Below are 57,671 nucleotides of genomic sequence, written 5' to 3'. Positions count from 1 at the left end.
AGTGGCCCGCCGGAGTATCGGCATCGCGGCCGGAATCTTGAGCAGGGGCGCTCGGCGTCTCGGTTGCTGCGACGCGGCTCGGCTATCCTGCCCCATCGATTCTGAAGCGGAAGTGGACATGGCCAAGCGACTCACCGCTTACGTCTGCAGTGAATGCGGCGCCGAATACAGCAAGTGGCAGGGCCAGTGCACCGAGTGCGGGGTCTGGAACACGCTCAGCGAAATCACACTGGAAAGCGCGACGCCCACCAAGTCCTCGCCGGCGTCGCGCCGTTCCGGCTGGGCCGGCAAGGTCGATGCGCCCAAGATCATGGCGCTCAAGGACGTGCAGCAGACCGAGCACCTGCGGGTGAGCACGGGCATCGGCGAGTTCGACCGCGTGCTCGGCGGTGGCCTGGTCGAAGGTGCGGTGGTGCTGGTCGGTGGCGATCCGGGTATCGGCAAATCCACCCTGCTGCTGCAGGCGGTGGCGAAGATGGCGGCCAGCTTGCCGGTGCTGTACATCACCGGTGAGGAATCGCTCTCGCAGGTCGCTGGCCGCGCGGTGCGGCTGGATCTGCCGCTGGACAACGTCAACGCGCTGGCCGAAACCCAGGTCGAGGCGATCCTGCAGCATGCCAGCGTGGCCAAGCCGCGGCTGATCGTGGCCGATTCGGTGCAGACCCTGTGGACCGAATCGCTGACCGCCGCGCCCGGCTCGGTCAGCCAGGTGCGTGAGAGCGCCGCGCGGCTGGTGCGCTTTGCCAAGGAAACCGGCACCGCGGTGTTCCTGGTCGGCCACGTCACCAAGGAGGGCGGCATTGCTGGCCCGCGCGTGCTCGAGCACATGGTCGACGCGGTGCTGTACTTCGAAGGTGAGAGCGGCAGCCGATTCCGCCTGCTGCGGGCGTTCAAGAACCGCTTCGGCGCGGTCAACGAGCTGGGCGTGTTCGCCATGGGCGAGAAGGGCCTGAAAGAGGTCTCCAATCCCTCGGCGATCTTCCTCTCCGGCGGCAGCACCCAGCAGCCGGGCAGCTGCGTGATGGTCACCCGCGAAGGCACGCGCCCGTTGCTGGTGGAAGTGCAGGCACTGGTGGATGCCTCACCGCTGTCCAACCCGCGCCGGGTGGCGGTGGGGCTGGAGCAGAACCGCCTGGCGATGCTGCTGGCGGTGCTGCACCGCCATGGCGGCGTGCTGGTGGGTGACCAGGACGTGTTCGTCAACGTGGTGGGCGGCATCCGCGTGCAGGAGACCGCCGCCGATCTGCCGGTGCTGCTGGCGGTGCTGTCCTCGCTGCAGGACCGGCCGCTGGCCGAGAAGACGATCGCCTTCGGCGAAGTGGGCCTCTCCGGCGAGATCCGCCCCGTGCCCAACGGTGAGGACCGCCTGCGCGAGGCGGCTACGCATGGCTTCAAGCGCGCGATCGTGCCCAAGGCGAACGCGCCGAAGACCGGCAGCGTGAAGGGCATGGAGGTGATCGCGGTGGAGCGGTTGTCGGAGGCGATCGACGCGCTGTGACCGGGGCCGGGCCGAGGCTCGGTTGTCGCGCCCCTGTGAGCTGAGCCCATGCTCGGCTCACCCATGACGAATGGGTCTGCGGTCAGCCAGCCTGTGCTAGTTTTCCGGGCTCGACGAAGGCGCCCTCCGGCGCTTTTCCGTGGCAAGGAGTAATCGATTACATGCAGGACCCGATGTTCAGCACCCCCGCTGCCGAAATCCGCCGCGCCGGGGTCGATCTCAATGGACTGATGACGGTGCTGGGCAAGCACCTGTATTCCACCCCGATGGTGGCGCTGCGCGAACTGGTGCAGAACGCGCACGATTCGATCATCCGTCGCCGTATCGAGCAGCCGGGCATCCCGTGTGTGTCGCGCATCGACGTGCAGGTCGATGCCGCCGCCGGCGTGCTGCGCATCACCGACACCGGTGCCGGCCTGACCCGGCAGGAAATCCACGATTACCTGGCCACGGTCGGCGTGGGTTACACCCGGGGCCTGCGCCAGGAGGGCGAGGACAATGACGGCTTGATCGGCATGTTCGGCCTGGGGTTCCTGTCGGCCTTCGTGCTGGCGCGCCGTGTCAGCGTGCGCACCACCTCCTACCAGGCGCCGGAGCTGGGCCACCTGTACGTGTCCAGCAACGCCGAGCAGTACACCGTCAGCGACGTGCCGGCACGGGTGATCGGCACCGAGGTCGAGCTGGAGCTGCATCCGGACTTCCTGCCGCTGGCCAACGAAGCGCGCCTGCACGAGGTGCTTGGCCGCTACTGCGCGCTGCTGTCCGAACCGATTTTCATCGGCGCTGCCGCCGAGGCCATCAACCCTGAACCGCCGCCGTGGCGCGGGCAGGGTGATGTCGCGCTGCATCCCGTGCAGGCGCGTCGCCAGGCGCTGCAGTTCGCTGCCCGTTTCGAACACGATTTCGAGCCCATCGTGACGATGCCGCTGCAGTCCGATGGCAGCAGCGATGCCATCGGCATGCTCTGGGTGCAGGATGGTGCCACCTACGGCACCAGCGACAACCGCAACCTGTCGGTGTTCGTGCGCGGCATGCTGCTGGACGACGATGCACGCGACCTTTTGCCGCCGTGGGCCGGTTTCATCGGCGGGGTGATCGAGTCGTCGAAGCTGACCCCGACGGCCAGCCGCGAGGATCTGCAGCGCGATGATCACTATCGCGCCGTGCAGCACGCCCTGCTGGAAGCGCTGATCGATGGCCTGGCCGACGTCGCACGCCAGCAGCCCGAGGCCTGGCGGCGTGTGCTCAGCCGGCACAATGAAGCCCTGCTGGGCGCAGCCCTGTGCGATGAGCGCCTGTTCGACCTGCTGCTGGAACACGTGCGCGTGCCGACCTCGCAGGGTGACCTGCCGGCCAGCGCGTTGCCGGCGCGTGGCGCGGTGCATGTGATCCTCGACAACGGTGGCGGCTTCGAGGAAATGCTGTTCCGTGCGATGGGCGTGCCGGTCGCGCATGGCCATCGCTATGCAGTGGTGCCCTTCCTGCGCCGCTGGGCCCAGGCCAAGGGCCTGCGCCTGGTTGAGCTCGGTACCGAGCAGGGCAATCGCGCACTGTTCCGCACTGACCACAGCCTTGACGATGCGCAACTGGCCTGGCTGCGTGAACACCTGGGCGATGGCGAACAGCTGCTGCCGGCGCGCTTCAGCCCCGAGGCGCTGCCGGTGGTGGTGGTGCCCGACCGCGAAGCCGAGCTGAAGCAGCGCCTGGAAGACGACGAGAACGACAAGCGCGTCTCGATGGCCGCCTTGCGCCTGGCGCGCCAGTTCACCGCGCGAATCGAGGCGCGTGCGCCGTCACGGCTCTACCTCAACCTGGACAATCCAGCGGTGCAGGCATTGCTGCAGGCCCAGCGCGATGGCCACCCGCAGGCCGCCTCGGCCGCACGCCTGCTGCGCTCGCTGAAGATCATCGTGTCCGCACAGGGCCGGCCGTTGCAGCGGGCTGCGGCAACGCCGGGCCCCGATCTCAATGGTGCATTTACCGATATTGCCGGTGCCCTGCAGCAGATGCTGCGCTGAGCACCGCCCCCTCTCATCCAGCCTTCGCTAGACAGGAGCATTCCCCCCATGGATATCTGGAACTGGGTTGAAAAACTGCAGGAAGACCTGCGTCAGGCCGGGCAGGCACAGAACGCCCACCTGCTGACCCGCCTTGCCGATGACGTCAGTGAACTGCAGGTCGACCGCGTCGATGCACTGCTGCCCGAAGCGCGCGCGCTGGGCAAGGCACTCGACAATCCCTGGGTCGACGTCTATGTCGGCCATTGGGCGCTGCGCAACCGCGTCGGCAACCGCATGGAAGGTGAAAGCGCACTGGGCGAGTCGGTGGCGCTGTTCGAGCGCGCACACCGTGCCGATACCCTGGACTGCCCACAGTCGATCTGCGTCACCCAGGATCTTGCCGCCTGTTACGGCAACATCGATGGTCCGGGCTGGGTGCCCGAGCGCATCGAGGTCTGCGACGAGACGCTGGGCCGCATCGACCCAAGCTGGGCCTGCTTCCAGTGCCTGAGCTGCGAGAAGGCGGACGCGCTGCTGGACGACGGCCGCGGCCAGGACGCGCTGGAGTACCTGCAGGTGCAGGCGGCGGCGATCCAGGCGCGTGGCAAGGAGGTGTTCGACAGCTTCCCGGAAATGCAGATCAAGATCCTGCTGGCCAGCGGCCGTGCGGAGGAGGCGCTGGCACTGATCGAGCAGCGCGAGGCCGAAGTGGCTGCTGCAGGCGACTACGAGCCGGCCAACTGCACAGTGCCGCGCCGTCTGTCCAAGGCCTGGGCGCTGGCGCAGCTGGGACGTGATGAAGACGCACTGCAGCAGCTGGTGGCATGGAACGAGCTGACGCCGAACCACTGGCGGTTGTGGGCCAATACCGCCTCGACACTGTGCAGCCGGGATGGTGCACGCAATACCTGGGATCTGGGGACGCGGTTCAACACGATCATCGAGCACTTCGCCGCGGTCGGCGCGCATCGCTTGGTGATCGAGATCGCTGCATTGAGCCTGGAACTGGCCCTGCAGCGTGGTGCGCGCTGGGTGGCGCAGCGCCAGCTCGGTCTGGCCCGGACCCATCTGGCGCAGCTGCGGCAGGATCGTGGCGCTGCCGCGCTGGTGGCCGGCTTGGCCGCACGGATCGAGGCACTGCCGGAGATGGCACCGCTGCCGGTGCCCGCCGATGAACTGCTGGCATGGCTGCAAGCGCAGGGCGAACAGCACCAGTCGCGCGATCCCGAGCGTGAAGCGCAGTGGCTGCTGCAGGCGCACGCCGAGCAGCCCGACGACGACGCACTGGCCGAGGTCGCAGCCTCGGCGCTGCACGCCTGCGGCGCTACCACCGAAGCCATGGCGCTGCTGTGGGACTTCGTGCGCGGCCACGCGCAGGAAGATGGCGCGGCGGCCTACACCCTGATGCGTTGGCTGGCCGAGCAGGGCGATGATGATGGCCTGCGCCGGCTGGCCGCGACCTATCGCGACAGCGTGCCGGTGTTCGCGCACTGGTGCGAAGTACAGCGTGCACGGCGCGCGTCCGACTGGCCGGCGATGGAACAGGCCGCGCAGGCGTTGTTGGCGTTGTCGCCGGGCTCGAACGGCGCACGCCGGACGCTTGCCAGCATGTACATGGAGACCGGCCGTTTCAGCGATGCGCAGGCCTGCTACGCGCAGTTGGTGGAGACGCTGGAGGAGCCGAATGCCGCGCACTGGGACCACATGAGTGCCGCCAGCGCGGCGCGCGACTGGGATGCAGTGCGCCGCTCGGCGGCCGCGATCGGCATGGAATTGTCCAGCCAGCAGGGCGTGGTCGAAGAGCCCTGGGGCTGGGTGATCATCCGCAGCGAAGACGGCGGCGAGCCGGTGGAGTACTACGCCCGCCGCAGCGGGCCGGTGACCGCGCGCATCGTCGAGAACGCACCGGCCAACCGCGCGCAGCAGGTGGGTGACTGGGTGGTGTTCGACGCCGGCCTGGTGCACCCCGCACCAGAAGATGAAGCCGAGCGCGAGCACTTCATTCCGACCTATGCGCAGGTGCACGTGCTGGAGCGGGGTGGATTCGCCCGCAGCTGGCTGGTCGACGGCGCGCATCCGGGCGAGGCGGCATGGAACGCGCTGGTGGAAGCGGCCGAGGCGCAGGGCTGGAAGGTGTGGTCGCACAGCCGTGCGGACTACACCGTGACCGATCCGGATGCCGAAGACGGGGCGCTGCCGGGGCTGCTGTTCACGGTCGCCCAGCCGCAGGATCACGCGCCGCTGGCACTGCATCGCTTCCTGCAGCAGGCGACGGCGGAGTGGGCGCACCCACACTGCTGGCTGCGCCTGGCCGAGGCCTGCGACCAGGACCGGCAGCCGCATCTGGATGCGATCGAACGGTACGGGTTGTAGTCAGAGGATAGCGGGTGGGTGCCGACCGTTGGTCGGCACGCCGCTATCGCGTGCGTCCGAACACCAGTTCGATCACGAACTGGCTGCCGAAGAAGGCCAGCAGCAGCAGCGCCATCGCGGTGAGGGTCCAATGCACCGCCTTCGCACCGCGCCAGCCATAGCGGCGGCGGCCGATCAGCAGCGTGCCGAACACGATCCAGGACAGGATGCTGAGCACGGTCTTGTGCACCAGCTTCTGGGCCAGCAGGTCATCGACGAACAGCACGCCGGTGACCAGGGTCAGCGTAAGCAGCGCAAAGCCGACCGCGATCACCCGGAACAGCAGCGCTTCCAGGTCCGCCAGCGGGGGCAGGGCGCGCAGCCACGGGCGGAAATCACGGCGGCGCAGGGCGCGTTCCTGCAGCCACAACATGATCGCCAGCAACGCGGCGACGCTCAGGGTGGCGTAGGCGAGCAGCGCCATCCACGCGTGCGTGGCCAATTGCCAGCCCAGCGGCTTGCTCGGCTCGTGGCCGTAGGCGTGATAGATCCACAGCACCACGGCGGCCATCGGGAACACCAGCACGCCAAGCGCCGCCATGCGCCCGCGCGCGGCGACCAGCGAGGTCAGCCACGCCATGCCCAGCCCGACCAGCGACAGGGCGGCGAAGAAGTGCATGTCCGGGCCGCCGCTGGTACGCATCGCCACCAGCACGTGATAGCCGCCGTGCAGCAGCATCGCCGGCAGCGCCGGCCACAGCCAGGCCGGGGAGGTCACCGCATCATCGCGGACGACCGCGCGCACCAGCAGGCCGGTGGCGGTCAGGTACAGCAGGGTCGCGATGAGAACGATTGTCATCGTGTCAGTTTCGCATACCCCCGGGGTGCTGGCGATGCCCGCAGCGCCGCCGCCGGGGCCGGTCCGGGAGCCGGGGCGGAACCGTTATACTGGCGGTCTCATTGTCTTTTGTTCTGAACAGGTCGCTTCCATGTTCGAGTCCCTGACCCAGCGCCTCTCCGGCACCATCGAGCGGCTGCGTGGCCGCGGTCGCCTGACCGAGGAAAACATCCGCGAGGCCACCCGCGAAGTCCGCATCGCGCTGCTTGAAGCCGACGTGGCGCTGCCGGTGGTGCAGGCGCTGGTCGAACGCATCAAGGTGCGTGCGGTGGGCCAGGAAGTGCTCAAGTCGCTGACGCCCGGCCAGGCGCTGATCAAGGTCGTGCGCGACGAGCTGACCGCGGTCATGGGCTCGGCCGCCTCGGACCTGAACCTCAACGTGCCGGCGCCGGCGATCATCCTGATGGCCGGCCTGCAGGGTGCGGGCAAGACCACCACGGTGGGCAAGCTGGCCAAGCACCTCAAGGAAAAGCGCAAGAAGAAGGTGATGGTGGTCTCGGCCGACGTCTATCGTCCGGCCGCGATCGAGCAGCTCAAGACCCTGGCCGACCAGGTCGGCGTGCTGTTCTTCCCGTCCACCGCCGACCAGAAGCCGGAAGCCATCGTCCGCGCTGCAATCGATGACGCGCGCAAGTCGTTCGTGGATGTGCTGATCGTCGATACCGCCGGTCGCCTGGCCATCGACGAAGCGATGATGGCCGAGATCAAGGCGCTGCACGCCGCGGTCAACCCGGCCGAAACGCTGTTCGTGGTCGATGCCATGACCGGCCAGGATGCCGCCAATACCGCCAAGGCCTTCGGCGATGCGTTGCCGCTGACCGGCGTGGTGCTGACCAAGACCGACGGTGACGCCCGTGGCGGTGCCGCGCTGAGCGTGCGCTACATCACCGGCAAGCCGATCAAGTTCGTTGGTGTGAGCGAGAAGCCGGACGGCCTGGATGTGTTCCATCCGGACCGTATCGCCAGCCGCATCCTGGACATGGGCGACGTGCTGTCGCTGGTGGAGCAGGTCGAGCAGCAGGTCGACAAGGACAAGGCCCAGAAGCTGGCCGAGAAGGTCGCCAAGGGCAAGAAGTTCGATCTGAACGACATGCGCGACCAGCTGGAGCAGATGCAGAACATGGGCGGCATCGGCGGCCTGATGGACAAGCTGCCGGGCCTGGGCCAGATCCCGGAGCACCTCAAGCAGCAGGTCAGCCAGGGCAAGGAAGTGCCGCGCATGATCGCGATCATCAACTCGATGACCAAGAAAGAGCGCCGCAACCCGGGCCTGCTCAACGGCTCGCGCCGTGCCCGTATCGCGCGCGGTTCCGGCCTGACCCCGGCCGACGTCAACAAGCTCATGAAGCAGTTCCAGCAGATGGAAAAGATGATGAGCAAGATGGCCGGCGGCGGCATGAAGGGCATGATGCGCAGCATGAAGGGGATGATGGGCGCCATGGGCGGCCGCGGCGGCATGCCGTTCCGCTGAGTCCTGCGCACGTGCATTCCGGGCAGGGGCGGTGCGGCGTATGCTGGCACCGTCTCCTTCCACAGGTGCGCCGCGCGTGAATGGTTCCCCGCTTCTCGAACGCGCCGACAACTTCTGTCGGCGTTTTGCATTGCAGGCCCCGATCCTGCTCGCACCGATGGCTGGGGCCTGCCCCGTGCCGCTCTCGGCCGCGCTGGCCAACGCGGGCAGCATGGGCGCGATGGGCGCGGTGCTGTCCCAGCCGCAGGACATCGTGGCGTGGATGACCGATTTTCGCGCGCAGTCCGCCGGGCCGGCGCAGGTCAACGTCTGGATACCCGACCCGCTGCCGTCGCGCGATGCCGATGCTGAAGCGGCGACACGCCGCTTCCTGGCGCAGTGGGGCCCGGAAGTGCCGGCCAGCGCTGCCGATGCCGGGCCGGCCGATGTCGACGCGCAGTTCGATGCCTTGATCGAGGCGCGCCCGGCGGTGGCCTCCACCATCATGGGCGTGTTTTCTCCGGCACAGGTGCAGCGCCTCAAAGACGTGGGCATTGCCTGGATCGCCTGTGCGACCACCTTGGCCGAAGCGCGGGCCGCGCAGGCGGCCGGTGCCGATGCGGTGGTCGCGCAGGGGTTCGAGGCGGGCGGCCATCGTGGTGCGTTCGATCCGGACGCGGCCGAGCGGCAGCTGGTCGGATTGTTCGCGCTGCTGCCGCGGCTGGCCGATCATCTGGATATCCCGGTCATCGCGGCCGGTGGCATCGCCGATGGGCGCGGCATCGCAGCAGCCCTGACGCTGGGGGCGAGTGCGGTGCAGGTGGGCACCGCGTTCCTGCGCACCCCGGAGTGCCATCTGAATCCGGCATGGTCACAGGCCTTGGCCAGTGCCGAACCGGAAGACACCTGGCCGACGCGCGCCTTCAGTGGTCGCCTCGGCCGTGGCCTGGCCACCGCGTATGTGCGCGCCGCGGCGTCTGCTGATGCACCACCGCCGCGGCCGTATCCGGTGCAGCGTGGACTGACCGCGCCGATGCGCGCGCAGGCGGGCCGCGACAACGCGCTGGATGCGATGCAGGCCTGGGCGGGGCAGTCCGCGTGGATGGCCCCGGCGCGCCCGGCGGCCGAGGTGCTGCAGCAGATGTGGGCCGATGCGAAGGCGTTGCTCGGATGAGGCTGTACTGCAATGGCCGCGTTGCCAGCGCCGATGATCTGGCCGGCGCACTGACCAACTACGGTCATTTCACCTCGCTGCAGGTGCGCAATGGCGCGGTGCAGGGGCTGGATCTGCATCTGCAGCGTCTGCAGGAGGGCACGGTGGAGCTGTTCGGCACCGCACTGGATCCGCTGCAGGTGCGCGCCTGGATGCACGCCGCGCTGCAGGCCGAAGGTGGGCTCGATGCCTCGCTGCGGGTGACCGTGTTTTCACGGCAGTTCGATTTCCGGCAGCCGCTGCAGCCGGTCGCCGTCGATGTGCTGGTCGCCGCCGCGCCACCGGTCGATCTGCCGGTGATAGCGCGGCGGCTGCGGACGGTGCGCTACCAGCGTGAGCTGCCGCACGTGAAGCACGTCGGCACGTTCGCGCTGTTCCAGCAGCGCCGCGAGGCCTTGCTGGCCGGGGTGGATGACGCGCTGTTCGTCGGCGACGACGGCCTGGTCAGCGAAGGCACCACCTGGAACATCGCCTTCGCCTCGGGTGACACGTTGATCTGGCCGCACGCGCCGGCGCTGCGCGGTACCCAGGAGCGCCTGCTGCAGGCCGGGTGGGGCAGTGATCAGCAGGCGCGGCCGGTCGCGCTGGCGGACCTGGCCGGGTTCGATGCGGCCATCGCCTGCAACGCAGCCGGCATCTGGCCGATCGCGGTGATCGATGGGGGCGTACTGACCAACTCGGCGGCGTTGTGCGCCAAGGCCCGGCAGGTGCTGGCGGCCGCGCCCTGGCAGCCGTTGGTGGCCTGAACCGCCTGATCTGCAGGCCCTGTTCAGCTTTCCCGGTCTTCACAGGCTTGGAATGACCGGAGGCCGCCGCTATAATCGCCGGCTTACCGCGCCATCCTGGCGACTGGGCAATTGAGGAAACAACACCATGGTCAAGATTCGACTGACCCGCGGCGGCGCCAAGAAGCGTCCGTTCTACCACATCATCGTGACCGATTCGCGCAGCGCCCGTGATGGCCGCAACATCGAGCGCGTCGGTTACTACAACCCGGTTGCCCAGGGTGCCGAGTCCCGCATCGTGCTGGACCTGCCGCTGGTCGACAAGTGGGTCGCCAACGGCGCCCAGATGACCGACAAGGTTCGCAACCTGTACAAGGAAGCGACCAAGGCCCAGGCCTCCGCGGCCTGATCCTGAAGGGCCGCGCCTGCCGCGGCCCATCGGTCTATACAGATGAAAGATACCGAGCGCCGCATCCTGCTGGGCAGGATTGTCGGCGCTTTTGGTGTGCGAGGCGAGATCAAGCTCGAGTCCTGGACCGAGCCGCGTACCGCCATTTTCCACTATCAGCCCTGGATCCTGCGGACCCCCGCCGGCCAGGAGAGCACGCTCACCGGTGCACGCGGACGTCAGTCCGGCAAGCATCTGGTCGCCGTGTTTCCCGATATCACCGACCGCGATGTGGTCGAGGCGATGTACGGGACCGAAGTCTATGTCGCGCGCAGCGCGCTGCCGCCCCCGAAGCCCGATGAGTATTACTGGGTCGATCTGGAGGGCTTGCAGGTGCGTACCGTTGAAGGTGTCGAACTTGGGCGGGCGTCACACCTGTTCTCGACCGGCTCCAACGACGTGCTCGTGGTGCAGGGGGATCGTGAGCGGATGATTCCGTTCGTGCAGCCCGAATTCGTCGTCTCGGTGGATTTCGAGGCCAACCTGATCGTGGTCGACTGGGATCCGGAGTTCTAGGCCGGATGCGTATCGACGTCGTCACGTTGTTCCCCGAGTTCATGGCGCAGTCGGCCGCGCTGGGCGTGGTCGGCCGTGCTGCCGAGCGCGGTCTGCTGGACCTGCACGGCTGGAATCCGCGTGACTATGCCGAAGGCAATTACCGACGGGTGGACGACCGTCCATTCGGGGGTGGGCCGGGCATGGTCATGCTGATCGAGCCGCTGCGGGCCTGTCTGGCGGCCGCGAAAGCTGCCGATCCGGCGCCCGCGCCGGTGATCTACCTCAGCCCGCAGGGCAGGCCGCTGACCCAGGCCAAGGTCCGGGAGCTGGCGGCACTGCCGCGCATGATCCTGCTCTGCGGCCGCTATGAGGGCATTGACGAGCGCTTCCTCGATGCCGAGGTCACCGAGGAAATTTCCCTCGGCGATTACGTCCTGTCCGGCGGTGAGCTGGGCGCGGCGGTGATCGTCGATGCGGTGACCCGCCTGCAGGACGGGGCCCTCGGCGATGCCGAATCGGCCGCGCAGGACAGTTTCGAAGGCCCGCAGGGGCTGCTGGACTGCCCGCATTACAGCCATCCGGCCCAGCATGAATGGGGCACTGTCCCGGATGTGCTGCGCTCGGGCAACCATGCCGCCATCGCCCGCTGGCGCCGGCAGCAGTCGTTGCTGCGCACGGCGCTGCGGCGGCCGGATCTGCTCGACGAAGGCCAGTTGTCCAAGGCCGACCGCGTCCTGCTGGAGCAGGCACGGCAGGCCGTTGCCAAGGATCCAACCCCCTAGCGCGGGGGCGGGATCTTGTTTACAATTCGGGATTGCCATCGGCCTTTTGGGGCTCGTTGGCAGGAACCCCTACAAAAAACGTGCAGCACAGTCCGGTGACTGCATGAGCCCACGTTGTCGAACGACACGATCACCCGAACATTATCGGTGCACCCATGAGCAAGCTGAACAAATCCATCCTCTCGGACTTCGAATCCGCCCAGATCACCCGCGAGCTGCCGAAGTTCAGCCAGGGTGACACCGTCGTCGTCAACGTGAAGGTGAAGGAAGGCAACCGTGAGCGCGTGCAGGCTTACGAAGGCGTCGTCATCGGCACCAAGAACGCCGGCCTGAACTCCGCGTTCACCGTGCGCAAGATCTCGCACGGCTACGGCGTCGAGCGCGTCTTCCAGACCCACAGCGCCATCATCGACTCGGTCGAAGTGAAGCGTCGTGGTAAGGTCCGCGCCGGCAAGCTGTACTACCTGCGTGGCCTGGAAGGCAAGGCTGCCCGCATCAAGGAAGATCTGGCTGCTGCTGCACAGGCCAAGGCCGCGCGCCTGGCTGCCAAGGCTGCCCAGTAATTCCCGGCCGACAACGTTGGTTGTCGCCTCAAACGGCCACCTTCGGGTGGCCGTTTGCGTTTGTGGCCTGCATCGCGGGCTGACGCTGTTTTTTTTGCTGGCTTTCCCTTCCTGCTGAGGAGACCGAGATGGACCGTTATCCCGCCGATGTTCGTCACGCGTTGCAGGCCATGGCCGACGCCAACGTGCCCGCCGGCATGCGCGCACCGCCGATGCATCGGCTGTTGTGGCGCATGGGGCTGCGCGTGCCGCCACCGCTGCTCGCCAGCTTCAGTGCCAACCTGTTCGTGATGGGTGGGCTGTTTGGCGTGTTGTGGGGCGTGTTGTGGCGCGCCTTGATGTGGCTGGTTCTGGACCTTGGCTCGCTCACGCTCGGCATCACCGTTGGCAGTGCTGTCATGGCCGGGCTGTTGTTCGGCGTGATGATGGCGCTGCTGATGCGCTACCAGCGCCGGCGCTTCGGACTGCCGGCCTGGAAGACCCTGCTGCAGGGGCGCGTGGCTTAATCCGGGCGGGCAGTGCCGGGCCGGGCCGGTTGCAGCGGGGTGGTCGGGTTCGGATCCGCCACCGGGGAGGGCGGCGAGGCGGGCACCTCGGCCGGGGCGGCCAGTTCCTCGCGATGACTGGGCAACATCCGCGCCTTGCGCCAGCCGCCCCAGCGGTAATACGCCAGCGACATCAGCATCGCGCAGAACGAGCTGACCGGGAAACTCCACCACACCGCGTCGGCCCCCCAGCGGTCCTGCAGCAGCTCGGCGAACGGCACGCGGATGCCCCACAGCGAGGCCGCCAGGATCAGCAGCGGGGGAATCACCGCGCCGGTCGAGCGCACCACGCCGGAGATCACGAAGTTCACGCCGAAGAACAGGAACGACCACACCGCGATGTGGTTGAGGTGGCGCGCTACCTCCAGCGCCTGGCTGCCCTCGGGCAGGAACAGGGCGAGCGTGTAGCGGTCGAGCAGGATCAGCGGCAGGATCAGCACGCCGGTCAGCAGGAAGTTGTAGAGCACGCCGCTGCGGGCGGTGCCGCGCACGCGATCCCAGCGCTGCGCGCCGACGTTCTGCGCGGCCATGGTCGAGCACGCCGCACCGATCGCCATCGCCGGCATCTGTACGTACGTCCACAGCTGCAGCGAGGCGCCATACGCGGCGGCGGTGTCGGTACCGTAGCTGTTGACCATGGTCATCATCAGGATCATCGACAGCGAGATCAGCACCATCTGCAGACCCATCGGTACGCCCTTGACCACCAAGGCGCGCAGGATCTCGCCATCGATCTTGAACAGCGCCATGTCCTTGCGGCCCAGCCACAGCACATGGCGCTTGTTGCGCATGTACCAGAGCAGGCCGAGCAGCGAGAGGGTCTGCGCGATCAACGTGGCCCAGGCCGCGCCGGCGATGCCCAGCTGCGGGAACGGGCCGATGCCGAAGATCAGCAGCGGGTTGAAGCCGATATCCAGCACCACCGAGAGCAGCAGGAAGCGGAACGGCGTGCGTGAGTCACCGACGCCGCGCAGTGCCGAACTGAGGAACGCGAAGGCATACAGCGTGGGCATCGCCAGGAAGATGATGCGCAGGTAGGCCTCGGCCAGCGGCAGCGATTCGGCCGGTGTGCCCATCGCCGCCAGCAGCGGATGCGACAGCCACCAGCCGGCGATCGCGATCACCACCGACAGGCCGATGAAGAAGGTCGCACTGGTGCCCATCACGCGGCGGGCCTGGGGCAGGTCGCGCGCGCCCATCGACTGGCCGATCAGGATCGAGGCGGCCATGCCGATCCCGAACACCGAGCCGATCAGGAAGAACATGATGTTGTTGGCGTTCGCGGTGGCGGTCAGCGCCGCCTCGCCGAGGAAGCGGCCGACCCAGATCGCGTTCACCGAGCCGTTCATCGACTGGGCGATGTTGCCGGCCAGGATCGGCAGGGCGAACAGGAACAGATTGCGCCCGATCGGGCCCGTGGTCAGGTCAAGCGGCGCTTTGGCCATGTGCGCTGGAGATCAAGCTCAGAGAGCGGCACACTAGCACCAAGCCCATCAAGGGGATATCGCGATGCGCACTTCATCGTCTCACCGCACGTCAGCCACTCCCCCGGTAGTGCCGGCCGCTGGCCGGCTGCAGATGCTCCCGGCTGACCGGTTCATCCCCGCCGCGATGGCCCTCTTGATTGGCGCCGCGCTGACCGCATGTTCGAGTACGGACGACCGCCTGCGCGATGCGCAGGTGCGGCCGATGGACCGACCGGAATGCCAGGTCGGCAGCCAGCGCCGCGATCTGGATGCCGGGGTACCGGCACTGATCGGTGGCACCGGGTGCCGCGGTAATCCGGACGCGACGCACCCCCTGAACCGACAACCGGCCAACGCCGTGGAGCTGGGTAGAAAGCATGACTGATGCAACACCGGTGGCCGCCGTGCGGCTGGATGTGTGGCTGTGGGCCGCACGGTTCTATCGAACCCGCAGCCTGGCCAAACAGGCGGTGGAAACCGGCAAGGTGGATGTCGCCGGGCAGCGCCCGAAATCCTCGCGCGCGGTGCGCGTGGGCGAAGCGCTGCAGATCAGCCGTGGCGATGAAGTGTTCGATATCGAGGTGCGTGGCCTGAGCGAGATGCGCGGCCCGGCGCCGGTGGCGCAGCAGTTGTATGCCGAGAGCGAGGCCTCGCTTGCACGCCGGGCGGAACTGCGCCTGCAGCGTGCGGCAGCGAAGAACGGTTACCAGCCGCCGGAGCACAAGCCGGACAAGCGTGCGCGTCGGTTGATCCGCGCGCTGGGGGATCTGGACGCGCTGTGATCTGCGTGCTGCACGCATGAAAAAAAGACCGGGCCATGTGGCCCGGTCTTTGTCTGTGCCTAGGGTGTTGAATCAACGCAGGTCGTAACGGTCCAGCTCCATCACCCGCGCCCAGGCCGCGACGAAATCGCGGACGAACTTTTTCTCGCCGTCCGCGCTGGCGTAGACCTCGGCCAGGGCGCGCAGTACCGAGTTCGAGCCGAACACCAGATCCACGCGGCTGCCGCTCCAGCGCTGCGCGCCGGTACTGCGGTCGCGGCCGCTGTAGCCATCGCCGTGGGCGACCCACTGCGTGCGCATGTCGAGCAGGTTGACGAAGAAGTCATTGCTCAACGTGCCGACGCGATCGGTGAACACGCCCTCCTTGCTGCCACCGAGGTTGGTGCCGATCACCCGCAGGCCGCCGACCAGCGCGGTCATCTCCGGTGCGGTCAGTGTGAGCAGCTGCGCACGGTCGATCAGCAGCGCCTCGGTGGGCACGCTGTAGCGACCTTTGACGTAATTGCGGAAGCCATCGGCATACGGCTCCAGCACGGCGAAGGACGCCACATCGGTCTGCTCCTGGCTGGCATCGGTGCGGCCCGGGTTGAACGGCACGCTGACCTCATGGCCACCGGCCTTGGCCGCCTGCTCGACGCCGACATTGCCGGCCAGCACGATCAGATCGGCCAACGAGACCTGCCCGCCGCCATTACCCTGGAAGCCGGCCTGGATCTTTTCCAGCGCGGCAAGCACCTTGCCCAGCTGCTGCGGCTGGTTGACCGCCCAGTCCTTCTGCGGGGCCAGGCGCACACGCGCCCCGTTGGCGCCGCCACGCTTGTCCGAGCCGCGGAAGGTCGAGGCCGAGGCCCACGCGGTGGAAACCAGCTCGCCCGCGCTCAGGCCGGCCGCGCCGATCTGCTGCTTCAGCGCGGCGATGTCCTGCGCGCTGAGCGGTGTCTGCGGGGCCGCCGGCACCGGGTCCTGCCAGACGAATTCTTCGGCCGGAATTTCCGGGCCGAGGTAGCGTGCACGTGGGCCCATGTCGCGATGGGTCAGCTTGAACCACGCACGGGCAAAGGCATCGGCGAAGGCCTGCGGATCGGCCAGGAAGCGGCGCGAGATCTTTTCGTAGGCCGGGTCCACACGCAGCGACAGATCGGTGGTGAGCATGGTCGGGCGGTGCTTCTTCGAGGGATCGTGCGCGTCGGGAATGATCGCCTCGCTGTCCTTGGCCACCCACTGGTGCGCACCGGCCGGGCTCTTGGTCAGCTCCCACTCGTGGCCGAACAGGATCTCGAAGAAGTCATGGCTCCACTGCGCCGGGGTGCGCGTCCAGGTCACTTCCAGGCCACTGGTGATGGTATCGCCGCCCTTGCCGGTGCCGAATCGGTTGGCCCAGCCCAGGCCCTGGCTTTCCAGGCCCGCCGCTTCCGGTTCCACATCGACGTTGTCGGCCGGGCCGGCGCCGTGGGTCTTGCCGAAGCTGTGGCCACCGGCGATCAGCGCGACGGTTTCCTCATCGTCCATGGCCATCCGGCCGAACGTATCGCGGATGTCGAAGGCCGCCTTGAGCGGATCGGGATTGCCATCCGGGCCTTCCGGATTGACGTAGATCAGGCCCATCTGCACGGCGGCCAGCGGGTTCTCCAGATCGCGCGAGTGGATGTCGCCGTCGGCGTCATCATCGGAGACCAGCACGCCGTGGTCTTCCTGCACGCCTTCGGAGCCATGCGTATAGCGCACGTCGCCGCCGAGCCAGGTGGTCTCGCGGCCCCAGTACACATCCTGGTCGGGTTCCCAGGTATCCGGGCGGCCGCCGGCGAAGCCGAGTGTCTTGAAGCCCATCGATTCGAGCGCGACGTTGCCGGTGAGCACCAGCAGGTCAGCCCAGGAGATCGCCTGGCCGTACTTCTGCTTGATCGGCCACAGCAGGCGGCGTGCCTTGTCCAGGCTGACGTTGTCCGGCCAGCTGTTGAGCGGGGCGAAGCGCTGCTGGCCGCGGCCGGCGCCACCACGGCCATCGCCGATACGGTAGGTGCCGGCGCTGTGCCAAGCCATGCGCACGAACAGTCCGCCGTAGTGCCCGAAGTCGGCCGGCCACCAGTCCTGGGAATCGGTCATCAAGGCCTTCAGGTCGGCCTTGAGTGCGGCGTAATCCAGGCCGTTGAAAGCCTCGGCGTAATCGAATGCCTCATCCAGCGGATGCGAGCGGGTCGAGTGCTGGTTGAGCAGGTCCACCCGAAGCTGCTTGGGCCACCAGTCGCGATTGGTGGTGGCATCGCCGACGAGGGCGTGGTTGAACGGGCACTTGGCTTCGCTTTTCATGGGTATCTACCTGTGTACTGGCGAACGTGGCCGCCATCGGCGTGGGGGAGGCGATGGCGACGTCGGGAAGGTTGCCTGCACATCGGGCCGTGAGGCACCGGGATGAAGGCGTGCCCACACGTTAATCACTGCTGTTCATTCGGTACATTCGAATGAATCAACCAATGCGATAGGCGCAGGCTATTTCGAGCAATGGCCTTCAGCGCTTGCCGAACAGCCCGCCACCGAGCTTGAGCAGGTCGCCGACGCCCAGCTGCCCATCCCCGTCCTGGTCCAGCACGGAGGTCAGCAGGCCACCGCTGTTGGCGCTCTGCGCTTCCTGGCCGAGGGCCTGGCTGAGCTGGTTGGGATTGGCGTTGCCGCCGCTGGCGAAGCGCTGGGCGAGATAGGACATGACAATCGGGGCGAGGATGGCCAGCAGCTGGCTGGTCTTGCTACTGTCCAGCCCGGTGGCTTGGCTCAGCCCCTGGGTGGCGCGGTCGGTGTTGCCGCCGAAGACATGGCCGAGGATGCCGGCGCCATTGCTCGCATTGCCGCCCCCGCCGCTTAGCACGCTGCCCAGCAGCCCGCCCAGATCGAAGCCGCCCCCGGCACTGGCCGGTGCATGGTCACGCTGCAAGGCGCCCAGCAGTGCCTGTGCGCCTTGAGGTTCCTGCGCATTGCGGCCCATCGCGCCGAGCAGCAGCGGCAGGGCAGCGCCCACTGCGGTGCTGGCCTGGTTGGGGTCGATGCCCAGCTGCTGGGACACCTGCTGCAGGCCTTGGCCCTGCTGCAGTTGCTGGAAGAGGGACGCGGCAAGTGATTCGGTATTCACGGCGGACTCCAGGGCAGGGATGGGAACCGCCCGAGCATAGCGCCGTGTTCACTATGGGAATGCGAAGAATTCACGCGGGTCCGCGCGGACACCCGACCGACGGTCGGGTGCTACCGGCTCCGTGGGGAGCCGGCCAGCGGCCGGCACGACCGGCATGGTTAGAGCAGCGTCTTCAACCGGTACAGCGCTTCCAGTGCCTGCTTCGGGGTGAGCTCGTCCGGATCGATCGCGGCCAGCGCATCCTGCGCGGCGGTATTGGGCGCGTTGAACAGGCCGAACTGCTGCGGTGCATCCAGCGCCTGCGCGGCCACCACGGCGGATTGTGTCTCGTGGCTGCGCTGCTCCAGCTCGGCCAGGCGACGCCGCGCCTGGGCGACGGTCGACTTCGGCAGGCCGGCCAATGCGGCCACCTGCAGGCCGAAGCTGCGGTTGGCCGGGCCATCCTTCACGGCGTGCATGAACACCAGCGCGTCGCCGTGTTCCACCGCATCCAGGTGCACGTTGGCGATGCCGCTGGCGCCGCCTTCGTGCTGTTCGTCGGCCAGCGCGGTCAGTTCGAAGTAATGCGTGGCGAACAGCGTGTAGCAGCGATTCTGGTAGGCGAGATGCCGTGCGACCGCATCGGCAAGTGCCAAGCCGTCATAGGTGGACGTACCGCGGCCGATCTCGTCCATCAGCACCAGCGACTGTGCGCTGGCGTGATGCAGGATGTAGCTGGTCTCGGCCATTTCAACCATGAAGGTCGACTGCCCACGGGCCAGATCGTCGCCGGCGCCGATGCGGGTCAGGATGCGGTCGATCGGGCCGATCACCGCGCGGGTGGCGGGCACGAAGCTGCCGATGTGGGCCAGCAGCACGATCAGTGCGTTCTGGCGCATGTAGGTGGATTTACCGCCCATGTTCGGGCCGGTGATGACCAGCATGCGGCGGTCCGGATGCAGGTCCAGATCGTTCGGCTCGAACGGCTGCTCGCGTACCGCTTCCACCACCGGATGACGCCCGCGCTCGATCTTCAGGCACGGCCCGGTTTCCAGTTTCGGGCGCGCCCAGTCCAGCGCCTGCGCGCGTTCGGCGAAACCGGCCAGCACGTCCAGTTCGCTCAGCGCGGCGGCGCACTGCTTGAGCGGCTCCAGCCCGCTGGCGAGGATGTCCAGCAGTTGTTCGTACAGGAACTTCTCGCGGGTCAGCGAGCGTTCCCGCGCGGACAGCACCTTGTCTTCGAACGACTTCAGTTCTTCGGTGATGTAGCGCTCGGCATTGGTCAGCGTCTGGCGGCGCGTGTAATGCACCGGCGCCTTCTCGGACTGGCCCTTGCTGATCTCGATGTAGTAGCCGTGCACACGGTTGTAACCGACCTTCAGCGTGGCGATGCCGCTGGTGATGCGCTCGCGCTGTTCCAGATCGATCAGGAACTGGTCCGCATGCGTGGAGAGGCGACGCAGCTCGTCGAGCTCGGCGTCGTAGCCTTCGGCGATCACACCGCCATCGCTGAGTTTCAGCGGCGGGGTCGGGGCGATCGCGCTGGCCAGCAGATGCGCGCATTCGTCATGCGAGCCCAGTGCATCGTGCAGCGCGATCAGCCGTGGCGAATCCAGCGGTGCGAGCACCGCGCGCACCTCGGGCAGCAGGCCCAGGCCATCGCGCAGCGTGGAGAAATCGCGCGGGCGCGCCGAACGCAGCGCCACGCGGGTGAGGATGCGTTCCAGATCACCCAGTGCACGGAAGGCATCGCGTACGTCGCCCTCGGCGCCGCGATCGATCAGCGTGGCGACCGCATCGTGGCGGTGCACCAGCACCTCGCGCAGGCGCAGCGGGCGGTGCAGCCAGCGCCGCAACAGGCGACCGCCCATCGGCGTCACCGTGGTATCGAGCACGCCGAGCAGGGTATTGCGGGTATCGCCATCGACGCGCGTATCCAACTCCAGATGGCGGCGCGTGGCCGCGTTCATGGCGATGGCCTCGCTCGCGGTTTCGGTGGAGATCGCGGTGAGGTGCGGCAGGCGTTGCTTCTGGGTTTCTTCGACATAGCCGAGCAGGGCGCCGGCCGCCGCGGTGGCGCGCGGCTTGTCGTCGATGCCGAAGCCGGTCAGGTCATGCAGCTTGAAGAAATTCAGCAGCTGGCGGCGGCCGCTGTCGGCATCGAACAGCCAGGGCGCGCGACGGCGGATGCCATTGCGGTACTGCAGGAAGGCCGGCCAGTTTTCTTCATCAGGCACCAGCAGTTCGGCCGGCTCCAGGCGGGCCAGCTCGGCTTCCAGCGCATCGTCCGAATCGACCTCGTTGACCAGGAAACGGCCGCCGGCCAGATCGGCCCACGCCAGGCCATAGCCGTTCTTCCCCCGCGAGAGGGCCATCAGAAGCGTGTCGCGGCGCTCGTCCAGCAGCGCCTCGTCGGTGACGGTGCCGGGGGTGACGATGCGCACCACCTTGCGTTCCACCAGGCCCTTGGCCAGCGCGGGGTCGCCGATCTGCTCGCAGATCGCCACCGACTCGCCCAGCGCCACCAGCCGCGCCAGGTAGCCCTCGTAGGCGTGCACCGGCACACCGGCCATCGGAATCGGCGCGCCGCCGGAGCTGCCGCGCTGGGTCAGGGTGATGTCCAGCAGCCGCGCCGCCTTGCGGGCGTCGTCGTAGAACAGCTCGTAGAAGTCGCCCATCCGGAAGAAGAGCAGCAGGTCCGGGTAGTCGGACTTGGCGGCGAAGAACTGCTTCATCAGCGGGGTGTGTTCGGGCTGCTTCTCTGTCACGCGGGGTCCATCACAGTCGGGGGCAGCCCGGAAGGCCGCCTGGTCGGCCATTGTAGGGGAGGGGGCGGGCAGGGCGAAGGGCGCGCCGCGCAGCCGTGCCCTGGTGCCTGAGGCGTGCACAGGCCTCCCGTCATTCAATCGCGAACCCGGCAACATGGCCTGTCTCGTCAAGCCGGACCGTGTAGCCGACGAACGCGCCCGGACCAAACTCGGCCACATAGCTGTAAAGCGTGCCCTTTTCGCCTTGGCTCGTGCCCTTGAACACCATGTCGGTCGGTTCGCCGTAAGGCCCCACGGAACTCATCAGGCCGGCACCGATGCCAGCGGCCAGCTTGCCACGCAGGTCGTCGCTGAAGGCGCTGTAGTCGGTGCCGTTCTGCAACTGGCGGAACGATGCCTTTGCGCTGTCGCGGACGGCGGCAACCTCGCCGGCAACCGGACGTTCCCACGCCGCGACGATGTCCGGGTGCAGGGCGGCGAACACCAGATTGGTCATGGTGACGCCGGCCTCGGGCTTCTTGTCGCCCAGGTTGGTAAAGGCCAGGATGCGCAGGCCATGATCAGGGTAGTACTCATCGGCGGTGGTGAAGCCCTGCGCGCCGCCGGTGTGACCGACGCGCGCCTGCCCGTACACGGCATCCACGAACAGGCCGAGGCCGTAGCCCACGGGCTTGCCATCGGCCGTAGCGAAGGAGGTCTTCATCTGCGCATAGCCGGCTGCGGATACCACCTTGCCACCGCTCAGAGCGGCGTCCCACCGAGCCAGATCATCTAGTGTGCTGACCAGGAAACCGGCCGCACCGCTCCAGTCGGGGTGGAAGTACGGCGAGCGCTGCAACGCGCCCTGCTCATGCCGGTAACCAACGGCCATGCCGGCCAAGCGGTCGCTATCAGCCAGGGTAAAGGTGTGGGTCATGCCCAGCGGCGCCAGCATGTGCTGCTGCAGGTAGTCGCGGTAGTGCTCGCCGGAGACGGTTTCGATCACCTTGCCGAGCAGCGCGTAGCCGGTGTTGGAATACGACCAGCGCGTGCCTGGCGGGAAATCCAGCGGCTGGCCGGCAATGCGCGCGATCAGGTCATCGAAATCGATGGGGCGTGTCACCAGGTCATCGACCTCCGCTTCGGGCCCATCGAAGTACTCGTGCAGGCCGCTGGTATGGGTCAGCAGGTGGCGCAGGGTCACCTCGCTGGCGTGAGGCGCGTGCGGCAGGTAGCGCGCCAATGGGTCGTCCAGTTGCACCTTGCCCGCTTCCTGCAGCTGCACGATGGCGGCGGCGGTGAATTGCTTGGTGATCGAACCGATCTCGAACGGCGTATCGGTGCGCACCGGCAGCGCGCGCTCACGGTCTCGCAGGCCGTAAGCACGGGAATAGAGAGGCTTGCCATCAACGATCACCGCGATGGCTGCGCCGGGCACCTGGAAGCGTTGCATGACCTGCTGCACATCGGCATCGATGCGCCGCGTCACAGCGGGGTCGAGGTCGGCGGCATTGCCGCCACCGCCGCCGCTCTGCAGGGCCGGCAGCGTGGATGAGGCCGACGCGCCGCCGCAGATGGCAATGGCAGCGACCAGGCCGCCGGCAACGATCCGCAGGTATCGAGTACGCATGTACGAATCACCTATTATTCAATTTTAATCTATAGTTTGAATTATGAGCCAACCCCTAGCAAGCCCTCATGCACCGCGAGCCCTGGAACTGACCCCCGACCAGCTGGGCGCCATGGCGTCCTCACCGCGGCTGGCGATCCTGCAGCGGCTGGATATTGACGGCCACGCCACCGTGCGCGAGCTGGGCGAGCGTCTGGGGCGCCCGGTTACCGCGCTCTACCACCACCTCGAGCGGCTGGAAGAGGCGGGCCTGGTGCAGGTGGTGGAACGGCGCAGCACCGGTCGCCGGCCCGAAGCGGTCTATGCCGTGGTATCGCGGCAGCTGTCCTCGGCCGCCGCACTGCGCACGCCGGGCGGGCGCAGGAACCTGATCAAAGTGGCCAGCAGTGCGGTGGGTGCCAGTTTGCGCGCGTTCTCGGCCGCCGCCACGCAGGCGGCGGCGCGCTTCGACGGCAGCCAGCGCAACTGTGCCGTGCGCCATCTGTCGTTCCGTGCCGACGCTGCCCAGTTGGCGCGCATCAACGCGCTGATAGGCGAGCTCGAACAGGCCAGCCTGCAAGCCGGTGACGAGGCCGAGGATGGCCAGCCCCTGCTGCTGACAGTGGTGCTGGCCAGCGTGACGGACAAACGCAAGGACTGACGGCGGCTCGGCACGATCGTCGGGCGTGCCGCGGCGAGAGCGCGCGTGCGCGATGCACAGCCGGTCAGTCCGTGCGCAGGTGCAGGGTAGGGTGGGCCGCGAACACGTCCATGATGAGGTCGAAATAGGTCTGGCCGGCGCCGCGTTCCAGCGCATCCAGCTGGGTGGCGATTCTCGCGGCACTGAACACGCCGGGCCGCGCCTGTTTTTCCTGCAGCCAGGCGCGGGTGGCCGCCACCCCGAGCGCGGCGCGGCTGTGTGCGATGTGCGTCCAGCGCACCGTGGCGGATGCGTGCCCGGCCAGTGCGCCGTAGCCGCCATAGAGAAGGTCATCCAGTGCATCCAGGCTTGGGGCCAGCTGCCAGTCCTCGCTGGTCATGAACACGCGGTTGATCTCAGCGTAGAAGCCGGCGATGTCGTGGATGGCGCTTCCGTCCAGCACCAGGGTGGGACCGGTCATCCCCAGGGCCGCGCGTCCAGGTGCGGTGCGCACCGGGCGGTGGTTGTCGGCGGCAGAGTGGGTTCATGCATCGGCAGCAGTCCTCGTGACGCGTTGGTTGGGTGACTGCCCGAGGCGCGACGTGGGCGGTCACCCCGGCAGGTTGCAGCGATCGATTGTGCGTGCAACACGGTGATGTCCGACGCTTTTCTTCTCGTGGTGCACTGCAGCGCATTCGGCGGTCGAAACAAATGCTATCCAATGAATGTCCGGGACCGCACTTTTAAAGGGCTTCCAATTCTGCAGACTGCGCGGGTTGATGAGGGAAAACCATGCGTAGCAAGCTGTTCGTCCCCGGCGCCCGGCCGGAATTGTTCGACAAGGCCATGGCCGGCGAGGCCGATGCGCTCTCTTTCGACCTGGAAGATTCGGTGCCCGAGGCCGGCAAGGCCCAGGCCCGCGACCAGGTCGCCGGCTTCCTGCGCCGCGTGCAGGGCGGCGCCGGTGACAAGCAGTTGATCGTGCGCAGCAACGGGACGGACAGCGCCCATTTCGGCGCGGACCTGGATGCGGTGGCGCTCCCCGGTGTGGACTTGCTCAACCTGCCCAAGATTGAATCGGTGGCTCAGCTGCTGGCGGCCATCGCCCGGCTGGAACGGGCTGAGCAGCGCAACGGCGTGACGCGCCCGATCGGGCTGCTGATCAACATCGAAACCCCCAAGGCCCTGCGCATCGCCGCCGAACTGGCCGGCGCGCACCCGCGCGTGGCCGGAGTGCAGTTGGGGCTGGGTGACCTGTTTTCGCCCAATGGCATCGACCGTGAGCCGAGCAACGTGCATGCCACGCTGTTCGCGCTGCGGTTGGCGGCCGCTGAAGCCCAGGTGTTCGCCTGCGACGGTGCGTTTCCGGACGTGGCCGACAGCGACGGTTTCCTGGCCGAGGCGCAGATGGCCCGGCAGTTGGGCTTCATCGGCAAAAGCTGCATCCACCCGCGCCAGGTTGCCCTGGCCAACGCCACCTTCAGCGTGCCGCCGGCGATGTTCGCGGAGGCGCAGCGGATTGTTGCCGCCGCCGCCGGTGCCGAAGGGCAGGGGCACGGCGCGTTCCTGTTTGAAGGCCGGATGATCGACCTGCCGTACCTGCGCCGTGCTCAAGCCCTGCTTGCCGCATCTTCTCCCCCGCTTGCCTGATTGCGGTATCGGGATGCATCGACCACTGTCTCTTACCTGCGCTCTTGCCGGCTTCGGCGTTGCCGCACTTCTTCCGGGTAATTTCATGCACAAGCCTGCACCGTCCGCGTTCCTTTCCACTGTGCTCCGGCGCTGCGCGCGCAGCGTGCAGCTGGTTGCCGCCGCTGTCCTGCTTGCCGGCAGTGGCGCCGTGGCCGCCGAGAGCCTGACCACGGTGGCGGCCGGCAACCTGCCGGCACTGCCGGCGCAGATTGCGCCGGGCGGGCTGGTACATGTGGACGGGCGCCTGGTGGCACTCAGCCATGACGGTGCCTGGGAGCTGCGCGCCGACAACAAGGCGTGGGAGGCGTTGGCGGCGCCGGCCGCAGGGCAGCTTGGCGGGCTTGAGGGCAGCGTCAGCGCGGCCGGGCGCACCTATCTGTTGCAGGGCCGGGATGCGCTCGGCGACCGCCTGCAGCCGGTGGTACTGAACAACGGCGCGCTGGTGTTCGGCGCGGCCATTGCGCTGCCCGCGCGGCTGCGCAACGCGCGGGCGGCCACCTTCGGTGACGCGCTGTATCTGGTGGGCAACGATGCGGCTGGCAGCGCCCAGCTCTACCGCCGCACCGCGGCGGCAGGCAACGCCGCCTGGCAGCCTCTGGAGGATCTGCCCCAGCAGGGGGTTGCCAGCGCATTGCAGGCGCAGAAAGGCGCGCTGTACCTGGGCCTGGGCACCGGCACGGGCAGCGACCAGCTGTGGCGCCGCAATGCCGACGCCAGCTGGCAGCAGGTCGCGTCGCCGGACGGCACGATCATCGCCGGCTCGATGCGCGCGCTGGGCCAGGCGCATCTGCTGATGCTGGTGAACGACGGCAGCGGCGTGACCCAGGCGCGCACCTTCCACACCATCACCGACGCATGGACGACACTGGACACGCCGATTGCCGCAGCACCGCAGGCCGTCACGGCGTGGGGCAACGGACTGGCCTGGGCCACCGCGGGCGCCACCGGCAGCCAGCTCCAGTACGCCGAACTGCAGGGCGGCAAGCACCTGCTGCGCTGGCTGGACTGGACGGTGATCGGCGTCTATCTGCTGGCCATGCTTGGGATGGGCTTCTACTTCTATCTCAAGGACCAGAACGCCTCCACGGCGGACTTCTTCGTCGGTGGGCGCTCGATTCCGTTCTGGGCGGCCGGCATCAGCCTGTATGCCACCAACACCAGTTCGATCAGCTTCATCGCCATCCCGGCCAAAGCCTTCGATACCAACTGGCAGTACCTGACCAACAACCTGATCGCGGTCGTGGGCCTGATGTTCGTGGCGGTCTGGATCGTGCCGCTGCTGCGCCGGCTGGACCTGATGAGCGTGTTCTCCTACCTCGAAACGCGCTTCCATCCGGCGATCCGCATGCTGTCCAGCGCACTGTGCATCGTGATGCAGATCGGCAGCCGCATGAGCGTGATCCTGTTCCTGCCGGCGCTGGCGATCTCCACCATCACCGGCGTGGACGTGGTCTGGTCGATCATGCTGATGGGCGTGTTCACGATCATCTACTCCACTGTGGGCGGCTCCAAGGCGGTGATCTGGACCGACGTGGTGCAGGTGATCGTGATGTTCGGCGGCGCGCTGTTCGCGATCGGCTTCATCTTCCTGCAGACCGGCGGCGACATGCCGCAGCTGCTGAGTGCGGCCGCGGCGGAGGACAAGACCAAGCTGTTCGATTTCAGCTTCGACCTCACCAAGGCCACGGTGTGGGGCTTCATCTTCCTGGTGGTGTTCGATGTGGTGCTGACCTTCCCGAAGGACCAGGTGCTGATGCAGCGCACCTTGTCCACGCGCTCGGACAAGGAAGCCGGGCGATCGATCTGGGCATTTGCCGCCATCATGATTCCCGGCGGCTTCGTGTTCTACGGCATCGGTACGGCCCTGTGGATGTACTACCGCAACAACCCCGAACGCCTGAATCCCCTGCTGCCGATCGATGCGACCTTCCCGCTGTTCATCGCCGCCGAGCTGCCGGCCGGTGTCACCGGGCTGATCATCGCCGGCATCTTCGCCGCGGCGATGTCGACCCTGTCGAGCATCATCAACTCGATCTCGACCCTGGTTTCGGTGGATTTCTACCAGAAACTGGTCAAGGACCCGAACGAGAAAACCGCCGTGCGCGTGGCCGAATGGTCCGGCGTGGGCGTGGGCCTGATCGGCATCGGCATCGCGCTGGTGATGAGCCGCTATGACATCCATTCGCTGTTTGATGTCTCCATCGAACTGGCCGGCCTGCTCGGCGGTGGTTTTGCCGGTGCCTACACGCTGGGCATGTTCACCCGCCGCGCCAACGCGCCGGGCGTGGCGATCGGTGTGGCCGGCTCGATCCTGATCACGCTGGTCTGCTGGAGCATGAACCTGGTGCACCCGTACTTCTATCTGGCGATCTCGATCCTGCTGTGCATCGTGATCGGCTATGTGGCCAGCCTGTTCTTCCCGGCACCCACCCGCTCGCTGAAGGGGCTGACCATCTACCGCGATACCCCGGCCGAAGCGGCAGCTCCATGACCAGCACCGTTGAGGCGCCGGCGCACGGGCCATTGGTCCAATCGCATTGCGCCAGTGGCTCGTGTAGGTTGCTCACGCGCTGAGAGGTAATCCGTGGAAACCCAGTTCCTGAGTACGTTCGTAACGGTGGTGGACCGCGGCTCGATGGCTGCCGCGGCCCGCTCGCTGCATATCACACCGGCCGCGGTCGCCCAGCAGATCCGCACGCTGGAACGTGAACTCGGCGCGCCGCTGATCGCCCGCGCCGGGCGCACCGTCAGCGTCACCGAGGACGGCGCGCGCATCCTGCAGCGGGCGCGCGACCTGCTACGCCAGGTGGCCGACCTGCGCAGCGTGGCCAACGAAAACGACCTGGCCGGCGAGCTGCGGCTGGGCGCGTGCCCGACCGCGCTGGCCGGCCTGCTGCCGGACATCCTGTCGCGGATGGTGGCGACGTTCCCGCAGATCAACGTCTTCATCAAGCCGGGTTACTCGGCCGATCTGTACCGGGCGGTGGAGGCTGGCGATCTGGATGCGGCGATGGTGCTGCAGGCCCCCTTCGCGCTGCCCAAGACCTGCAAGTGGCAGCAGCTGCGCGAGGAGCCGCTGGTGGTGCTGGCGCCGGCCCATCTGGGCAGCCGTGACCCGCACGAGCTGCTGCGCGAGCAGCCGTTGATCCGCTACGACCGCCACGAATGGGGCGGTCGCCTCGCCGATGACTACCTGCGACAGGCCGGGATCGTGCCGCGCGAGCGGTTCGAGCTCAATGCACTCAACGCCATCGCGGTCATGGTCGACCGCGGGCTCGGCGTGTCACTGGTGCCGGATTGGGCCAAGCCATGGCCGGAAGGATTGAATGTCGTGCGCATTCCCTTGCCGCAGTGCAGCGAACCGCGCCGGATTGGCGTGGTCTGGTCGCGTTCGTCGGTGCGCATCCGCCTGGTGAACGTGCTGCTGGAGGAAGCGCGTGTCGCATTGACCGAGCCGCAACGCTGACACCACGGGTTTTCGCGCGGTGCGCCGTGCGAAGCGAAACAAATCCTAGGCTTTGAACATACCTGAGCACAGTTCTATCGCCATGACGCCGCGCCTAGGCTCTCGCCTCGTTGCCGGACAGGACGTGGAGACCCGCAAGGGAACCGCATCGACCGGCGGAAGGGCGAAAGCCCACGCGCGTCATCGGTGGCGACGGCTCCCCGGCCGGCTGTCCCGCATTTCCTTTTTTGGGGGGGAGAAACGAATGATCAAGCCACTTTCCGCGGCCATCAGCACTGCACTGTTCGCCTGTGTCATCAACCCTGCCATGGCGCAGAGCACGACGCCCACCGATCTGGACCAGGTGATCGTGACCGGAAGCCGGACCCCGATCTCGATCGAGAAGGTCCCCGGTGCAGTGACCGTCGTGAACCAGGAACAGGTGCAGCGCACCCTCAACCTGACCGAAGACGCCACGGCCGTGCTGGCACGCATGGTGCCGGGCTACTCCGAATCCTCCCAGGCGATGAGCAACAGTGGCGAGACCCTGCGCGGCCGTGTCGCGCTGCGCCTGTTCGACGGTGTGCCGCAGGGCTCCCCGCTGCGCGAAGGCAGCCGCAACGGCACGTTCACCGATATGGGCGTGATCGGCCGCATCGAAGTGATCAACGGCCCGTCGGCTGCCGAGGGCATCGGCGGTGCCGGTGGCGTCATCAACTATCTTTCCAAGAATCCGGAAGTGGACGGCCACCAGACCACGGTGAGCACGCGCTACGGCACCCAGTTCAAGGATGACAGCGGGCAGTCCAAGATCGGCATCACCCACACCTTCAAGGGCGATGCGGCGGACTTCCTGATCAGCGGCGCCTACATCGACCGCGGCATCGCCTACGACGGCGACGGTCGCCGGGTGGGGTTGAACACCTCCGGTTCGCTGTCCGATTCCTACAGCAAGAACCTGTTCCTGAAGGGCGGCTACAACTTTGGTGAGGGCCAGATGCAGCGCATCCAGGCCAGTTACAGCAACTTCCATATCGGTGGGAAGCACAACTACATTCCGGTCGAAGGCTGCCGCTACGACGCCGTGGAGTGCCCGATTCCGAGCACCAATACCGCGGAGAAGGGCTCGATCAAGGATTCGCTGGCCGAGTTCAACGATTTCGAACAGTTCGCTGCCAAGTACACCCATGCCGACTTCTTCGGCGGTGACCTGAGCGTGGACCTGTACTGGGCCAAGCAGGCGATGCGCTATGTGCCGGAGAACGGCGCCGACCGCCAGCTGGTCAAGCCGGCCCCGCCGGAAGCCGACCGCATCTGGGACCAGTCGGAGATCAACTCCGAGAAGAAGGGGCTGCGTGTGGCTTACGCCTACAGCGGCCTGTTCGCGGTGGAGGGCCTGCGCCTGCGTACCGGTCTGGACCTGGTGGAAGACACGGCTGAACAGCGCCTGGCGTTGACCGACCGGGTCTGGGTGCCGCCGATGAAATACACCAGCCTGGCGCCGTACGCGCAGCTGAGCTGGGACATCGGCCCGGTGACGCTGGATGCCGGCATCCGCCGCGAAGACGGTGAGCTGGAAATCGACGGTTACACCACCACCGCCTACCGCGACTTCACCCCGGTGCAGGGCGGCAAGCTCGACTACAAGGCCAACCTGCCCAACTTCGGTGCGATCTGGCGCATCACCGATGCGTGGTCGGTGTTCGCCTCGTACTCGGAAGGCTTCGGTATCGCCAACGTGGGTATCCCGCTGCGCAATATCCAGGCCAACAGCCCGTGCAAGGCAGTGGCATGCATCGCCGATCTGCAGCCGCTGATCACCAAGAACAAGGAAGTGGGCTTCAACTGGCGCGGCGAGCAGGCACAGGTCGGCATCTCAGGCTACCGCTCGACCTCCGAGTTCGGCTCATCGCTGACCGTGGACAAGGTGACCGAGGACTTCATCCTCACCCGCGCGCCGACCCGGATCGAAGGCGTTGAACTGAACAGCGCCTGGACCTTCAACGACCAGTGGAAGGCGACGCTGCTGTACTCGCGGATCCGCGGCCAGACCCAGTACTACGACGGCTCGGGCCTGAACAAGGAGATGGGCATCCTCGATATCTCGCCGGACAAGGTCAATGCCTCGCTGACCTGGACACCGAATGATCGTTTCGATGCGACGCTGGGCGTGAGCCGTACCTTCAGCCGCGACCTGCGCGAAACCTTCGTCAATCCGTCCAACGGCGCGGTGTACCGCAATGACGAGGATACCTACGGCTACGCGTTGTGGGATCTCAGCATGAACTACGACATCGGCACCTACGGCAAGCTGTCGCTGGGCATCGAGAACCTGCTGGACAAGCAGTACGTGCTGACCTGGTCGCAGTTGCCGGGTTGGCAGAACTTCTTCTCCGGCCGTGGCCGCATGGTGTCGCTGACCCATACCTTCACGTTCTGACCGTCACCGCGGACCGGTGCTGCGAACCACTGCAGCGCCGGTCCGTTTTTATTGCCTTACCCTGTCATGACGTTACCGCCACTGACAGCAGGAGAGCGGATGTACTGGCCATCGCACGGACCGGCCCACGCCCGTCATTGCCGCCCCCGGGCACGCCTGGCCGTGCTCGCGTGGCTGATGCTGGCGGTGGGACAGGCCGCGGCGTCGTCGCCGGAACGTCCCGCCTCACCGCCACGGCTGCCGGCGGTCGATGCTCTCCTCCGCGAATCGACCGGCCGCCAGGGCTACACCGGCGCGGTCGCGCTGGTAATTCACGACGGCCGCATCGTGCATGACGCCGGCTACGGTTGGCAGGATCTGGCGCATGCCACGCCCATGCAGCGTGACAGCATTTTCCGCATCTACTCGATGACCAAAACGGTGGCCTCGGTGGCCGCCTTGATGCTGGTGGAAGAGGGTCGGCTGGATCTGGATGATCCGGTGGCGCGCCATCTCCCTGAGTTCTCAGGCCTGCAGGTCTTCACCGGGGGCACCGCCGCGGCGCCACAGCTGCGGCCGGCGAGGCAGACGCTGACCGTGCGGCACCTGCTTACCCATACCGCCGGTTTCGCAGCGGGTGGGGACGGATTCGAAGCCGTCACCGAGCTGCTGGAACACCAGCAGGTGCAGGCCGCGGACAGCCTGGCCGACTACACCGCACGGCTGGCACGCGTGCCGCTGGCGAGCGAGCCGGGTACGCGCTTCCGTTACGACAGCACGTCCATCGAGGTGCTCTCGCGGTTGGTGGAAGTGGTGGGGAAGCTGCCATTCGAGCAGTTCCTGCAACAGCGTATCTTCGGCCCGCTGGACATGCGCGATACCGGGTTCGTGGTGCCGGCGCGCGACCGCGCCCGGGTGGTCGAACTGACCACCATGGGTGAGCGCGGTGATCTGGTACTCGCCGATGAGGCGCACGCGCGGGCGCCTGGCAGTGCGCTGCGCCCGTATCCCAGTGGTGCCGGCGGCCTGTACTCCACCGCCGGCGACTACGGCCGGTTCGCGCAGATGCTGCTGGACGGCGGCCGCCATGGCGACGTGCAGTTGCTTCGAGCTTCCTCCGTGGCCCTGATGATGCAGAACCAGCTGGTGCATACCGCCTTGCCGCGGCCGGTGACCGAGTTCAGTGATGCCGAAGGCTTCGGGCTGGGCGGTTCGGTGTTGCTGGATCCGGCCCTGAAAGGACGCACTGCCTCGGTGGGGGCGTTCGGCTGGTCGGGCGCTGCCTCGACCTACTACACGATCGACCCGGCACGCCGCCTGGTCGCGATCCTGATGCTGCAGCATCTGCCCGGTGGCAATGACGATCTGCCGCGCATCAGTACGACGTTCTACAACCGCGTTGATGAGGCGATAGACCCATGAGTAATGCGGCACGTTCCACCGTCCTCGTTGCCGGCTCGGCCAATCTCGATTTCGTGGTACGCGCCACGCACGTGCCGGCGCCCGGAGAGACCGTGCTGGGCCGTGGTTTCAGCACCTTCCCCGGTGGCAAGGGCGCCAATCAGGCCGTGGCCTGCGCGCGGGCCGGTGGTGTGCCGACGCGGATGCTGCTGGCCCTGGGCGAGGATGACTTCGCCACGCCGATCGAGGCGTCCCTGCGCGAGGCCGGTGTGGCGCTGTCGGCCGTGCGCGATCCTGCGCTGCCTACGGGCACCGCCTTCATCTGCCTGGCCGACAACGCCGAGAACGCGATTACCGTTGCACCCGGCGCCAACCTGGGCCTGCGCGAGGAACACCTGCCTGCGCTGGACGGGGTCGGCTGGCTCTTGCTGCAGCTCGAGACCCCGTTGCCCACCATCACTGCCTATGCCCGCCGCGCCCGCGCGGCAGGGCTCAAGGTCGCGCTCAACGCCGCGCCGGCGCAGGTGCTGCCCGACGCGTTGCTCGCCCTGCTGGACGTGCTGATCGTCAACGAAGGGGAACTCGAGGTGGTGGCCGGTCATCCCCCGGACCTGGCCACCGGGCTGGCACGCGTGCCGGTGCCCTGTGTGATCGTGACCCTGGGGGCGCGGGGCAGTCTGGCCCGCGTGGACGGGCAGATCCTGTTGCAGCCCGGGTTCCGTATCGAGCCCACCGACACCACCGCGGCCGGCGATACGTTCTGCGGTGCCCTGATCGCCGCGCTGGCGGAGCAGCAACCGATGGCCCAGGCATTGCTGACCGCCACCGCTGCCTCCGCGTTGACCTGTACGCGCCTGGGCGCGCAGTCGAGCATTCCCTGCCGCGCCGAGGTGCTGGCGCTGCTGGCAGACCCCGCGCGTGTTCCCGATGCCGCCGCCCATGCTGCGCTGGCAGCGGTGTGCGCGCGCTGATGTCCCCCTTTTTCGTTTCCTGCTGGATGCCTTGCCCATGACCACGCCGTACCAGAGCCCCGACTACGACACCGACGCAGCCGACTACGGGCGTGACGCCATCCGTACCGAGTACAAGTTCTCGCACGTGACCACCGGGCGCTACCTGCCGACGCCGGGCAGGGCGCCGGCATGGCCGTTCGCCGACATCGGCAGCTGGATGATCGACGCCAATGCCAGCGCCGGCGACTGGCTGGAAGAGCTCAAGGACTGGCGCCGCGAGCATCTGGTCCGGATCGGCTATACCGACGTGAATTACCGCCGCCCGGAGCTGCAGTGGGCGCAGCGCAACTTCGTGCATGCACAGATGATGGTCGAGGACCGTTACTTCTTCGACGCGGCCACCGGGCAGTACACCGTCGATCGCTATCTGGACGATGTGACCGCGCGGTTCGGCGGGCTGGATTCGGTGCTGATCTGGTACATCTACCCCAACATCGGCATCGACGACCGCAACCAGTTCGACCTGGCGCACGACATGCCCGGCGGCCTGGCGGGATTGAAAACCGCCGTACAGGCCTTCCAGAAGCGCGGCGTCAAGGTGTTCCTGCCAGCCAAGCCGTGGGACCACGGCACCCGCGACCCCGGCGTGACGCATTGGGACGGGCTGGCCGAGATCGTCAAGGCGGTCGGTGCCGATGGCATCAACGGCGACACCTTCAATGGTGTGCCGAGAGCGTTCTTCGATGCCTGCGATGCACGTGGCAATCCGGTGGTGGTGCAGCCCGAGTCCACCATCAGCTCCGAAGAACAGCTGATCTGGAACGTGCAGAGCTGGGGCAAGAAAGCGCCCGATGGCCCGGTGCCGCCGGTCTCCAAGTGGAAGTGGCTGGAGCCGCGCCACATGGTCAACTACGAGAACCGCTGGGGCCGCAACCGCAATCACGATCTGCAGTATTGCTTCTTCAATGGCATCGGCTACAACGCCTGGGAAAACATCTGGGGCGTCTGGAACCAGTTCACCCCACGCGATGGCGAAACCCTGCGCCGGATCGCCACGCTATACCGCCGGTTCCCGGCGCTGGTGGTGTCCATGGACTGGGAGCCGTACCAGGTGTGCCTGCAGGGCGGCATCTTCGCCAGTCGGTTCCCGGGCGAGGGGGTGACGCTGCATACGATGATCAACCGCAACGAGTACGCGGTGGACGGTGAGCAGATCGCACTGCCGCACGCGGAAGGGATGCGGTACTACGATGCGTGGCACGGCCGCGCGCTGGCGCCGCGGATCATCGACGGCGCGGCTTACATCGAACTGCCGATGGAAGCGCGCGGCTTCGGCGCGATTCTGAGTGTGGCCGCCGGCACCGTGATCGAGGGCCTGGATGACTTCCTGGCCGCGACCGCCGAGCGTGCCAAGCAGCCGCTGAGCAGTTACTCCGCGGCGTGGACGGCCGCCCCGCAGGAACTGCTGGCCATCGCGGCCACGCCCGCGCAGGCCGAGGCACCCGCCGGCATGGTCACGATTCCCGCCGGCGAGTTCCTGTTCCAGGTGGGCGGTATCGAAATCGAAGGCTTCACCTGGGCCGGGCTGGATGTGCAGTTCCCGTGGGAAGACTGCGCGCGTCGCCACCATCGCCGGCGCATGACACTGGCGTCGTTCCATATCGACCGCCACCCGGTCACCCATGCCGCGTTCAAGCGCTTCCTCGATGCCAGCGGTTACCGCCCGGCCGATGACCACAACTTCCTGGCCGACTGGAAGGACGGCGCGCCGCGTGCGGGCTGGGACAACAAGCCGGTTACCTGGGTCTCGATCGAAGACGCCCGTGCCTATGCGGCGTGGGCCGGCAAGCGGCTGCCGCATGCGTGGGAATGGCAGTACGCCGCGCAGGGGACCGACGAGCGCCTGTACCCGTGGGGCAACGCGTGGGATGCCAGCTGCGTGCCGCGGGTCAATCGCGGCCGTCGGCTGACGCCGCCGGCCGATGTCGATGCGCATCCGCAGGGGGCCAGCCCGTTCGGCGTGGAGGACATGGTCGGCAATGTGTGGCAGTGGACCGATGAATTCAGCGATGCGCACACCCGCGCAGCGGTACTCCGGGGGGGCAGCAGTTATCAGCCGCAGACCTCGCACTGGTACTTCCCGCAGGCCTACCGCCTGGACCAGCACGGCAAGTACCTGTTGATGGGGCCGTCCAAGGACCGCTCGGGCACGGTCGGCTTCCGTTGCGTGGTGGACGCGGCATGAACCGTCTGCATCCCGCCGCCCGCGGCATGACGTTGGTCCCGCCACAGCAGGTCACGTTGCAGGGTCTGCTGGGCGACGCCCTGGCGGCGAACCGCAACGGGCGCCTGAGCACGTTCATCGTTGATGAGCACAGTGCGCCGATCAGCATCTTCGGCCAAGCGCACAAACACCAGAATCATGAGGGCGACTGGTACGGCGAGCACGCCGGCAAGTGGCTGTCGGCCACGGCACGCGCCGTGGCCCAGGGCGGACAACCACCGCTGGAGGCCGCGTTGCGCCGCGTTGCGGATTGGTTGATCAGCCAGCAGGACGATGACGGGTATCTTGGCAACTATGCGCCCGAGCGCCGCTTCACCGTGCCGCAACCGCCCAAGCCGGAGAGCTGGAACGGTGAGCCGGCGCTGCGCACCTGGGACATCTGGACGCACAGCTATCTGATCCTGGGCTTCCTGGAAACGTGGCGCGCGCTGGGCAATGCGGCCTATCTGCAGGCCGCGTGCCGGATCGCCGATCTGTGTTGGCAGGCGCTGGAATCGGGAATCGACATCACCACACTGGGCAACCACCACGGCATGTCCGCCACGGTGCTGCTCGATCCAGCGGCGGATCTTTATCTGGTCACCGGCGAGCCGCGCTACCTGGCGCTGGCCGAACGCATCCTGGCACAGGCCAACGCCAACCCGCGGCTGGCGCTGCTGGACAAGGCGCTGGCCGGTGAGGATGCGGCCTTCATCGCAACCGGCAAGGCCTATCAGCTCAGCTGGAACCTGGTCGGGCTGGCCAAGTTGTACAAGGCCACCGGGCATGACGACCATCGCCGGGCGCTGGATCAGCTCTGGCACAACATCCGCGAGCAGCACCTCACGCTGGGCGGCGGGCCGTGGGGTGGGGTAGCGCACCGGTCGCGCGAGGTATTCAACGCGCCGCGCACCTTCTTCCCGCAGGCCTACGTGGAAACCTGCTCGGTACTGGCGTGGATGCAGCTCAACCGTGAGCTGCTGGCCATCACCGGCCACGCACGCTACGCCGACGAACTGGAGCGCACCGCCTACAACGACCTGCTGGCGGCGATGGCCGCCAATGGCGAGGACTGGTGCTACTACACCTATCCCAACGGCCGGCGCGTGCACACCACGTACTGGCGCTGCTGCAAATCCAGCGGCGCGATGGCCGTGGAAGAACTGCCACAGGTGGCCTATGGCATCGCAGCCGATGGTGGGCTGCGGGTCAATCTGTACGGGCCGGGCGAGGCCACGCTGCTGCACGCGCAGGCCGGTGCGGTCACCCTGCTGCAGGCGACCCGATTCCCCTTCGAGGGTACGGTGACGATCACCGTGCTGCCCGAGTGCGTCGCCGAGTTCAGCATCGGCGTGCGGCTGCCGGGCTGGGCGACAGGTGCACGGATCGAGGTCAACGGACAGCCCGAGGCGGCCGAGGCGGGCGCGGATGGGTTCGTGCACGTGCAGCGCACCTGGCAGTCCGGCGACACGCTCTGCGTGCAGCTGCCGATGCAGCCACGCCTGCACCGGGCGGCCAACATCAACGTGCAGGAATCGCGCGCGCCGGATGGCTCGCCGGTCGCGCAGGAGGTCCTGCGCTGGGAGTACGTGGGGCTGAGCTACGGCCCGCTGGTGTATGCCACCGGCCTGATCGACGGGTACAAAACCGATGAGACGGTGCGCTTGCCGGACCGGCCACCCTCGCAGTGGCTGCAGGTGGGCGACGACACGGGCGAGGGCGCGCCGATCACCGTGCAGTTGGAGTGCCGCGGCCCGCTGACGTTCGAACCCTACTACCGGTGTGGTGGGCGCGATCACGGCAGCTGGCGGTTGAGCTGGCTGTCGCTGGCGCCTTCGGGCTGACGTCTCGGCGGGGTTCGGCGGCGGTGGTGCCGCCGACGCCGCAGCGTGCTTTTTGTCCACCCAGAACATACCCACGCGATCTGTTTCTTCCCGTTGGCCAGGAGGAAACTTCCCTCAAGGTATCGAGTGTATTGACCATGACCGGAAGCAACCCCAGTTCTCCATTCGCCATCGCCCAGCGGGAAGGTGCCACCGGACCGTTGAGCGGCATTCGTGTGCTGGACCTGAGCGCGTACATCGCCGGTCCCTACGGCTGCACGCTGCTGGCCGACCAGGGCGCGGAGGTGATCAAGGTGGAGCCGCCGGTCGGCGACAACCTGCGGCGCTATCCCTCCACGCTGGAGGCCGAGAGCCGCGCATTCCTCGGTGTGAACCGCTCCAAGCGCGGCGTGGTGCTGGACCTGAAGCAGCCTGACCAGCGTGCGGTGCTGATGCGCCTGGTGCGCGAGGCGGACGTGCTGGTGCACAACTTCCGGCCGAGCGTGCCGGTACGCCTGGGCATCGATTTCGAGAGTCTGCACAAGCTCAACCCGCGCCTGGTGTATTGCTCGGTCACCGGCTACGGCGAGCAGGGGCCGCTGAAGGAGAAGGCAGGGTACGACCAGGTGCTGCAGACCATGACCGGCATGTGCACGATGCAGGGCAAGACGGGCGGCGCCCCGGAGATCCTGTACGGCTCGGTGGTCGATTACTACGCTGCCGCGCTGGTGGCGGCCGGTGTGTCATCGGCGCTTTACGAGCGCGAACGCAGCGGCGAGGGCCAGTTCGTGGGCGTGTCGCTGCTGCGCAGTGCGCTGACGATGCAGTCGGCGCGGATGGTCTGGGCCGAGGGCGAGCCGGCGGCGGTGGGCCGCGATATGCGCTCGGGCGGTGTCACCGGCATCCATCCCACCGCGGACGGATATCTGTACATCTCGGCCAATACCCCGCGCTTCTGGCAGGCATTGTGCGAGCGGATCGGGCGACCAGAATTGGCGGCCGACGCGCGGTACGACACCGTGCGCAAGCGCGCCGCGCAGGCCGAGGTGCTGCTGCCGCAGTTGCACGCCGCACTGGCCACGCGCAGCGCGCTGGCGTGGGAAGCGTTGTTCGGCGAAGAAGTGCCGTGCGCAGCGGCACGCCAGGTCGAGGACATGTTCGAGCATCCACAGGTGCAGGCAGAGCAGATGATCACGTCGCTGCCGCACCCGCTGCTGGGCAGCTACCGCGGCATCACCCGGCCGATCGTATTCGGCCGCACGCCCGGCCCGGAGCCGTTCGCCGCGCCGGTGTTCGACCAGGACACGGCGGCGGTCAGCGCACTGCTTGACGCTTCCTCTGATGATTGATGCCAAGGACCTCTCCATGTCTTCGCTGTCCAGACTCTCCCAGTTGCGTGATCTGTCCGTCGTAGTTGCCGATACCGGCGATGTCGAGGCGATCAAGCGCTTGAAGCCGGTCGACTGCACGACCAACCCCACCCTGGTGAAGAAAGCGCTGGACCTGCCGGTATACGCCGATCTGATCGAGAACGCGCTGGCCTGGGGCCGCGGGCAGGCGGGCGAACGCGAGACCATCGTGCACGCGGTGGCCGATCGGCTGACCGTGGGCGTGGGCAACCTGCTCAGCACGCTGGTGCCGGGCCGGGTCTCGACCGAGGTCGATGCCGACCAGGCGCATGACACCGCGGCCACGGTGGCCAAGGCGCGCCAGTTCATCGCGATGTACGAGGCGGCCGGCGTGCCGCGCAGCAAGGTGCTGATCAAGATCGCGGCAACCTGGGAAGGCGTGGAAGCGGCGCGCCAGCTGCAGGCCGAAGGGATCGACTGCAACCTGACGCTGATCTTCAATCCGACCCAGGCGCTGGCCTGCAGCGAGGCCGGGGCGTTCCTGATCTCGCCGTTCGTGGGCCGCATCCTGGATTGGTACGTGGCCAACGGGCAGGCGCCGGCGACCATCGATGAAGACCCGGGCGTGGTGTTCGTGCGCGGCGTGTATGCCGAGTTCAAGCGTCGTGGTTCGCCGACGGTGGTGATGGGCGCGTCGTTCCGTTCGACGGCGCAGATCGAGGCGCTGGCAGGCTGCGATCGCCTGACGATTTCACCGGATCTGCTGGAAAAGCTGGACGCCGATCACGGTGAGTTGCCGCGCAGGCTGGTGGCCGGTGCGGCCGAGTCTGTGCAGGTGACGCCGATCGATGGTGCGCGGTTTGCGGCGGATCTGGCGGCCGATCCGATGGCGACGGAGAAGCTGGCGAGCGGTATCGATGCGTTCGCCAAGGATCTGGAGGCGTTGCGGCAGACGATCCGCGAGCGGTTGTAAGCGCGGGCGGTTGGATGGCTGCGGCCTGAACGCCGCCGCTGGCGTTGACCTGGCGTGGACGCAACTTCACTCGGGCTTGCCGCCGGCAGGCAGACACTTAGGCCATGTTCCATAAACAGGGATCGACCATGAAGACGAGCTTCCGCGTGTTGTGCCTGGGCAGTCTGCTCGCCGTATCGGCCGTCGCCGGCGCCCAGACCTATGGCCCCAAGGACGAGGGACGCCGCTTCAACGACGGCAGCAAGGTGGTGTGCCACAACGTCGAGGTCCAGCGTAATTCCAAGGACCCCAACCGCATCACCGGCACCGCGACCGGCGCCGTGGTCGGGGGGCTGCTCGGCAACCAGGTCGGCGGCGGCAACGGCAAGAAGCTGGCCACGGTCGCCGGTGCGGTGGCCGGTGGCGCCGCAGGTCGCCAGATCCAGGGCAACCAGCAGTCCAAAAACGGTGATCGCGTGGTTGAGCGTCGCTGCGAGCGTCAGTACCGCTGATCAAGCGCCGCACACTGCGTTGCCGTTGATGTGGGCAACAGGATCACGAAATGACGGCCCGGTGGGTCGTCATTTTTTTGTGCGCGGCCGGATGGCCGGATCAGCGCAGCGGCGGACTGCCCGCCAACGTGCGCGCCCCGGTGATGATCATCCGCAGCATCTGGGTCAGCTGCTCGATCAGTTCCGGATCCTTCTCCGGTGGCAGATCCACTGCAGTGGCGCCCATCGCGAACACCAGCCGGGTAATCGCCTTGGAGGCCAACGCCGGTTCGTGCAGGCGCGCGCCGTCGGCGGCCGCCAGGCGGATCAGGTCGACCCGCAGTTCGTCTTCGAAGTAATTCAGTTCGCGATCCACCGCATGCTTGAACGCGTCCGAGCCGGCGGTGCCTTCGCGCAGCAGGACATGGAGCAGGCGGTCGTCGGCGCGCAGCTGCTCCATGAAGGTCTCCACCGAGAGGCGGATCACGCTGCGGTCGGAGGAGGCGGCGCGCTGGCGCGCCTCGCCGATGATGGTGCGCAGCGAGCGCCCGGCCAGGTCGATCAGGGCCACGGTCAGCTCGTCCATGTCGCGGAACTGCCGGTAGAACGAGTTCGGGGCGATCCCGGCTTCACGCGCGACCTCGCGCAGGCTCAGCGTGGAGACGCTGCGGTGCGGGCCGATCAGGGCCAATGCCGCGGCCAGCAGATCCTCACGTGAGATCGAGGCTTTGCGCGCGGGATGGGCGTCGTCGGAGGCGGGCAGGGGCAGGTCTGGGGAGGTCATCAGGGGCAGCGCGGTCAAGTCCCTGAATCATAGCCCGTCCCGGCCATATACAACTGTATACACAGTCGTATGCTCGGCCGTATAGTGCGCAGCATGAGCACCGTCCCGCGCATTTCCGCCCGCCGTCACGTCGCCAGCCCCCGCCGCTGGGTCCCCGAAGCGCTGTTCGACTTCTGGGGCACCCGTCTGCACCCGCTGTGGACGCTGCGCCGCCCCTTGGCCCGGCTGCTGTCGCGCACCGCCGAGAGCGCGGATGCGGTCACCCTGGTGCTCACGCCCAACCGCCATTTCCGTGGCCTGCTGCCGGGCCAGCACGTCACCCTCGGCGTCGAAGTCGATGGCCGCCGCCTGTCGCGCAGTTACAGCCCGACCGTGCTGGCCGACGGCCGCTTGGCGATCACCGTCAAGGCCATCGCCGGCGGTGCCGTCAGCCAGCATCTGGCCCATGCCGCGGCGATCGGTGACGTCTTTGAGCTGGGCCAGGCGTTCGGTGACATGACCTTGCCGCAGGCCTCCGGCGAGCGGCTGTTGCTGCTGGCCGCTGGCAGCGGCATCACCCCGATGCGCGCGCTGCTGCGCCAGCTCGATGCTGTCGGCATGCCGGGCCAGGTGGACCTGGTGTACTGGGCACGCCGGCGTGAGGAAGTGTGTTTCGCCGACGAGCTGGCCGCGCTGGCGGCGCGCCATCCCTCGTTCACGCTGCACATCGCGCTGACCCGCGACCCGACCGCACCGGCGTCGCGCGTGGATGCATTCGCCTTCGCGGCGCTGGGCGATCTGAGCACCGCCCGCACCCTGGTGTGCGGCCCGGGTGGCTTCGTCGATGCAGCGCAGGCGCGCCTGCACGGCCAGGTCGCGTCGCTGCAGTCCGAGGCGTTCACGCCGCCGGTGCTGCCGGATGCCGAAGAGGGCACGGTGCAGGTCGAACTGCGCCGCAGCGGCCGCACGCTTGCCCTGCCACGCGGCACTTCGCTGCTGCAGGCGCTGGAAGCCGAAGGGCTGCGCCCGGCCAGCGGCTGCCGCATGGGCATCTGCAATACCTGTGTCTGCGGCAAGGTGTCCGGCGTCACCCGCCACACCCTGACCGGCGAGCATGCGGCCGAACCGGCCACGCAAGTAAAGCTGTGCGTGAACAGCGCCAGCACCGACCTGATCCTGGAGCTGTGACCATGTCTTCCGTGCACAACCGCGCGCTCTCCCCGGCCGAACTGCAGGCCTTCGGCGCTGAACTCGATGCACTGCGCGCGCGCCAGCTGGCCACGCTCGGTGCGCGCGATGCGCGTTACATCCGCCGCGTCGTGGCCGCCGTACGCTGGACCGGCGTGGCCGGCCGCGCGTTGCTGTTCCTCGGTGCCTTCGTGCACAGCGTGCTGATCCCGGCGTGGATCGCCGGCGTGGTGATGCTGGCGCTGTCCAAGATCCTGGAAAACATGGAGCTGGCGCACAACGTCATCCATGGCCAGTACGACTGGATGGGCGATCCGCAGCTGCAGGGCAGCACCTATGAGTGGGACATCGTCGGCACCGCCGACGCCTGGCGCAAGACCCACAACTTCCGCCACCACACCTACACCAACGTGCGCGGGCTGGACGACGATATCGGCTACGGCCTGCTGCGCATTTTCCCCGAGCAGCGCTGGCGCCCGTTCTACCTGATGCAGCCCGTGGTCGCGGTGGTGTTCGCGCTGCTGTTCGAATGGGGCATCGCGATCCAGGACCTGCGCCTGGGCCGCGTGTTTGCCGGCAAGATGACGCTCAAGCAACTGGGCAGGCAGTTCCGCCCGGTCGGCCGCAAGATGGGCAAGCAGATGTTCAAGGACTACCTGCTGTTCCCGGCACTGGCCGGTCCGTTCTTCCTGCCGGTGCTGCTGGGCAATGTGGCGGCCAACCTGATCCGCAACGTGTGGACCTACGTGATCATCTTCTGCGGCCACTTCACCGCCGAGGCCGAAACCTTCCCGAAGGAATGCGTGCGTGATGAGACCCGTGGCCATTGGTATCTGCGCCAGCTGCGCGGCTCATCCAACCTGACCGGTGGCAAGCTGATGAACGTCATGTCCGGCAACCTCAGCCACCAGATCGAGCACCACTTCTATCCGGATATCCCGGCCAACCGCTATGCCGCGATCGCGGTCGAGGTGAAGGAGATCTGCGCGCGCTACGGCCAGCACTACAACACCGGTTCGTTGCCGCGGCAGTTCGGCCAGGTGATGTGGCGCATCGTCCGCCATGCGTTCCCGAGCAAGCCAGGCCGCGTGCGTGCGCTGCCGGCGGTGGGCGAGGCCAGCCGCCAGCCGGGCTGATCACAGCGGGAGTTCAAGCTGCAGGCGCAGCAGCGGTGATGCGTTGCGTTGCCGCTGCAGCTGCTCGATGCCGTCCTCGCTGATCCGCCGCTGCCCGGTGCGCAACGTCCGGTGCAGCGCGTTGTTGATGCTCAGCCGCAGTTTGCTGCGGGCGCCGATCGACCACAGCGAATACAGATCCAGCTCGCGCCCATACGCGCTGATCTCGAACTGGCCGGGGCTGACCTGCACGGTGCCGCCGGTGCGGTAGGTATAACTGCCGCCCACCGTCCAGCCGGTGCGGAGCGGGTAGTCCGCGCCCAGGGTGCCGCTGAAACGCACTTGTTCATCCAGCCGGTTGTCCGGGCCGGGGACATCCTCCACACGCGAATCGTTGGCGGTTGCATTGAAGCGGACCGACACATCCGGCGCGCCCGTGATCAGCTGCGGAAGCCGCAACGCGGTATCCAGCTCTACTCCCCAGGTCGTCGCGGAGCCACCGTTCACCGGTGACGCAACCCAGCGCCCCTCCTGCAGGTGCGTCTCGGTGCGGATCACATCGCTGATCCGACGCACGTAACCGCCGACGCTGAGCTGCGCGCCCCCCTTGCCGGCGGTTTCGTAGGACAGGTCCACCCCGGTCGCCAACTCCGGACGCAGGGCCGGGTTGCCACGTTCGTCAGGGTTGAGCGGGCGGTTGTTGGTGGAGGTGTACGGGCGGGGGATGAGCGCGGCCAGGGTGGGCGAGCGATAGGTACGGGTGAGTGCAACGCGCAGCTGATCGCGCCGGGTGCCGGGAATCTTCCAGAGCGACTGCAGCACCGGCGACAGCACCTGGTCACGCCGATGGATGCCGCTGAAACCGCTGCCGTCACTGCGCGTCTCGATCTGCTCCCAGCGTGCGCCGGCATACAGCGACCAGCGCTCGCTGAGGGTGAGGTCGTCCTGGGCGTACACGGCCAGCCGCCGGATGCGTGCGTCGAACGCCAGATCGCTGATCCAGCCAGCGTCGTCGCCGACCGGCAGCAGGTGCTGTACCCGCGCCTCGTCGCGACGATCCTCGCTGGCCTCCCAGCCGAGCTGCAGCGCATGCCGCCCGCGGCCGGGAAGCGTGTATTTGCCGGTGCTGTTGAGCTCGCGCACGGTCAATCGTGCATCGGTGTGGTCCTCCAGGTTCTGCTGCCCTTGCTGCGCGTAGCCCTGTTCGCGATAGATGTAACGCTCGCGGTTGCCGCCCAGACGCAGTTTGGTGGTGAACGCGCTGCCCTGCTCGAAGGTGCGGGTCCAGGTGGCACTGCCGGTGGCCTGCGCGACCTCGATACGGGTGCGCTGCTGGTAGCGGGCGCGCCGCAGCGGCTCGCCCAGTGGGATGGTCCAGTCGATAGCGGTGGTGCGGTTGAAGCGGCTGGCATCGGCGACGCCCTGCAGGGCAAGGATGTCGCCGTTCTCCAGAGTGGTTTCCAGGCTGGGTGCAAGCGAGAGCACATCGCGGTTCCCGCCCGCACGCAGGGTGGTGTCGCGCAGCGCGATGGGGGTTCCCTGCCGATCCCACACACGTTCGGTGCCGGTTTCCTCGACCAGGAACTCGCGGCGCGATGCGGTGGCGGTGACCGAACTGCTGCGGTGGCCGGCGCGCCGGTTGCGCTGCCAGCTGACCGACGGCGTGTTCTGGCCGTTGCTGCGGCCCCAGGCCAGCGACAGCTGTTCGGTATCTTTGCGCGCGCCGGCGGCCAGGACGATGTTGATCGAGCCGGCAATGGCCTCGGCGCGCTGGTCGGCCGTCGGTGCGCGGAGGATCTCCACGCGTTCGACCATCTCCGGCGTGAGCGAATCCAGATCGAACCCGGCCGGTGCCTTCTGGCCGTTGAGCAGGATCTGGGTATAGCCCGCGCCGAGGCCGCGCAGTGACACCGCACCGCTGCGACCGGGCGCGCCGGTGCCCACGGTGATGCCGGGCAGGCGCTTGAGCGCATCGACCAGGCCGATATCACCAAACTGGCGCAACGTGTCCGTGCCGAACACGATCCGGGTGGCCGTGTCATCGCGGCGCGGGTCGTACGCCGGTCCTTGCACCTGCACGGCCTCCAGCTCGGTGGGGGGCGGTGCTGATGACGGTGCGGGCAGCGACTGCGCAGCGCTGGAGAACGCGGCGCACAGCGGGGACAAGGCGAGGACGATGCGGAACGTGGATGACATGGGCAGTCCGTGCAGAAAGGTGGCGTGGACATTTCGCCGGGCAACACGCGCCCCTCCTGTGGCCAGGAAAACGAAATGCAGCAGTGGGGCTGGGATGTGGAGCGGGTCAGCCGGTCATGGCAGGTGCGCCTGCGGATCGACGCGCTCACCGTGGCGGAGCATCTCCAGATGCAGGTGCGGTCCGGTCACGCGCCCGGTGCTGCCGACCCGCGCGATCTGCTCGCCGGCGTGCATCTGCTGGCCGACCACCACATCGGCGCCCTGCAGGTGCGCGTACAAGGTCTGCCAGCCCTGACCGTGGTCGATGACCACCACCGTGCCGTACTGCGGACCGTCCGGGTAGGCGGTGGTTGCCGCCACGATGCGGCCGTCCGCCGGCGCGAGGACCGGCGTGCCCGGGCGGGCGCCGAAATCGGTGCCGCGATGCGGTCGCTGCCGGATGCTGCCGGTATCGCCGAAATGTCCGGTGATCCTCGGTGTGGCCAGCGGTGACTGGAACTGCACCTCGATGGGGGTATCGCTCAACGGCGGCAGCGGCAGTGCGGCCTCCGTCGCCGAGACCTCTTTTGGCGTGCTACTGACGGCGGTGCCTGGCAAGGGACGCGCTGCACTGGCCTGCATGACCACCAACAAGGCGCCGATCAGCAATGCGCTGCCCAGCAGGAGTGCGCGTCCCGATCCCGACAGCGGCCGCGCAGCATCGCCATGCAGCATGTGCCGGATGCGGATTTCATGCCCGGCCAGATCGCGGTGGGTCAGGGCGGTGGTGGGCGCGTGGGCCGCTGCGGAAAGGCGCAACGTGCGCACATACGCCGTGGCGAAGTCACGCCCGCCATGTGCATCCCCCGCGAGGGCCTGCGCATCACATCGCAGCTCGGCCGCCAGCTGCACGCGCGCGGTGAGGCGGCGCAGGAACGGGTTGAACCACAGCAGGGCGTTGAGTATCGCCATCAGGCCGGCGCGCTGCGGATCGCGGCGCGTCAGGTGCGCCGCCTCATGGCCCAGGATCAGGCTGAGGGCGCGATCGTCCAGCTGCTCCACGGCCGAGAGGGGCAGCACGATCAACGGCCGCGGCCAGCGCACCGCGAACGGACTCACCGGCAGCGCGCTGACCCGGCAGACGATGCCGGCCGACCGCAGTCGCTGCGCCGACGCACGGCTGCGCGGGCCCGGCCAGGCCCCCGGTGCGATCGGCAGGGTCGCCCGGCACAGCCGGCCGGTCGCCCACGTGCCGACCAGCACGCGCAGCAATGCGATACCCAGGCCGGTGACATACAGCGCGGCCAGCCACGTGCTGGTGGCCGGCCCCGCCCACGGGGAGCTCACCAGGCCCCCTTCCGCCGCACCGGCAGCCCCGAGGTCCAGCGCGGCAGGCAGCGGCAGCATCAGTGCCGGGGGCAACGAGACGAGCGGTGCGGGGGCCCACAGCGCCACACCCACCGACAGCAGGACCGGCATCACCGCCAGCAACCACACCCCCATCCAATAGCCATACGCGGCGTGGGAGAGACCCAGACGGCGGTGGACACGTTGCCCGGCAGACCACGCCACCCAGCCGCCCGCCAGGGCGCCAACGGCATGCGCGCCCCAGAAGCCCAGCGTCAGGACACTCATGCCGGATCGTCCTTGGCGGGGGCACGCAGCAGCGCATCGAGCTGCTGCAGTTCCTGTTCGCTGAGCAGGCGGCTGTCGGCGAAGGCCTGCGCCGGCAATGCGCCATCGATCTCGAGCACCCGGCGCGCGAAGTCCGTGCTGAGTGCGGCCAGTGTGGCCACCTTGCCGACCTTGGCGCGGTACATGTTCAGCCCGTGCTCGACGGTTTCTTCCACCAGCCCTTTGTCGACCATGCGTTCGAGCGTCTTGCGGGTGGACGAGTAGGACCAGTCCAGCGCCGCGGCGGCGCCGTTGTGGACTTCGCGCGCACTGCAGGCGCCTTGGCGCCACAGCGCTTTGAGCAGTTCCAGTTCGGCATTGGAAGGGGTAGGCGGCACAGACATGGCAATCCCGATGTGGCGAGGTGTCGCAAGTGTGCGACATGTGTCGCACTGGATGCAACAGCGGTGTCATTGATGCGGATCAATGCCGTCACAGGTGGGGTGCGTACCATCCGAATGTGCAGCGCGGTGCCAGGAGGGGGCCGTGCGGTAAGGAATCCGTGCTGCCAGGCACCGGGCCACCGGTGCCTCCTGTGGGTCCGTCGAAAAAGGAGTGGTGATATGGCTGTCGAGCAACAGGGCGTGCACCGGGCACCGGTGATCGATAAAGAACCCGATGCCACGGGGGCCTACTGGTCCAACCGGCCCGAGAACACACTGCCGCCGCCGGACATGATGGGCGCCTACATGCGTAATCGCCCGGTCGCACCGGCCGGCGTGGCAAACCGCAAGGCGTGGATCATCGGCACCGGTATTGCCGGCCTGGCCGCGGCGTTCTATCTGATCCGCGATGGCGGCATGCCGGCGGCGAACATCACCCTGATCGACAGCCTGGACATCGAAGGCGGTTCGCTCGATGGGGCCGGCGACCCCGAGCAGGGCTACCTGGTTCGCGGCGGCCGCGAGATGAACTGGAACTACGACAATTTCTGGGACATGTTCCAGGACGTGCCGGCGCTGGAACTGCCTGCCGGCTACAGCGTGCTGGACGAGTACCGGGTGGTGAACGACGACGACCCGAACTACTCCAAGGCCCGGCTGATGCACCAGCAGGGGAAGATCCAGGACTTCTCCACGTTCGGGCTGAGCAAGCCGCAGCAGTGGGAACTGGTCAAGCTGCTGCTCAAGCGCAAGGAAGACCTCGACGATGTGACCATCGAGGACTACTTCAGCGAGGGCTTCCTGCAGAGTAATTTCTGGTTCTTCTGGCGTTCGATGTTCGCCTTCGAGAACTGGCAGAGCCTGCTGGAAATGAAGCTGTACATGCACCGCTTCCTGGACGCCATCGACGGCTTGAACGACATGTCCGCGCTGGTGTTCCCGAAATACAACCAGTACGAGAGTTTCGTCAAACCGCTGGTGAAGATGCTGCGCGAGCAGGGGGTGCAGGTCACCTTCGGTACCCGCGTGTACGATCTGGACATGCGCGTGGCAGGCGATACCCGCACCGTCACCGGCTTGCGCTGCCGTGTGGCGGGCAACGATACGCTGCTGCCGGTGGCCGAGGGCGACCTGGTGTTCGCGCTGACCGGCTCGATGACCGAGGGCACCGCCTATGGCGACATGGACACGGTGCCGGTACTGCAGCGTCCGCGCGAAACACCGGGGCAGGACAGTGACTGGGCACTGTGGCGCAACCTCGCCGCACAGTCGCCGATCTTCGGCAAACCGGAGAAATTCCACGGTGACATCGACCGCTCGATGTGGGAGTCGGCCACGCTGACCTGCCGCCCCTCGCCACTGGTGGACAAGATCAAGGAACTCTCGGTCAACGACCCGTATTCGGGCAGGACCGTGACCGGTGGCGTGATCACCTTCACCGACTCCGCCTGGGTGCTGAGCTTCACCGTCAACCGCCAGCCGCACTTCCTCGACCAGCCCAAGGATGTGCTGGTGGTGTGGGTGTATGCGCTGCTGATGGACCAGAACGGCAACCACGTGGCCAAGCCGATGCCAGCCTGTACCGGCCGCGAGATCCTGGCCGAGCTGAGCTACCACCTGGGCATCGTCGATCAGCTGGATGAGATCGCCGCCAACACCAAGGTGCGCACCGCGCTGATGCCGTACATCACGGCGCAGTTCATGCCACGCGCGGCCGGCGACCGCCCGCACGTCGTGCCCAGGGGATGCACCAACCTGGGCCTGCTGGGGCAGTTCGTGGAGACCCACAACGATGTGGTGTTCACCATGGAAAGTTCGGTGCGCACCGCCCGCGTGGCGGTGTATACGCTGCTGGACCTGCCCAAGCAGGTGCCGGACCTGAGCCCGACCCAGTACGACATCCGCAACCTGATCAAGGCGGCGCGTGCGCTCAACAACAACGCACCCTTCCCGGGCGAGCGACTGCTGCGGCGGGTGCTCGACAAGACCTACTTCGCGCACATCCTGCCGCCGTTGCCGGACACCGAGCACAGCCGTACCGGCTTCCTGGAAGAGGAGGTGTCCTGGCTGGTCGGCAAGGGCGGCAGCGCGTTGAAGGATCTCTCCACGCGGCTGGAAACGCTGCGCGAGAACCTGGCCAAGCGCGGGACGTAGCCCGGCACCGCCGCCCCATGCGGATGGGGATCGGCGATACTGCAGGCTGATCGCCTGCTGAGATGCACGGACCCGCCCCACATGTCTTTTGACGCGACACCTCCAGCGGCCGAGCGCCAGGATGTCACCCGCCTGCTGCGCCGCTGGAGCGAGCAGCAGGACATCGCCGCCCGCGATCAACTGCTCGCGCTGCTGTATGCGCAGCTGCGTGGCATGGCCGTGGCGCGGCTGGGCACTGCCCGGGATGGCGTGCTGCAGCCGACCGTGCTCGTGCACGAGGCGCTGATGCGGATGATCGGTGGGGAGATCGGCTACCGCGATCGCGTGCATTTCCTATCGTTGGCGGCACTGAAGATGCGCAGCGTGCTGGTGGATCACGCACGCGCGATGACCGCTTCCAAGCGGGGCGGAGGTGCGATCAACCTGACCCTGTCGTATGCCGACCAGGAAGCCAGCCCCGATCACGATGCCTTCGAAGTATTGGCCCTGAACCGCGCGCTGGAGCAACTGGCCACCTTGGATGAGCGCGCCGCACGCACGGTGGAATGGATGTACTTCGGGGGAATGAGCCGCGAAGAGATCGCCCAGGCGCTGGATGTGTCGGTGCCCACGGTCGATCGCGATCTGCGGTTTGCCAAGGCGTGGTTGAACCGGCACCTGGCCGGGCCGGCCACGCGCGCATGACCGGCCCAGACCGCTGGCGGACGGTGCGCGGGCTGTTCGACGCGGTCTGCGACCTCCCCGAGGCGCGCTGGCGCCCGGTGCTGGGTGAGCTGTGCGATGACCCGGCCGCGATCGACGAAACGCTGCAACTGCTGCGCGCGCAGACCGCCGACCTGGGCCGGGTCGAGCATGCACTTGCCGCCGTGATGGCCGCGATGGATGATCCGGCCACGCTGGTCGGGCAACGGCTTGGCCCGTGGCGCCTGAGCCGGTTGCTGGCCGTCGGCGGCATGGGGGTGGTGTTGCTGGCCGAACGTGCCGATGCGCTGTACCGGCGCGAGGTGGCGATCAAGCTGATCCGCCGCGCCTACGACCCAGTACTGGCCACGCGGCTGGCCAGTGAAAGCCAGATCCTGGCCGACCTGCAGCACCCCCATATCGCCCGGCTGTATGACGTGGGCGTGGCCGAGGGCGGCCAGCCCTACCTGGTGATGGAATACGTGCAGGGTGAACCGCTGGACGACGCCTGTCGCACCCTGGCGCTGGATCTGGCCGCACGCCTGCGCCTGTTCGTGCAGATCTGCGGCGCGGTACAGGCCGCACATTCCCAATCCGTGGTGCACTGCGACCTCAAGCCCGGCAACGTACTGGTACGCCCCGACGGCCAGCCGGTCCTGCTGGATTTCGGCATCGCGCATCTGCTCGGTGACGCCAACGATGCCGCGGCCTTCCTCACCCCGGCCTATGCCAGTCCCGAGCGCCTGGCAGGGCGCCCGGCCAGTGTGGTGGGCGATGTCTACAGTCTGGGCGTGATGCTGGAGGCACTGCTGCAGGCCACGCCGCCGCCGGCGCGCGGCGTGCCCCCCGACCTGCTGGCGGTCGCGACCAAGGCCGCTGCTGCGGATCCGGCCGAACGTTATGCTTCTGCCGACGCACTGGCCGAGGATATTGAACGGTATCTGGCACGCCGCCCGGTGCGTGCGCGTCGGCCCAGCCGCTGGCATCGTGCGCGCCTGCTGCTGCGGCGGCAATGGCGCGCCAGTGTGATCGTCACGATGGTGGCGGTGATGGTGCTGGCCTTCGTGCTGCGCTTGAGCGAGGCGCGTCGGCAGGCCGAGCAGAATGCGGTGGCTGCCGCCGGCATCGCCGACGTGCTGGTGGCCGCCTTCGATGCGGCCGATCCCGGGCTGCGCCACGGCACGCCGATGACCGCGCGTGAGGTGCTCGATCTGGGCGCACGCCGGCTCGAGCAGGACCGCACCGTGTCGCCCGCGCTGCGCGCGCGGATGCAGGCTGCATTGGGGCGCGCCTACCAGAACCTTGGCCAACCGCAGGATGCGCAGGCCCTGCTGCGGGACAGCGTGGCGGGGCTGGTGCACACGCGCGCCGCGCCGCATGAGATCGCCGACGCCCGCGCCAGCCTGGCGGTGCAGCTGCTCAGCGCTGGGCGTGAGAAGGAGGCGCTGGGCAGTGCAGAGGACGCGTTGGGCCTGCTTGAGCAGGATGATGCCCCGGCGGTGCGGGTGAAGGCCTTGAACGCCCGGGGCCTGGCCCAGGCGCAGCTGGAGCAGCCGGCGGCGGCAGAACAATCCTTCCGCTCCGCGCTGGCGTTGAGCCGGCGTGGAAACGGTGCGCCGCTTCAGCGCGGCGGCCTGGCGGCGATGGCCAACCTCGGCGATCTGTACCGGAGCCAGGGTGAGCTGGACAAGGCCGAAGCGATCCTGCGCGAGGGTTTGGCCGAGGCATCGCGCGAGCAGGGTGTGCAGGGGGCCGAGTACCAGCGGGTCCTGCGCGCGCTGTCCTCGACGCTGCTCAACCAGGGCCGTATCGATGAAGCGCTGGCGCTGGCCGAGCGCGGCTTCGCGCTGACCCGGCAGATGTTCGGCGCAGGCAGCAGCTACACCGCCGCGGCCGAAGCCGCGCTGGCCGGACAGTATCTCGATCTTGGCCGCTACCAGGCGGCCGACCAGCACTTCCGCAACAGCCTGCAGACCAGCGCCGCGGTGGATGGCGTGGACAGCCGCGCCTACGCGGTCAAACAGTATGCCCACGGCCTGATGGAGGAAGCCCGCGGCGACTACGTGCAGGCCGAACAGAACTACCGCGCTGCGCTGGCGCGCTATCGGGCGCTGCTCGGGCCCGAGCACGCCGACACACTCGACGTGGACATGGTGCTGGCGCGGTTGCTGCTGCGGACCGACCGCACGGCCGAGGCGCAGGCACCGCTGCAGCAGGTGGCCGCCCTGTGGCGGCGCGAACTCCCGCCCGAGTCGCCGCAGCTGCTGGTGCTGCGCCTGGTCGAGATTGAATGGCTGACCCGGGCCGGACAGCATGCCGAGGCCGCCCGGGCCCTCGCCGCGTTCGGCCAGGCCCATCCGAGCCTGCCCCCGTGGCTGGGGCTGCGCCTGCAGATGCAGCAGGCACTGCTTGCCCAGCGCCGTGACGATCCCGCGGCAGTGCCGCTGTCAGCCCAGCTGGTGGACACATTCGCTGGTTTCTACGGGGCCGATTCCACGGCCACCGCCAAGTGGCGTATCCCGCTGGCCGAGGCAATGTTCGCCAACGGCGATGGGGCTGGCGCCCGCGCCCAGATCGCGCGGGCCCGGCCGCACCTGAAGGAGCTGGCGCCGACGTCGGAATTCTTGAGTCGTATCAAGGGGTTGGAACAGCGCATGGCGGATCACGAAGCGGGTCTGTCCGGGGGGCGATAGTTTTGTGATGGTCTTCACGGTTTATCGATCAGGAGGCCGATTCCGGGCCTCGTTGATCGAAGGGACACCATGTCGAACCCTCTCCATCCGGACGCCACCCGCGCTGCAGCGCATCCGCCAACAGCCTCCACCGATGCCCTGAACCCGGCTGACGCCGAACGGGACGCCACGCAGGCACGCGGCCCGTTCCGTGCCTTCCGCAAGGCCTATCGCAACGCGCGCGACTGGCATTGCTCCCGCGGGCGCGCCGCGGTCATTGCAGTGCGTTTCGCCTTGACCGGCGACAGCGGCCGCTTCCGCAGTCACGGCGGCTGGATGGTCTCGCGCATCTACACGCCACGGTGAGCTGCGGCGGACTGACCGGCCAGAACGGCCGGGTCAGTCGCTTTCGCCGAGCCGGCCTTCGGCCAGCGGTACTCGCGAGCCATCCAGCAGGCCGCGGCTGAGCGCGCCGTTCTCGATGAACAGCAGCTCGCCGTTCTCACCGTTCTTGATGCTGCTGTCGATGGCGATGATGCGGTCGCCATGGAAGCTGCTGACATGCGGCATCGAGGTGTGGCCGACCACGATGCGGGCGAGGTCGAGCTGTTTGAGCAGCGTCTCGACCTGGGCGGTATCCATGCGGCCATCGAAGTAGCCGCGGTACCAGATCGGGCTGGTCTTGCCATCGAACAGCCGGGTAGTGTCCGGTGCAGCCTTGACCTGCTCCTTGGGCAGCCCGACTGCGGCCTGGTAGCCGGCGTTGGTGGTATCCATGTTGCGCACCAGGTCCAGGTTTTCCGGTGCGATGCCGCCGTGCAGGAACAGGGTGTCCCCGATGCGCAGCAGCACCGGACGGGTGCGCAGCCACTGGCCGATCGTCGAATCCGGACCGTACAGCGCGGGGTAGGAACGGCCGAGCAGCTGCGCGGTCTTGAGGTACTTCGGGTTGACGTAGCGCAGGTCGTTGTAGAGCACCATCGTCTCGTGATTGCCGAGCACGAAGTGCACCGCACCACCGGCTGCCGCGGCCTGCTGCTGCAGGCTGTACAGCAGCCAGAATGCTTCGGTGACCTGCGGGCCGCGGTCGAATACATCGCCGGCCACCACCAGCGTGGCGTCGCCCAGCGACCAGCGGTCTTCGCTGTCGATCACGTGGTGGGCGCGCAGCAGCGTCACGAGCAGGCCGTACTGGCCGTGGATGTCCGACAGCGCGACGATCCGCGGCGTGGCCGGGAATCTGGCGATCTCCGCCGTGCGCGGCGGCAGCACGGTCAGGGGGTGTGGATAGCCGCACTCGGGGGCGACCTCGGTGGCCTCGCCGCGTGCCGGCAGCTCGCGGCGGATCACGTGGTCCTTGCACACCCAGGCCGCTTCCAGCCCCTTGGCGGTACGAAACACGTACGGTCCATCGGCATCCACATGCTCGGCCGGCGCCGCCACCTCGCGTGCCGTGGCCAGCAGCGGTGTCATCAGCAGCGCTGACTGGAGCAGCAACAGGCCAGGGCGGGTCAGGGCGCGGAGGATCGACATCGGGGGAATTCCTGTGGCGGACGGCAATGCCGCGATGCTACGCCGCACGGAGCGCGCCGGGCATGCGCCATTGGTCAGCCATGCATGCCGCAACGGGCGGATGGGCCGGCGCTGCCGTCGGCCACACAGGGTCACCCGCGCTGCAGCGCCTTTCGCCCGGGGGCATCGGGCAGGTCATCGCTGGCCAGCACTACCCGGTCCCGGCCCCGCTTCTTGGCCTGGTACATCGCCGCATCGGCGCGCGCCATCAGCCGCTCGTAGTCGGGATGACCATCATGCGCGGCCACGCCGATGCTGGTGGTCAGCGACAGGCGCTGGCCACTGGCCAGTTGCACCGGGCTCTGCGCGATGTGCTTGCGCAGGTTCTCGGCGATCACCTCGGCCTGGGCGGCGGTGGCGGCCACCAGCACCACCACGAATTCCTCACCGCCATAACGGAACAGGTAGTCGCTGCCGCGGGTAAGCTGGCCGAGCAGGGCGGCCACGTGCTGCAGGGCGCGGTCGCCGCCGTCATGGCCGTGCGCATCGTTGATCGCCTTGAAATGGTCCAGATCCAGCAGCAGCACCGAGAACGGCGTCTGCGTGGAATTGGCCAGTTCGATTTCCCGGCGCAGCACGGTCGGCAGGAAGCGACGGTTGAGCAGGTTGGTCAGTGCATCGCTGCCCGCATCGAGCTCGCCGATCCGTTCGAACAACATGCCCATCAATGTGCGGATCTGCGCCAGCCGCTCGCGGATACCCTGCAATGCCCCGAAGCGCGCCGCGAAATCGGCATGCGCAAGCGCTTCCTGCAACTGCGTATCGACCGCGGCGACCAGTGCACCGACCTGGCCGGTCTCGCTGCTCTCGCCGAAACTCGGAATGCCCTTGTGGGTGAACCACAGGCCGAACTCCGATTGCGCCAGCCCGGTGAGCTCGGCCTCGGCATTCTGGCTGGCCATCGCGTAGAGCAGCGCGTTCTCCCAGTCCAGCAGCAGGGCGCGTTGCCGTTCGCGCTCGGTGCTGACGTTCTGCACCAGCGAGAACAGGCGATACGCCGCATCGGTCCGTGAAGAGCGCTCGCGTGCATGCGTGTAGGCCAGCGTCATGCCTTCCAGGGCGATATCCATCGAGGCGCTGAGGCAGTGGATCGCCGCGAACGCGGTCGCACTGTCGTCGGCCTGCGCGATGATGCGGTCGAACAGGCGATGCTTGAGTACACGCGCGCCGCGGGCCACCAGATCCACCGGAATGCCCACACGGGCATGCACGTCACCGATCACGCGCTGTGCGGCGACCAGCGCGTTGATGCTGTCCGGCGTGGCGGTAAGGATCTGCTGCAGCCACCGCTGCATCGCCGGTTTCAGGCGCAGCCGCACCTGGTCGTGCGAGAGGAACCGGCTCGCGCGCGGGTCTTCGAGCAGCACGTCGTAGAAGTGGTGGGCCAGCCCGGGCGGGCTCTCCGTCGACAGGCTCGCCAGCAGTGTCGCCGCAGCGGCCGGCGTCTGCGCCAGTGTCTGTGCCCAGGCCAGCGCCAGCGGTTGGCTGGCCTCATCAAGATTTGGAACGTTATGCACGATTGTCTTCCCGCCACACAGGCCGTCGAGAGGTAGCGGCCGGGCGCTGGTGTTATTGAGTTGCAAACTGAACGCTGCGGTAAGTGTAATAGTCTCCGCGCGAGGCGCTGCTTACCCTGCCGGCATTGTCCAGGAGAGCTTTCATGGGTCACGACCACGACCATCTGCCCAGCGAGATCCGCCACGAAAAGCCGCTGTGGTGGGCGCTGGGGCTGACCACCACCTTCCTGCTGGTGGAGGTGGCCGGCGCGTTCTGGACCAACAGCCTGGCACTGTTGTCCGATGCCGCGCACATGGCCACCGATACGCTCGCGCTGATGGTCGCGCTGGTCGCGGTCCGGCTCAGCCGGCGCCCGCCCGATGCCAAGCGCACCTACGGCTATGCGCGGCTGGAAGCCATCGGCGCGATGATCAACGGCGGCATGCTGTTCGTGGTCGCCGGCTACATTCTGTGGGAGGCGGTGCAGCGCTTCCGCGCGCCGCAGGAGATCGCCTCCACCGGCATGCTGGTGATCGCGGTGTTCGGGCTGGTGATCAATCTCATCTCGATGCGCCTGCTGCGCGCCGGCAGCGGCGAGAGCCTCAACGTCAAAGGCGCGTACCTGGAAGTCTGGGCGGACATGCTCGGCTCGGTCGCGGTGATCCTCGGCGCGTTGCTGATCCGCTGGACCGGCTGGAAGCCGATCGATCCGATCCTGGCCGTGCTGATCGGCCTGTGGGTACTGCCGCGCACCTGGGTGTTGATGCGCGAGGCGATCAACGTGCTGCTGGAAGGCGTGCCCAAGGGCATGGATGTCGCGGCGGTACGCGGCACCCTGTGTGCCCACGATGGGGTGGTGGACGTGCACGACCTGCACGTCTGGGCGCTGGCGTCCAGCACCCCGGCACTGACCGCGCACGTGGTGATGGGCACCGGTGTGAATGCGGACCGCCTACGTCGCGAGCTGGGCACCCGGTTGCACGAGCAGTACGGCATCGACCATGTGACCCTGCAGATCGAGGCCGACCACTGCGGCGATCCCTGCAGCGTCGGCAGCCCCCGCGACCGGCACGCCGATGACCATGCGGGGCACGACCACGCGGCCCATGCGCACGACAGCCACGACAGCCACCGCGCTGCACCGGACGCGCAGGGCCATCACGGGCATCCGCATCCCTGAGGTCTACCGGCGGCCCCACGGCGGACGGGCAGGGCAGGGTTGCCGCTACAATGCGGGTCTGCCTTGCCATCTGTCGGAGATACTGCAGTGACCCGGAAACTCGTACTGTTGCGCCACGGCCAGAGCCAGTGGAACCTGGACAACCGCTTCACCGGCTGGGTGGACGTGGAACTGACCGAACAGGGCCGCCGCGAGGCTGCCGCCGCCGGCCGCCTGATGCGTGAAGAAGGGCTGCAGTTCGATGTCGCGCATACCTCGGTGCTCAAGCGCGCCATCCACACCCTGCAGGGTGCCCTGGCCGAGCTGGACCAGGACTGGCTGCCGGTCAGCAAGAGCTGGCGCTTGAACGAGCGCCATTACGGCGGGTTGCAGGGCCTGGACAAGGCCGAGACCGCCGCCAAGCACGGCGAGGACCAGGTCAAGATCTGGCGCCGCTCCTACGACATCCCGCCGCCGGCGATGGACATCGAGGACCCGGGCCACCCGATCCACGACCGCCGCTATGCGGGCCTG

46 protein-coding genes (1 of these 46 cut by a window edge) are annotated in these 57,671 nt (G+C 67.7%); 33 read left to right on the top strand and 13 right to left on the bottom strand.

Annotated elements, in window-relative coordinates; all coding sequences use genetic code 11:
* The first annotated feature begins 118 nt into the window (after positions 1-118).
* From radA to AC06E9_RS15335, 3 genes are all read left to right on the top strand, one after another.
* The gene (gene radA, locus AC06E9_RS15345; protein ID WP_121043463.1) at positions 119-1,498 is read left to right on the top strand and encodes a DNA repair protein RadA; all 1,380 of its coding nucleotides are present in this window, start codon (positions 119-121) and stop codon (positions 1,496-1,498) included.
* A 161-nt stretch (positions 1,499-1,659) separates the two neighbouring features.
* A complete protein-coding gene (locus AC06E9_RS15340) occupies positions 1,660-3,516 on the top strand; it encodes an ATP-binding protein (RefSeq protein ID WP_461770471.1) in 1,857 nt (618 codons plus the stop codon).
* 48 nt (positions 3,517-3,564) lie between these two features.
* Positions 3,565-5,871 carry a tetratricopeptide repeat protein gene (locus AC06E9_RS15335; RefSeq protein WP_121043469.1) on the top strand — a complete coding sequence of 769 codons (2,307 nt, stop codon included), beginning with the start codon at positions 3,565-3,567 and terminating at the stop codon, positions 5,869-5,871.
* A gap of 43 nt (positions 5,872-5,914) precedes the next feature.
* Here the strand turns inward: AC06E9_RS15335 and AC06E9_RS15330 are convergent, their stop codons facing one another.
* Positions 5,915-6,709, bottom strand: a complete 795-nt coding sequence (locus tag AC06E9_RS15330; RefSeq protein ID WP_121043472.1) for a cytochrome C assembly family protein — start codon at positions 6,707-6,709, stop codon at positions 5,915-5,917.
* Positions 6,710-6,839: 130 nt separating this feature from the next.
* Between AC06E9_RS15330 and ffh the strand changes: the two genes are divergently transcribed.
* The 8 genes from ffh to AC06E9_RS15290 all read left to right on the top strand — a co-directional run bounded on the left by ffh (position 6,840) and on the right by AC06E9_RS15290 (position 12,933).
* Complete coding sequence (ffh, locus tag AC06E9_RS15325; RefSeq protein ID WP_019184491.1) at positions 6,840-8,219, top strand: signal recognition particle protein; 1,380 nt, start codon at positions 6,840-6,842, stop codon at positions 8,217-8,219.
* A gap of 76 nt (positions 8,220-8,295) precedes the next feature.
* Positions 8,296-9,372, top strand: a complete 1,077-nt coding sequence (locus tag AC06E9_RS15320) for an NAD(P)H-dependent flavin oxidoreductase (protein WP_121043475.1) — start codon at positions 8,296-8,298, stop codon at positions 9,370-9,372.
* On the top strand, positions 9,369-10,157 hold the full coding sequence (locus AC06E9_RS15315; RefSeq protein ID WP_121043478.1) for an aminotransferase class IV family protein: 789 nt from the start codon (positions 9,369-9,371) through the stop codon (positions 10,155-10,157). Before AC06E9_RS15320 ends, AC06E9_RS15315 begins: the two co-directional genes overlap by 4 nt.
* 127 nt (positions 10,158-10,284) lie before the next feature.
* Positions 10,285-10,545 (top strand): 30S ribosomal protein S16, encoded by a 261-nt coding sequence (rpsP, locus tag AC06E9_RS15310; protein ID WP_017356068.1) that lies wholly within the window; start codon positions 10,285-10,287, stop codon positions 10,543-10,545.
* A 42-nt stretch (positions 10,546-10,587) separates the two neighbouring features.
* Positions 10,588-11,100 (top strand): ribosome maturation factor RimM, encoded by a 513-nt coding sequence (gene rimM / locus AC06E9_RS15305; RefSeq protein ID WP_121043481.1) that lies wholly within the window; start codon positions 10,588-10,590, stop codon positions 11,098-11,100.
* 5 nt (positions 11,101-11,105) lie between these two features.
* The gene (gene trmD, locus AC06E9_RS15300; protein WP_282257822.1) at positions 11,106-11,864 is read left to right on the top strand and encodes a tRNA (guanosine(37)-N1)-methyltransferase TrmD; all 759 of its coding nucleotides are present in this window, start codon (positions 11,106-11,108) and stop codon (positions 11,862-11,864) included.
* Positions 11,865-12,019: 155 nt separating this feature from the next.
* Complete coding sequence (gene rplS / locus AC06E9_RS15295; protein ID WP_019184486.1) at positions 12,020-12,427, top strand: 50S ribosomal protein L19; 408 nt, start codon at positions 12,020-12,022, stop codon at positions 12,425-12,427.
* A gap of 128 nt (positions 12,428-12,555) precedes the next feature.
* Positions 12,556-12,933 carry a DUF6404 family protein gene (locus AC06E9_RS15290; RefSeq protein WP_282257814.1) on the top strand — a complete coding sequence of 126 codons (378 nt, stop codon included), beginning with the start codon at positions 12,556-12,558 and terminating at the stop codon, positions 12,931-12,933.
* Here the strand turns inward: AC06E9_RS15290 and AC06E9_RS15285 are convergent.
* Positions 12,930-14,417, bottom strand: a complete 1,488-nt coding sequence (locus tag AC06E9_RS15285; RefSeq protein ID WP_478056351.1) for an MATE family efflux transporter — start codon at positions 14,415-14,417, stop codon at positions 12,930-12,932. The two genes, AC06E9_RS15290 and AC06E9_RS15285, sit on opposite strands and share 4 nt — an antisense overlap.
* A 166-nt stretch (positions 14,418-14,583) precedes the next feature.
* Between AC06E9_RS15285 and AC06E9_RS15280 the strand changes: the two genes are divergently transcribed.
* Together AC06E9_RS15280 and AC06E9_RS15275 are read left to right on the top strand one after the other, a co-directional pair.
* Positions 14,584-14,823: a hypothetical protein gene (locus tag AC06E9_RS15280; protein WP_259462208.1), complete on the top strand. Its 240-nt coding sequence runs from the start codon at positions 14,584-14,586 to the stop codon at positions 14,821-14,823.
* The gene (locus AC06E9_RS15275; RefSeq protein ID WP_461770465.1) at positions 14,816-15,220 is read left to right on the top strand and encodes an RNA-binding S4 domain-containing protein; all 405 of its coding nucleotides are present in this window, start codon (positions 14,816-14,818) and stop codon (positions 15,218-15,220) included. Before AC06E9_RS15280 ends, AC06E9_RS15275 begins: the two co-directional genes overlap by 8 nt.
* A 72-nt stretch (positions 15,221-15,292) precedes the next feature.
* Here AC06E9_RS15275 and katG read toward each other — a convergent pair whose 3' ends face one another.
* The 4 genes from katG to AC06E9_RS15255 all read right to left on the bottom strand — a co-directional run bounded on the left by katG (position 15,293) and on the right by AC06E9_RS15255 (position 22,697).
* Positions 15,293-17,527 (bottom strand): catalase/peroxidase HPI, encoded by a 2,235-nt coding sequence (gene katG, locus AC06E9_RS15270; protein ID WP_478056350.1) that lies wholly within the window; start codon positions 17,525-17,527, stop codon positions 15,293-15,295.
* Between the two features lie 199 nt (positions 17,528-17,726).
* Entirely contained in the window at positions 17,727-18,341 is a 615-nt protein-coding gene (locus tag AC06E9_RS15265) for a DUF937 domain-containing protein (RefSeq protein WP_478056349.1), read from the bottom strand.
* A gap of 158 nt (positions 18,342-18,499) precedes the next feature.
* Positions 18,500-21,055: a DNA mismatch repair protein MutS gene (gene mutS, locus AC06E9_RS15260; protein WP_478056390.1), complete on the bottom strand. Its 2,556-nt coding sequence runs from the start codon at positions 21,053-21,055 to the stop codon at positions 18,500-18,502.
* Positions 21,056-21,218: 163 nt separating this feature from the next.
* Positions 21,219-22,697: a serine hydrolase domain-containing protein gene (locus AC06E9_RS15255; protein WP_121043502.1), complete on the bottom strand. Its 1,479-nt coding sequence runs from the start codon at positions 22,695-22,697 to the stop codon at positions 21,219-21,221.
* Positions 22,698-22,740: 43 nt separating this feature from the next.
* Here AC06E9_RS15255 and AC06E9_RS15250 point away from each other — a divergent pair, with 43 nt between their 5' ends.
* Positions 22,741-23,337: an ArsR/SmtB family transcription factor gene (locus tag AC06E9_RS15250; protein WP_121043505.1), complete on the top strand. Its 597-nt coding sequence runs from the start codon at positions 22,741-22,743 to the stop codon at positions 23,335-23,337.
* A gap of 64 nt (positions 23,338-23,401) precedes the next feature.
* On the opposite strand, the gene AC06E9_RS15245 is transcribed toward AC06E9_RS15250, so the two are convergent.
* Complete coding sequence (locus AC06E9_RS15245) at positions 23,402-23,797, bottom strand: barstar family protein (RefSeq protein WP_478056348.1); 396 nt, start codon at positions 23,795-23,797, stop codon at positions 23,402-23,404.
* A gap of 311 nt (positions 23,798-24,108) precedes the next feature.
* Between AC06E9_RS15245 and AC06E9_RS15240 the strand changes: the two genes are divergently transcribed.
* From AC06E9_RS15240 to AC06E9_RS15190, 11 genes are all read left to right on the top strand, one after another.
* The gene (locus AC06E9_RS15240) at positions 24,109-24,966 is read left to right on the top strand and encodes an HpcH/HpaI aldolase/citrate lyase family protein (RefSeq protein ID WP_478056347.1); all 858 of its coding nucleotides are present in this window, start codon (positions 24,109-24,111) and stop codon (positions 24,964-24,966) included.
* 85 nt (positions 24,967-25,051) lie between these two features.
* Positions 25,052-27,499 (top strand): sodium:solute symporter family transporter, encoded by a 2,448-nt coding sequence (locus AC06E9_RS15235; RefSeq protein ID WP_478056346.1) that lies wholly within the window; start codon positions 25,052-25,054, stop codon positions 27,497-27,499.
* A 93-nt stretch (positions 27,500-27,592) separates the two neighbouring features.
* On the top strand, positions 27,593-28,474 hold the full coding sequence (locus AC06E9_RS15230) for a LysR family transcriptional regulator (protein ID WP_102789143.1): 882 nt from the start codon (positions 27,593-27,595) through the stop codon (positions 28,472-28,474).
* A 244-nt stretch (positions 28,475-28,718) separates the two neighbouring features.
* Complete coding sequence (locus AC06E9_RS15225) at positions 28,719-30,893, top strand: TonB-dependent receptor (protein ID WP_478056345.1); 2,175 nt, start codon at positions 28,719-28,721, stop codon at positions 30,891-30,893.
* Between the two features lie 99 nt (positions 30,894-30,992).
* Complete coding sequence (locus tag AC06E9_RS15220) at positions 30,993-32,294, top strand: serine hydrolase domain-containing protein (protein WP_478056344.1); 1,302 nt, start codon at positions 30,993-30,995, stop codon at positions 32,292-32,294.
* On the top strand, positions 32,291-33,244 hold the full coding sequence (locus AC06E9_RS15215) for a ribokinase (RefSeq protein WP_478056343.1): 954 nt from the start codon (positions 32,291-32,293) through the stop codon (positions 33,242-33,244). The genes AC06E9_RS15220 and AC06E9_RS15215 overlap by 4 nt, the downstream gene beginning before the upstream one ends.
* Before the next feature lie 37 nt (positions 33,245-33,281).
* Entirely contained in the window at positions 33,282-35,471 is a 2,190-nt protein-coding gene (locus AC06E9_RS15210; RefSeq protein WP_478050357.1) for a formylglycine-generating enzyme family protein, read from the top strand.
* On the top strand, positions 35,468-37,333 hold the full coding sequence (locus AC06E9_RS15205; RefSeq protein ID WP_259462209.1) for a glycoside hydrolase family 127 protein: 1,866 nt from the start codon (positions 35,468-35,470) through the stop codon (positions 37,331-37,333). Before AC06E9_RS15210 ends, AC06E9_RS15205 begins: the two co-directional genes overlap by 4 nt.
* A gap of 137 nt (positions 37,334-37,470) precedes the next feature.
* Positions 37,471-38,661 (top strand): CaiB/BaiF CoA transferase family protein, encoded by a 1,191-nt coding sequence (locus AC06E9_RS15200; RefSeq protein ID WP_461770452.1) that lies wholly within the window; start codon positions 37,471-37,473, stop codon positions 38,659-38,661.
* A 16-nt stretch (positions 38,662-38,677) separates the two neighbouring features.
* Entirely contained in the window at positions 38,678-39,634 is a 957-nt protein-coding gene (locus AC06E9_RS15195; RefSeq protein WP_478056342.1) for a transaldolase, read from the top strand.
* A gap of 128 nt (positions 39,635-39,762) precedes the next feature.
* A complete protein-coding gene (locus tag AC06E9_RS15190; RefSeq protein WP_102789149.1) occupies positions 39,763-40,125 on the top strand; it encodes a glycine zipper 2TM domain-containing protein in 363 nt (120 codons plus the stop codon).
* A gap of 100 nt (positions 40,126-40,225) precedes the next feature.
* On the opposite strand, the gene fabR is transcribed toward AC06E9_RS15190, so the two are convergent.
* Positions 40,226-40,888 carry an HTH-type transcriptional repressor FabR gene (gene fabR / locus AC06E9_RS15185; RefSeq protein ID WP_026069985.1) on the bottom strand — a complete coding sequence of 221 codons (663 nt, stop codon included), beginning with the start codon at positions 40,886-40,888 and terminating at the stop codon, positions 40,226-40,228.
* A gap of 93 nt (positions 40,889-40,981) precedes the next feature.
* Here fabR and AC06E9_RS15180 point away from each other — a divergent pair, with 93 nt between their 5' ends.
* Both AC06E9_RS15180 and AC06E9_RS15175 read left to right on the top strand, forming a co-directional pair.
* Positions 40,982-42,055 carry a ferredoxin reductase gene (locus AC06E9_RS15180; RefSeq protein WP_121041353.1) on the top strand — a complete coding sequence of 358 codons (1,074 nt, stop codon included), beginning with the start codon at positions 40,982-40,984 and terminating at the stop codon, positions 42,053-42,055.
* A gap of 2 nt (positions 42,056-42,057) precedes the next feature.
* Positions 42,058-43,191, top strand: a complete 1,134-nt coding sequence (locus tag AC06E9_RS15175; RefSeq protein ID WP_121041355.1) for a fatty acid desaturase family protein — start codon at positions 42,058-42,060, stop codon at positions 43,189-43,191.
* On the opposite strand, the gene AC06E9_RS15170 is transcribed toward AC06E9_RS15175, so the two are convergent.
* The 3 genes from AC06E9_RS15170 to AC06E9_RS15160 form a co-directional block, all read right to left on the bottom strand.
* Positions 43,192-45,366, bottom strand: coding sequence for a TonB-dependent receptor plug domain-containing protein (locus AC06E9_RS15170; RefSeq protein ID WP_478056341.1), 2,175 nt, complete (start codon positions 45,364-45,366; stop codon positions 43,192-43,194).
* Positions 45,367-45,480: 114 nt separating this feature from the next.
* Entirely contained in the window at positions 45,481-46,980 is a 1,500-nt protein-coding gene (locus AC06E9_RS15165; RefSeq protein ID WP_478056340.1) for a peptidoglycan DD-metalloendopeptidase family protein, read from the bottom strand.
* The gene (locus AC06E9_RS15160) at positions 46,977-47,363 is read right to left on the bottom strand and encodes a BlaI/MecI/CopY family transcriptional regulator (RefSeq protein WP_121041361.1); all 387 of its coding nucleotides are present in this window, start codon (positions 47,361-47,363) and stop codon (positions 46,977-46,979) included. The genes AC06E9_RS15165 and AC06E9_RS15160 overlap by 4 nt, the downstream gene beginning before the upstream one ends.
* A 219-nt stretch (positions 47,364-47,582) precedes the next feature.
* On the opposite strand from AC06E9_RS15160, the gene AC06E9_RS15155 reads away from it, so the two are divergent.
* The 4 genes from AC06E9_RS15155 (at position 47,583) to AC06E9_RS15140 (ending at position 53,275) form a co-directional block, all read left to right on the top strand.
* Positions 47,583-49,556, top strand: coding sequence for an oleate hydratase (locus AC06E9_RS15155; protein ID WP_478056339.1), 1,974 nt, complete (start codon positions 47,583-47,585; stop codon positions 49,554-49,556).
* Positions 49,557-49,637: 81 nt separating this feature from the next.
* Complete coding sequence (locus AC06E9_RS15150; RefSeq protein WP_121041365.1) at positions 49,638-50,240, top strand: ECF-type sigma factor; 603 nt, start codon at positions 49,638-49,640, stop codon at positions 50,238-50,240.
* Positions 50,237-52,930 carry a serine/threonine-protein kinase gene (locus AC06E9_RS15145; RefSeq protein ID WP_461770857.1) on the top strand — a complete coding sequence of 898 codons (2,694 nt, stop codon included), beginning with the start codon at positions 50,237-50,239 and terminating at the stop codon, positions 52,928-52,930. Before AC06E9_RS15150 ends, AC06E9_RS15145 begins: the two co-directional genes overlap by 4 nt.
* A 69-nt stretch (positions 52,931-52,999) precedes the next feature.
* Positions 53,000-53,275, top strand: a complete 276-nt coding sequence (locus tag AC06E9_RS15140) for a hypothetical protein (protein WP_121041369.1) — start codon at positions 53,000-53,002, stop codon at positions 53,273-53,275.
* A 33-nt stretch (positions 53,276-53,308) separates the two neighbouring features.
* Here the strand turns inward: AC06E9_RS15140 and AC06E9_RS15135 are convergent, their stop codons facing one another.
* On the bottom strand, positions 53,309-54,442 hold the full coding sequence (locus tag AC06E9_RS15135) for a metallophosphoesterase (RefSeq protein WP_478056338.1): 1,134 nt from the start codon (positions 54,440-54,442) through the stop codon (positions 53,309-53,311).
* A gap of 131 nt (positions 54,443-54,573) precedes the next feature.
* On the bottom strand, positions 54,574-55,998 hold the full coding sequence (locus tag AC06E9_RS15130; protein WP_478056337.1) for a diguanylate cyclase: 1,425 nt from the start codon (positions 55,996-55,998) through the stop codon (positions 54,574-54,576).
* Between the two features lie 143 nt (positions 55,999-56,141).
* Here AC06E9_RS15130 and AC06E9_RS15125 point away from each other — a divergent pair, with 143 nt between their 5' ends.
* Together AC06E9_RS15125 and gpmA are read left to right on the top strand one after the other, a co-directional pair.
* Complete coding sequence (locus AC06E9_RS15125; RefSeq protein WP_282263624.1) at positions 56,142-57,158, top strand: cation diffusion facilitator family transporter; 1,017 nt, start codon at positions 56,142-56,144, stop codon at positions 57,156-57,158.
* Between the two features lie 87 nt (positions 57,159-57,245).
* Positions 57,246-57,671 carry the 5' portion of a 2,3-diphosphoglycerate-dependent phosphoglycerate mutase gene (gpmA, locus tag AC06E9_RS15120; protein ID WP_038689579.1) on the top strand. The gene runs 324 nt beyond the window's last position, so 426 of the gene's 750 nt are visible here — the first part of the coding sequence; its start codon is at positions 57,246-57,248; its stop codon lies off the right edge, out of view.

It is taken from the genome of Stenotrophomonas sp. Steno-Z10-BAI (assembly GCF_056393115.1).
The sequence above is the reverse complement of the archived record's forward strand: the minus strand, read 5'-3'. Positions and strand labels throughout refer to the sequence as shown.

What these genes read in the sequence shown, in the direction of transcription:
- radA (WP_121043463.1), top strand. Translation starts at nt 119, where the DNA reads ATGGCCAAGCGACTCACCGCTTACGTCTGCAGTGAATGCGGCGCCGAA.
- AC06E9_RS15340 (WP_461770471.1), top strand. Translation starts at nt 1,660, where the DNA reads ATGCAGGACCCGATGTTCAGCACCCCCGCTGCCGAAATCCGCCGCGCC.
- AC06E9_RS15335 (WP_121043469.1), top strand. Translation starts at nt 3,565, where the DNA reads ATGGATATCTGGAACTGGGTTGAAAAACTGCAGGAAGACCTGCGTCAG.
- AC06E9_RS15330 (WP_121043472.1), bottom strand. Translation starts at nt 6,709, where the DNA reads ATGACAATCGTTCTCATCGCGACCCTGCTGTACCTGACCGCCACCGGC.
- ffh (WP_019184491.1), top strand. Translation starts at nt 6,840, where the DNA reads ATGTTCGAGTCCCTGACCCAGCGCCTCTCCGGCACCATCGAGCGGCTG.
- AC06E9_RS15315 (WP_121043478.1), top strand. Translation starts at nt 9,369, where the DNA reads ATGAGGCTGTACTGCAATGGCCGCGTTGCCAGCGCCGATGATCTGGCC.
- rpsP (WP_017356068.1), top strand. Translation starts at nt 10,285, where the DNA reads ATGGTCAAGATTCGACTGACCCGCGGCGGCGCCAAGAAGCGTCCGTTC.
- rimM (WP_121043481.1), top strand. Translation starts at nt 10,588, where the DNA reads ATGAAAGATACCGAGCGCCGCATCCTGCTGGGCAGGATTGTCGGCGCT.
- trmD (WP_282257822.1), top strand. Translation starts at nt 11,106, where the DNA reads ATGCGTATCGACGTCGTCACGTTGTTCCCCGAGTTCATGGCGCAGTCG.
- rplS (WP_019184486.1), top strand. Translation starts at nt 12,020, where the DNA reads ATGAGCAAGCTGAACAAATCCATCCTCTCGGACTTCGAATCCGCCCAG.
- AC06E9_RS15290 (WP_282257814.1), top strand. Translation starts at nt 12,556, where the DNA reads ATGGACCGTTATCCCGCCGATGTTCGTCACGCGTTGCAGGCCATGGCC.
- AC06E9_RS15285 (WP_478056351.1), bottom strand. Translation starts at nt 14,417, where the DNA reads ATGGCCAAAGCGCCGCTTGACCTGACCACGGGCCCGATCGGGCGCAAT.
- AC06E9_RS15280 (WP_259462208.1), top strand. Translation starts at nt 14,584, where the DNA reads ATGGCCCTCTTGATTGGCGCCGCGCTGACCGCATGTTCGAGTACGGAC.
- AC06E9_RS15275 (WP_461770465.1), top strand. Translation starts at nt 14,816, where the DNA reads ATGACTGATGCAACACCGGTGGCCGCCGTGCGGCTGGATGTGTGGCTG.
- katG (WP_478056350.1), bottom strand. Translation starts at nt 17,527, where the DNA reads ATGAAAAGCGAAGCCAAGTGCCCGTTCAACCACGCCCTCGTCGGCGAT.
- mutS (WP_478056390.1), bottom strand. Translation starts at nt 21,055, where the DNA reads ATGAAGCAGTTCTTCGCCGCCAAGTCCGACTACCCGGACCTGCTGCTC.
- AC06E9_RS15255 (WP_121043502.1), bottom strand. Translation starts at nt 22,697, where the DNA reads ATGCGTACTCGATACCTGCGGATCGTTGCCGGCGGCCTGGTCGCTGCC.
- AC06E9_RS15250 (WP_121043505.1), top strand. Translation starts at nt 22,741, where the DNA reads ATGAGCCAACCCCTAGCAAGCCCTCATGCACCGCGAGCCCTGGAACTG.
- AC06E9_RS15245 (WP_478056348.1), bottom strand. Translation starts at nt 23,797, where the DNA reads ATGACCGGTCCCACCCTGGTGCTGGACGGAAGCGCCATCCACGACATC.
- AC06E9_RS15240 (WP_478056347.1), top strand. Translation starts at nt 24,109, where the DNA reads ATGCGTAGCAAGCTGTTCGTCCCCGGCGCCCGGCCGGAATTGTTCGAC.
- AC06E9_RS15235 (WP_478056346.1), top strand. Translation starts at nt 25,052, where the DNA reads ATGCACAAGCCTGCACCGTCCGCGTTCCTTTCCACTGTGCTCCGGCGC.
- AC06E9_RS15225 (WP_478056345.1), top strand. Translation starts at nt 28,719, where the DNA reads ATGATCAAGCCACTTTCCGCGGCCATCAGCACTGCACTGTTCGCCTGT.
- AC06E9_RS15220 (WP_478056344.1), top strand. Translation starts at nt 30,993, where the DNA reads ATGTACTGGCCATCGCACGGACCGGCCCACGCCCGTCATTGCCGCCCC.
- AC06E9_RS15215 (WP_478056343.1), top strand. Translation starts at nt 32,291, where the DNA reads ATGAGTAATGCGGCACGTTCCACCGTCCTCGTTGCCGGCTCGGCCAAT.
- AC06E9_RS15210 (WP_478050357.1), top strand. Translation starts at nt 33,282, where the DNA reads ATGACCACGCCGTACCAGAGCCCCGACTACGACACCGACGCAGCCGAC.
- AC06E9_RS15205 (WP_259462209.1), top strand. Translation starts at nt 35,468, where the DNA reads ATGAACCGTCTGCATCCCGCCGCCCGCGGCATGACGTTGGTCCCGCCA.
- AC06E9_RS15200 (WP_461770452.1), top strand. Translation starts at nt 37,471, where the DNA reads ATGACCGGAAGCAACCCCAGTTCTCCATTCGCCATCGCCCAGCGGGAA.
- AC06E9_RS15195 (WP_478056342.1), top strand. Translation starts at nt 38,678, where the DNA reads ATGTCTTCGCTGTCCAGACTCTCCCAGTTGCGTGATCTGTCCGTCGTA.
- AC06E9_RS15190 (WP_102789149.1), top strand. Translation starts at nt 39,763, where the DNA reads ATGAAGACGAGCTTCCGCGTGTTGTGCCTGGGCAGTCTGCTCGCCGTA.
- fabR (WP_026069985.1), bottom strand. Translation starts at nt 40,888, where the DNA reads ATGACCTCCCCAGACCTGCCCCTGCCCGCCTCCGACGACGCCCATCCC.
- AC06E9_RS15180 (WP_121041353.1), top strand. Translation starts at nt 40,982, where the DNA reads ATGAGCACCGTCCCGCGCATTTCCGCCCGCCGTCACGTCGCCAGCCCC.
- AC06E9_RS15175 (WP_121041355.1), top strand. Translation starts at nt 42,058, where the DNA reads ATGTCTTCCGTGCACAACCGCGCGCTCTCCCCGGCCGAACTGCAGGCC.
- AC06E9_RS15170 (WP_478056341.1), bottom strand. Translation starts at nt 45,366, where the DNA reads ATGTCATCCACGTTCCGCATCGTCCTCGCCTTGTCCCCGCTGTGCGCC.
- AC06E9_RS15165 (WP_478056340.1), bottom strand. Translation starts at nt 46,980, where the DNA reads ATGAGTGTCCTGACGCTGGGCTTCTGGGGCGCGCATGCCGTTGGCGCC.
- AC06E9_RS15160 (WP_121041361.1), bottom strand. Translation starts at nt 47,363, where the DNA reads ATGTCTGTGCCGCCTACCCCTTCCAATGCCGAACTGGAACTGCTCAAA.
- AC06E9_RS15155 (WP_478056339.1), top strand. Translation starts at nt 47,583, where the DNA reads ATGGCTGTCGAGCAACAGGGCGTGCACCGGGCACCGGTGATCGATAAA.
- AC06E9_RS15150 (WP_121041365.1), top strand. Translation starts at nt 49,638, where the DNA reads ATGTCTTTTGACGCGACACCTCCAGCGGCCGAGCGCCAGGATGTCACC.
- AC06E9_RS15145 (WP_461770857.1), top strand. Translation starts at nt 50,237, where the DNA reads ATGACCGGCCCAGACCGCTGGCGGACGGTGCGCGGGCTGTTCGACGCG.
- AC06E9_RS15140 (WP_121041369.1), top strand. Translation starts at nt 53,000, where the DNA reads ATGTCGAACCCTCTCCATCCGGACGCCACCCGCGCTGCAGCGCATCCG.
- AC06E9_RS15135 (WP_478056338.1), bottom strand. Translation starts at nt 54,442, where the DNA reads ATGTCGATCCTCCGCGCCCTGACCCGCCCTGGCCTGTTGCTGCTCCAG.
- AC06E9_RS15125 (WP_282263624.1), top strand. Translation starts at nt 56,142, where the DNA reads ATGGGTCACGACCACGACCATCTGCCCAGCGAGATCCGCCACGAAAAG.